At 40.3% G+C, this 53,506-nt stretch carries 79 protein-coding genes and 1 other RNA gene (2 of these 80 cut by a window edge); 23 read left to right on the forward strand and 57 right to left on the reverse strand.

The window, feature by feature from the left end:
- Positions 1-355, forward strand: the 3' end of a protein-coding gene (locus E0H89_RS03425; RefSeq protein WP_131214455.1) for a Y-family DNA polymerase. 944 nt of this gene lie to the left of the window's left edge; only the last 355 of its 1,299 coding nucleotides appear in the window; the start codon falls outside the window, past its left edge; its stop codon occupies positions 353-355.
- A 142-nt stretch (positions 356-497) separates the two neighbouring features.
- Complete coding sequence (locus E0H89_RS03430) at positions 498-1,199, forward strand: hypothetical protein (protein WP_250697821.1); 702 nt, start codon at positions 498-500, stop codon at positions 1,197-1,199.
- Between the two features lie 41 nt (positions 1,200-1,240).
- On the opposite strand, the gene E0H89_RS03435 is transcribed toward E0H89_RS03430, so the two are convergent.
- The 17 genes from E0H89_RS03435 to E0H89_RS16400 all read right to left on the reverse strand — a co-directional run bounded on the left by E0H89_RS03435 (position 1,241) and on the right by E0H89_RS16400 (position 16,130).
- Positions 1,241-1,960: an N-acetylmuramidase family protein gene (locus E0H89_RS03435; RefSeq protein ID WP_250697822.1), complete on the reverse strand. Its 720-nt coding sequence runs from the start codon at positions 1,958-1,960 to the stop codon at positions 1,241-1,243.
- On the reverse strand, positions 1,957-2,214 hold the full coding sequence (locus tag E0H89_RS03440) for a DUF7940 domain-containing protein (RefSeq protein WP_131214457.1): 258 nt from the start codon (positions 2,212-2,214) through the stop codon (positions 1,957-1,959). The genes E0H89_RS03435 and E0H89_RS03440 overlap by 4 nt, the downstream gene beginning before the upstream one ends.
- Positions 2,198-2,770, reverse strand: a complete 573-nt coding sequence (locus tag E0H89_RS03445; protein WP_131214459.1) for a hypothetical protein — start codon at positions 2,768-2,770, stop codon at positions 2,198-2,200. Before E0H89_RS03445 ends, E0H89_RS03440 begins: the two co-directional genes overlap by 17 nt.
- Before the next feature lie 96 nt (positions 2,771-2,866).
- Positions 2,867-3,775: a hypothetical protein gene (locus tag E0H89_RS03450; RefSeq protein ID WP_131214461.1), complete on the reverse strand. Its 909-nt coding sequence runs from the start codon at positions 3,773-3,775 to the stop codon at positions 2,867-2,869.
- Positions 3,772-6,612: a phage tail protein gene (locus E0H89_RS03455; RefSeq protein WP_165494009.1), complete on the reverse strand. Its 2,841-nt coding sequence runs from the start codon at positions 6,610-6,612 to the stop codon at positions 3,772-3,774. The genes E0H89_RS03450 and E0H89_RS03455 overlap by 4 nt, the downstream gene beginning before the upstream one ends.
- Positions 6,599-6,775, reverse strand: a complete 177-nt coding sequence (locus tag E0H89_RS03460; RefSeq protein ID WP_250697823.1) for a hypothetical protein — start codon at positions 6,773-6,775, stop codon at positions 6,599-6,601. Before E0H89_RS03460 ends, E0H89_RS03455 begins: the two co-directional genes overlap by 14 nt.
- A gap of 11 nt (positions 6,776-6,786) precedes the next feature.
- Positions 6,787-7,032 carry a hypothetical protein gene (locus E0H89_RS03465; protein WP_250697824.1) on the reverse strand — a complete coding sequence of 82 codons (246 nt, stop codon included), beginning with the start codon at positions 7,030-7,032 and terminating at the stop codon, positions 6,787-6,789.
- An 8-nt stretch (positions 7,033-7,040) separates the two neighbouring features.
- Positions 7,041-8,021, reverse strand: coding sequence for a phage BR0599 family protein (locus tag E0H89_RS03470; protein WP_131214466.1), 981 nt, complete (start codon positions 8,019-8,021; stop codon positions 7,041-7,043).
- On the reverse strand, positions 8,021-9,232 hold the full coding sequence (locus tag E0H89_RS03475) for a hypothetical protein (protein WP_131214468.1): 1,212 nt from the start codon (positions 9,230-9,232) through the stop codon (positions 8,021-8,023). The genes E0H89_RS03470 and E0H89_RS03475 overlap by 1 nt, the downstream gene beginning before the upstream one ends.
- A 37-nt stretch (positions 9,233-9,269) precedes the next feature.
- On the reverse strand, positions 9,270-12,731 hold the full coding sequence (locus E0H89_RS03480) for a tape measure protein (RefSeq protein WP_131214470.1): 3,462 nt from the start codon (positions 12,729-12,731) through the stop codon (positions 9,270-9,272).
- 81 nt (positions 12,732-12,812) lie between these two features.
- A complete protein-coding gene (locus E0H89_RS03485) occupies positions 12,813-13,346 on the reverse strand; it encodes a hypothetical protein (protein ID WP_131214472.1) in 534 nt (177 codons plus the stop codon).
- Positions 13,343-13,816 carry a hypothetical protein gene (locus tag E0H89_RS03490; protein WP_131214473.1) on the reverse strand — a complete coding sequence of 158 codons (474 nt, stop codon included), beginning with the start codon at positions 13,814-13,816 and terminating at the stop codon, positions 13,343-13,345. The genes E0H89_RS03485 and E0H89_RS03490 overlap by 4 nt, the downstream gene beginning before the upstream one ends.
- Before the next feature lie 88 nt (positions 13,817-13,904).
- Positions 13,905-14,348 (reverse strand): Sbal_3080 family lipoprotein, encoded by a 444-nt coding sequence (locus E0H89_RS03495; RefSeq protein ID WP_131214475.1) that lies wholly within the window; start codon positions 14,346-14,348, stop codon positions 13,905-13,907.
- A gap of 75 nt (positions 14,349-14,423) precedes the next feature.
- Positions 14,424-14,750 carry a DUF4236 domain-containing protein gene (locus tag E0H89_RS03500; protein WP_131214476.1) on the reverse strand — a complete coding sequence of 109 codons (327 nt, stop codon included), beginning with the start codon at positions 14,748-14,750 and terminating at the stop codon, positions 14,424-14,426.
- A 9-nt stretch (positions 14,751-14,759) separates the two neighbouring features.
- The gene (locus E0H89_RS16965; RefSeq protein ID WP_502698400.1) at positions 14,760-14,933 is read right to left on the reverse strand and encodes a YdcA family protein; all 174 of its coding nucleotides are present in this window, start codon (positions 14,931-14,933) and stop codon (positions 14,760-14,762) included.
- Positions 14,934-15,009: 76 nt separating this feature from the next.
- Positions 15,010-15,978: a KilA-N domain-containing protein gene (locus E0H89_RS03505; RefSeq protein ID WP_250697825.1), complete on the reverse strand. Its 969-nt coding sequence runs from the start codon at positions 15,976-15,978 to the stop codon at positions 15,010-15,012.
- Positions 15,975-16,130 carry a hypothetical protein gene (locus E0H89_RS16400; protein WP_165494010.1) on the reverse strand — a complete coding sequence of 52 codons (156 nt, stop codon included), beginning with the start codon at positions 16,128-16,130 and terminating at the stop codon, positions 15,975-15,977. The genes E0H89_RS03505 and E0H89_RS16400 overlap by 4 nt, the downstream gene beginning before the upstream one ends.
- Positions 16,131-16,241: 111 nt before the next feature.
- Here E0H89_RS16400 and E0H89_RS03510 point away from each other — a divergent pair, with 111 nt between their 5' ends.
- Positions 16,242-16,508, forward strand: coding sequence for an Arc family DNA-binding protein (locus E0H89_RS03510; RefSeq protein ID WP_131214478.1), 267 nt, complete (start codon positions 16,242-16,244; stop codon positions 16,506-16,508).
- Between the two features lie 208 nt (positions 16,509-16,716).
- Here E0H89_RS03510 and E0H89_RS03515 read toward each other — a convergent pair whose 3' ends face one another.
- From E0H89_RS03515 to E0H89_RS03685, 36 genes are all read right to left on the reverse strand, one after another.
- Complete coding sequence (locus E0H89_RS03515) at positions 16,717-16,932, reverse strand: YodC family protein (RefSeq protein ID WP_131214480.1); 216 nt, start codon at positions 16,930-16,932, stop codon at positions 16,717-16,719.
- Positions 16,933-17,285: 353 nt separating this feature from the next.
- Entirely contained in the window at positions 17,286-17,813 is a 528-nt protein-coding gene (locus E0H89_RS03520) for a DUF4411 family protein (RefSeq protein ID WP_131214482.1), read from the reverse strand.
- On the reverse strand, positions 17,813-18,934 hold the full coding sequence (locus tag E0H89_RS03525; RefSeq protein ID WP_131214485.1) for an ImmA/IrrE family metallo-endopeptidase: 1,122 nt from the start codon (positions 18,932-18,934) through the stop codon (positions 17,813-17,815). Before E0H89_RS03525 ends, E0H89_RS03520 begins: the two co-directional genes overlap by 1 nt.
- 104 nt (positions 18,935-19,038) lie before the next feature.
- Complete coding sequence (locus E0H89_RS03530) at positions 19,039-19,281, reverse strand: glutathione S-transferase family protein (RefSeq protein ID WP_250697826.1); 243 nt, start codon at positions 19,279-19,281, stop codon at positions 19,039-19,041.
- Between the two features lie 26 nt (positions 19,282-19,307).
- Positions 19,308-19,793, reverse strand: coding sequence for a phage-derived protein YdaY family protein (locus E0H89_RS03535; RefSeq protein ID WP_131214489.1), 486 nt, complete (start codon positions 19,791-19,793; stop codon positions 19,308-19,310).
- 41 nt (positions 19,794-19,834) lie between these two features.
- Positions 19,835-20,755, reverse strand: a complete 921-nt coding sequence (locus E0H89_RS03540; RefSeq protein ID WP_131214490.1) for a phage tail tube protein — start codon at positions 20,753-20,755, stop codon at positions 19,835-19,837.
- Positions 20,756-20,825: 70 nt separating this feature from the next.
- Positions 20,826-21,362 (reverse strand): Rha family transcriptional regulator, encoded by a 537-nt coding sequence (locus tag E0H89_RS03545; RefSeq protein WP_131214492.1) that lies wholly within the window; start codon positions 21,360-21,362, stop codon positions 20,826-20,828.
- Between the two features lie 122 nt (positions 21,363-21,484).
- Positions 21,485-21,919 (reverse strand): phage tail terminator-like protein, encoded by a 435-nt coding sequence (locus E0H89_RS03550; protein ID WP_131214494.1) that lies wholly within the window; start codon positions 21,917-21,919, stop codon positions 21,485-21,487.
- Entirely contained in the window at positions 21,916-22,290 is a 375-nt protein-coding gene (locus tag E0H89_RS03555; RefSeq protein WP_131214496.1) for a hypothetical protein, read from the reverse strand. Before E0H89_RS03555 ends, E0H89_RS03550 begins: the two co-directional genes overlap by 4 nt.
- A 378-nt stretch (positions 22,291-22,668) precedes the next feature.
- Positions 22,669-23,037, reverse strand: a complete 369-nt coding sequence (locus tag E0H89_RS03560; protein ID WP_131214677.1) for a glutamate 5-kinase — start codon at positions 23,035-23,037, stop codon at positions 22,669-22,671.
- Positions 23,038-23,045: 8 nt separating this feature from the next.
- Entirely contained in the window at positions 23,046-23,429 is a 384-nt protein-coding gene (locus E0H89_RS03565) for a hypothetical protein (protein WP_131214498.1), read from the reverse strand.
- A 4-nt stretch (positions 23,430-23,433) separates the two neighbouring features.
- A complete protein-coding gene (locus E0H89_RS16970) occupies positions 23,434-23,874 on the reverse strand; it encodes a hypothetical protein (RefSeq protein WP_502698401.1) in 441 nt (146 codons plus the stop codon).
- A gap of 42 nt (positions 23,875-23,916) precedes the next feature.
- Positions 23,917-24,900, reverse strand: coding sequence for a major capsid protein (locus E0H89_RS03575; protein WP_131214500.1), 984 nt, complete (start codon positions 24,898-24,900; stop codon positions 23,917-23,919).
- A 3-nt stretch (positions 24,901-24,903) separates the two neighbouring features.
- Positions 24,904-25,629, reverse strand: coding sequence for a hypothetical protein (locus tag E0H89_RS03580; RefSeq protein WP_131214502.1), 726 nt, complete (start codon positions 25,627-25,629; stop codon positions 24,904-24,906).
- A 99-nt stretch (positions 25,630-25,728) separates the two neighbouring features.
- A complete protein-coding gene (locus tag E0H89_RS03585; protein WP_131214504.1) occupies positions 25,729-25,935 on the reverse strand; it encodes a hypothetical protein in 207 nt (68 codons plus the stop codon).
- Positions 25,936-26,135: 200 nt separating this feature from the next.
- Complete coding sequence (locus E0H89_RS03590) at positions 26,136-27,257, reverse strand: minor capsid protein (protein ID WP_131214506.1); 1,122 nt, start codon at positions 27,255-27,257, stop codon at positions 26,136-26,138.
- The gene (locus E0H89_RS03595) at positions 27,223-28,605 is read right to left on the reverse strand and encodes a DUF4055 domain-containing protein (RefSeq protein ID WP_131214508.1); all 1,383 of its coding nucleotides are present in this window, start codon (positions 28,603-28,605) and stop codon (positions 27,223-27,225) included. The genes E0H89_RS03590 and E0H89_RS03595 overlap by 35 nt, the downstream gene beginning before the upstream one ends.
- A 41-nt stretch (positions 28,606-28,646) precedes the next feature.
- Positions 28,647-29,963, reverse strand: coding sequence for a phage terminase large subunit family protein (locus E0H89_RS03600; protein ID WP_131214510.1), 1,317 nt, complete (start codon positions 29,961-29,963; stop codon positions 28,647-28,649).
- The gene (locus E0H89_RS03605) at positions 29,947-30,474 is read right to left on the reverse strand and encodes a DUF2280 domain-containing protein (RefSeq protein WP_131214512.1); all 528 of its coding nucleotides are present in this window, start codon (positions 30,472-30,474) and stop codon (positions 29,947-29,949) included. The genes E0H89_RS03600 and E0H89_RS03605 overlap by 17 nt, the downstream gene beginning before the upstream one ends.
- A gap of 35 nt (positions 30,475-30,509) precedes the next feature.
- Positions 30,510-31,163: a putative metallopeptidase gene (locus E0H89_RS03610; RefSeq protein ID WP_131214514.1), complete on the reverse strand. Its 654-nt coding sequence runs from the start codon at positions 31,161-31,163 to the stop codon at positions 30,510-30,512.
- Between the two features lie 51 nt (positions 31,164-31,214).
- Positions 31,215-31,400: a hypothetical protein gene (locus E0H89_RS03615; RefSeq protein WP_131214516.1), complete on the reverse strand. Its 186-nt coding sequence runs from the start codon at positions 31,398-31,400 to the stop codon at positions 31,215-31,217.
- A 45-nt stretch (positions 31,401-31,445) separates the two neighbouring features.
- Entirely contained in the window at positions 31,446-31,934 is a 489-nt protein-coding gene (locus E0H89_RS03620; protein WP_131214518.1) for a recombination protein NinB, read from the reverse strand.
- Positions 31,935-32,140: 206 nt separating this feature from the next.
- Positions 32,141-32,416: a DUF968 domain-containing protein gene (locus tag E0H89_RS03625; RefSeq protein ID WP_131214520.1), complete on the reverse strand. Its 276-nt coding sequence runs from the start codon at positions 32,414-32,416 to the stop codon at positions 32,141-32,143.
- Positions 32,409-32,579: a hypothetical protein gene (locus E0H89_RS16405; RefSeq protein WP_165494011.1), complete on the reverse strand. Its 171-nt coding sequence runs from the start codon at positions 32,577-32,579 to the stop codon at positions 32,409-32,411. Before E0H89_RS16405 ends, E0H89_RS03625 begins: the two co-directional genes overlap by 8 nt.
- 568 nt (positions 32,580-33,147) lie before the next feature.
- Positions 33,148-33,699, reverse strand: a complete 552-nt coding sequence (locus tag E0H89_RS03630; RefSeq protein ID WP_131214522.1) for a hypothetical protein — start codon at positions 33,697-33,699, stop codon at positions 33,148-33,150.
- Positions 33,700-33,709: 10 nt separating this feature from the next.
- Positions 33,710-34,114, reverse strand: coding sequence for a DUF1064 domain-containing protein (locus E0H89_RS03635; protein WP_131214524.1), 405 nt, complete (start codon positions 34,112-34,114; stop codon positions 33,710-33,712).
- The gene (locus E0H89_RS03640) at positions 34,092-34,409 is read right to left on the reverse strand and encodes a hypothetical protein (RefSeq protein WP_131214526.1); all 318 of its coding nucleotides are present in this window, start codon (positions 34,407-34,409) and stop codon (positions 34,092-34,094) included. The genes E0H89_RS03635 and E0H89_RS03640 overlap by 23 nt, the downstream gene beginning before the upstream one ends.
- Before the next feature lie 75 nt (positions 34,410-34,484).
- The gene (locus tag E0H89_RS03645) at positions 34,485-35,003 is read right to left on the reverse strand and encodes a hypothetical protein (protein WP_131214528.1); all 519 of its coding nucleotides are present in this window, start codon (positions 35,001-35,003) and stop codon (positions 34,485-34,487) included.
- Positions 35,000-35,242: a hypothetical protein gene (locus E0H89_RS03650; RefSeq protein ID WP_131214530.1), complete on the reverse strand. Its 243-nt coding sequence runs from the start codon at positions 35,240-35,242 to the stop codon at positions 35,000-35,002. Before E0H89_RS03650 ends, E0H89_RS03645 begins: the two co-directional genes overlap by 4 nt.
- Positions 35,239-35,718: a hypothetical protein gene (locus E0H89_RS03655; RefSeq protein ID WP_131214532.1), complete on the reverse strand. Its 480-nt coding sequence runs from the start codon at positions 35,716-35,718 to the stop codon at positions 35,239-35,241. Before E0H89_RS03655 ends, E0H89_RS03650 begins: the two co-directional genes overlap by 4 nt.
- Positions 35,715-35,987, reverse strand: coding sequence for a hypothetical protein (locus E0H89_RS03660; RefSeq protein WP_131214534.1), 273 nt, complete (start codon positions 35,985-35,987; stop codon positions 35,715-35,717). Before E0H89_RS03660 ends, E0H89_RS03655 begins: the two co-directional genes overlap by 4 nt.
- Positions 35,984-37,435 (reverse strand): DNA cytosine methyltransferase, encoded by a 1,452-nt coding sequence (locus tag E0H89_RS03665; protein ID WP_250697827.1) that lies wholly within the window; start codon positions 37,433-37,435, stop codon positions 35,984-35,986. The genes E0H89_RS03660 and E0H89_RS03665 overlap by 4 nt, the downstream gene beginning before the upstream one ends.
- Positions 37,432-38,190, reverse strand: a complete 759-nt coding sequence (locus E0H89_RS03670) for an ATP-binding protein (RefSeq protein ID WP_131214537.1) — start codon at positions 38,188-38,190, stop codon at positions 37,432-37,434. Before E0H89_RS03670 ends, E0H89_RS03665 begins: the two co-directional genes overlap by 4 nt.
- Complete coding sequence (locus tag E0H89_RS03675; protein WP_250697833.1) at positions 38,187-39,119, reverse strand: replication protein; 933 nt, start codon at positions 39,117-39,119, stop codon at positions 38,187-38,189. Before E0H89_RS03675 ends, E0H89_RS03670 begins: the two co-directional genes overlap by 4 nt.
- Before the next feature lie 52 nt (positions 39,120-39,171).
- The gene (locus tag E0H89_RS03680; protein WP_131214539.1) at positions 39,172-39,447 is read right to left on the reverse strand and encodes a hypothetical protein; all 276 of its coding nucleotides are present in this window, start codon (positions 39,445-39,447) and stop codon (positions 39,172-39,174) included.
- Between the two features lie 8 nt (positions 39,448-39,455).
- Positions 39,456-39,656, reverse strand: a complete 201-nt coding sequence (locus E0H89_RS03685) for a helix-turn-helix domain-containing protein (protein ID WP_131214541.1) — start codon at positions 39,654-39,656, stop codon at positions 39,456-39,458.
- A gap of 111 nt (positions 39,657-39,767) precedes the next feature.
- On the opposite strand from E0H89_RS03685, the gene E0H89_RS03690 reads away from it, so the two are divergent.
- The 15 genes from E0H89_RS03690 to E0H89_RS16645 all read left to right on the forward strand — a co-directional run bounded on the left by E0H89_RS03690 (position 39,768) and on the right by E0H89_RS16645 (position 45,956).
- The gene (locus E0H89_RS03690) at positions 39,768-40,427 is read left to right on the forward strand and encodes a LexA family protein (RefSeq protein ID WP_131214543.1); all 660 of its coding nucleotides are present in this window, start codon (positions 39,768-39,770) and stop codon (positions 40,425-40,427) included.
- A 17-nt stretch (positions 40,428-40,444) separates the two neighbouring features.
- Positions 40,445-40,888 (forward strand): hypothetical protein, encoded by a 444-nt coding sequence (locus tag E0H89_RS03695; protein ID WP_131214545.1) that lies wholly within the window; start codon positions 40,445-40,447, stop codon positions 40,886-40,888.
- Positions 40,889-41,103: 215 nt separating this feature from the next.
- Positions 41,104-41,445 carry a hypothetical protein gene (locus E0H89_RS03700; protein ID WP_131214547.1) on the forward strand — a complete coding sequence of 114 codons (342 nt, stop codon included), beginning with the start codon at positions 41,104-41,106 and terminating at the stop codon, positions 41,443-41,445.
- A complete protein-coding gene (locus E0H89_RS16410; protein ID WP_165494012.1) occupies positions 41,442-41,597 on the forward strand; it encodes a hypothetical protein in 156 nt (51 codons plus the stop codon). Before E0H89_RS03700 ends, E0H89_RS16410 begins: the two co-directional genes overlap by 4 nt.
- 2 nt (positions 41,598-41,599) lie before the next feature.
- Positions 41,600-41,977: a hypothetical protein gene (locus tag E0H89_RS03705; protein WP_131214549.1), complete on the forward strand. Its 378-nt coding sequence runs from the start codon at positions 41,600-41,602 to the stop codon at positions 41,975-41,977.
- A 20-nt stretch (positions 41,978-41,997) separates the two neighbouring features.
- Positions 41,998-42,852 carry a RecT family recombinase gene (locus E0H89_RS03710; RefSeq protein WP_205755853.1) on the forward strand — a complete coding sequence of 285 codons (855 nt, stop codon included), beginning with the start codon at positions 41,998-42,000 and terminating at the stop codon, positions 42,850-42,852.
- Positions 42,833-43,450 (forward strand): lambda exonuclease family protein, encoded by a 618-nt coding sequence (locus tag E0H89_RS03715; protein ID WP_131214551.1) that lies wholly within the window; start codon positions 42,833-42,835, stop codon positions 43,448-43,450. Before E0H89_RS03710 ends, E0H89_RS03715 begins: the two co-directional genes overlap by 20 nt.
- A complete protein-coding gene (locus E0H89_RS03720; RefSeq protein ID WP_131214553.1) occupies positions 43,447-43,680 on the forward strand; it encodes a hypothetical protein in 234 nt (77 codons plus the stop codon). Before E0H89_RS03715 ends, E0H89_RS03720 begins: the two co-directional genes overlap by 4 nt.
- Complete coding sequence (locus tag E0H89_RS03725; RefSeq protein WP_131214555.1) at positions 43,677-43,922, forward strand: hypothetical protein; 246 nt, start codon at positions 43,677-43,679, stop codon at positions 43,920-43,922. The genes E0H89_RS03720 and E0H89_RS03725 overlap by 4 nt, the downstream gene beginning before the upstream one ends.
- A 1-nt stretch (position 43,923) precedes the next feature.
- Positions 43,924-44,514, forward strand: coding sequence for an HNH endonuclease signature motif containing protein (locus E0H89_RS03730; RefSeq protein WP_131214557.1), 591 nt, complete (start codon positions 43,924-43,926; stop codon positions 44,512-44,514).
- A complete protein-coding gene (locus E0H89_RS03735; RefSeq protein WP_131214559.1) occupies positions 44,514-44,930 on the forward strand; it encodes a hypothetical protein in 417 nt (138 codons plus the stop codon). The genes E0H89_RS03730 and E0H89_RS03735 overlap by 1 nt, the downstream gene beginning before the upstream one ends.
- Positions 44,923-45,189: a hypothetical protein gene (locus E0H89_RS03740; protein ID WP_131214561.1), complete on the forward strand. Its 267-nt coding sequence runs from the start codon at positions 44,923-44,925 to the stop codon at positions 45,187-45,189. Before E0H89_RS03735 ends, E0H89_RS03740 begins: the two co-directional genes overlap by 8 nt.
- The gene (locus E0H89_RS03745; RefSeq protein WP_131213672.1) at positions 45,182-45,385 is read left to right on the forward strand and encodes a hypothetical protein; all 204 of its coding nucleotides are present in this window, start codon (positions 45,182-45,184) and stop codon (positions 45,383-45,385) included. Before E0H89_RS03740 ends, E0H89_RS03745 begins: the two co-directional genes overlap by 8 nt.
- A complete protein-coding gene (locus E0H89_RS03750) occupies positions 45,382-45,735 on the forward strand; it encodes a hypothetical protein (RefSeq protein ID WP_131213674.1) in 354 nt (117 codons plus the stop codon). Before E0H89_RS03745 ends, E0H89_RS03750 begins: the two co-directional genes overlap by 4 nt.
- A complete protein-coding gene (locus E0H89_RS16645) occupies positions 45,735-45,956 on the forward strand; it encodes a hypothetical protein (protein ID WP_131214564.1) in 222 nt (73 codons plus the stop codon). The genes E0H89_RS03750 and E0H89_RS16645 overlap by 1 nt, the downstream gene beginning before the upstream one ends.
- Here E0H89_RS16645 and E0H89_RS03760 read toward each other — a convergent pair.
- Complete coding sequence (locus tag E0H89_RS03760; RefSeq protein ID WP_131214566.1) at positions 45,866-47,167, reverse strand: tyrosine-type recombinase/integrase; 1,302 nt, start codon at positions 47,165-47,167, stop codon at positions 45,866-45,868. The two genes, E0H89_RS16645 and E0H89_RS03760, sit on opposite strands and share 91 nt — an antisense overlap.
- A 218-nt stretch (positions 47,168-47,385) precedes the next feature.
- On the opposite strand from E0H89_RS03760, the gene E0H89_RS03765 reads away from it, so the two are divergent.
- The 4 genes from E0H89_RS03765 to E0H89_RS03780 all read left to right on the forward strand — a co-directional run bounded on the left by E0H89_RS03765 (position 47,386) and on the right by E0H89_RS03780 (position 50,632).
- Entirely contained in the window at positions 47,386-48,060 is a 675-nt protein-coding gene (locus E0H89_RS03765; RefSeq protein ID WP_131214568.1) for an HAD-IA family hydrolase, read from the forward strand.
- Positions 48,053-48,490: an RNA-binding S4 domain-containing protein gene (locus E0H89_RS03770; RefSeq protein ID WP_131214570.1), complete on the forward strand. Its 438-nt coding sequence runs from the start codon at positions 48,053-48,055 to the stop codon at positions 48,488-48,490. Before E0H89_RS03765 ends, E0H89_RS03770 begins: the two co-directional genes overlap by 8 nt.
- Positions 48,491-48,901: 411 nt before the next feature.
- The gene (recA, locus tag E0H89_RS03775; RefSeq protein WP_131214572.1) at positions 48,902-49,945 is read left to right on the forward strand and encodes a recombinase RecA; all 1,044 of its coding nucleotides are present in this window, start codon (positions 48,902-48,904) and stop codon (positions 49,943-49,945) included.
- 87 nt (positions 49,946-50,032) lie between these two features.
- On the forward strand, positions 50,033-50,632 hold the full coding sequence (locus tag E0H89_RS03780) for a regulatory protein RecX (RefSeq protein WP_131214574.1): 600 nt from the start codon (positions 50,033-50,035) through the stop codon (positions 50,630-50,632).
- A 500-nt stretch (positions 50,633-51,132) separates the two neighbouring features.
- Here the strand turns inward: E0H89_RS03780 and ffs are convergent.
- An RNA gene (ffs, locus tag E0H89_RS03785) (signal recognition particle sRNA small type) lies at positions 51,133-51,229 on the reverse strand.
- 295 nt (positions 51,230-51,524) lie between these two features.
- Here ffs and E0H89_RS03790 point away from each other — a divergent pair.
- Positions 51,525-52,391 carry a YbgF trimerization domain-containing protein gene (locus E0H89_RS03790; RefSeq protein ID WP_131214576.1) on the forward strand — a complete coding sequence of 289 codons (867 nt, stop codon included), beginning with the start codon at positions 51,525-51,527 and terminating at the stop codon, positions 52,389-52,391.
- Positions 52,392-52,445: 54 nt separating this feature from the next.
- On the opposite strand, the gene lpxA is transcribed toward E0H89_RS03790, so the two are convergent.
- Both lpxA and fabZ read right to left on the reverse strand, forming a co-directional pair.
- Positions 52,446-53,234 carry an acyl-ACP--UDP-N-acetylglucosamine O-acyltransferase gene (lpxA, locus tag E0H89_RS03795; RefSeq protein WP_131214578.1) on the reverse strand — a complete coding sequence of 263 codons (789 nt, stop codon included), beginning with the start codon at positions 53,232-53,234 and terminating at the stop codon, positions 52,446-52,448.
- On the reverse strand, positions 53,231-53,506 hold the 3' portion of the coding sequence (fabZ, locus tag E0H89_RS03800) for a 3-hydroxyacyl-ACP dehydratase FabZ (protein ID WP_171459127.1). The gene runs 210 nt beyond the window's last position; the window shows 276 of its 486 coding nt (coding positions 211-486); its start codon lies off the right edge, out of view; it ends in the stop codon at positions 53,231-53,233. The genes lpxA and fabZ overlap by 4 nt, the downstream gene beginning before the upstream one ends.

Below are 53,506 nucleotides of genomic sequence, written 5' to 3' on the forward strand. Positions count from 1 at the left end.
ATCGGTCAGTATTGGATTTCCAGAGCCTACTGACTCCGCTGCAGTAATGAACAGAGCTGTGATGAAGTGTATAAATGAATTGTTTTTAGAGGGTATTGAGTTTAAAAAATGCGGAGTGATATTGACTGCAATCGAGCCGAAGTCGACGCACATTTATGATTTGCTTTCTGACAGCACACAAATAGAAAAAAATGAAAAGCTGCAAGAAGCCTTGGAAAAAGTAAAAATTAAATTTGGTGATAAGAAATTAGCTATTGGCCCATGTAAAATGCATGGCAGAGCATGGGCAATGTCGAGACAAAATTTGACGCAGAATTATTTTAGTTGGGATGGGTTATTGACGATAAACGACTGATTGCCTATCGACCTAAATGTTAAATTTAATTTAAGAAAATAAGAGTCAAATAATGCTAATAAAAGGATATTGGATTCTTTCCTTGTATGCACTGTTACTTATTGGGTGTACATCAAAGGATATTCCTCAAGAGGGGGAAATAGTGACATGGAAACAAAATCTAGAACTTATTGTTAAAGCTAAACTAGGGCCACGTCGCGAGCATATACCAGATCAATTCGATTATGAGTTTTATAAACCTGCACGAGAACATTATTTAGGTCAATTTGCCATAAACTATGTTCCTGAAAAATTTCCAACAATTATGCAAGGAGAAGCGAACAGTTTGCCGATGCCTGATTCGAATCGACAATTACAATTTGATTTAAAGTTAAGCAATTTAGATTTTCAAGCAACGGATGGATATTTGCCTGATCATGATGACCAAGTGAGAGTAAGGATTGAAGGTCTTACCATGGATATGCGAGCTGAAAATTTAGATACTCATAAGACATTTTTACAAAGAAAAGAATTTTTTGAAAAAAATTCAAAATTTGAAAAATATGGTCTGACTTGTTATCAGAGATTAGAAGCAGACTATTCCTTTAATTGTTATGGAAAATCTAAAGAGCCTGGCGTCAGTGGTGTTTTATTAAGTATACAAACTTTAGAAAGTTCAGTTGCACTGGAAAACAAGATTATTCCAATTAGAGGTGATAGTTATCAACCTAATAAATATGGCGGTATCTGGATTCAATGGGAAATGAACTTGAATAATTGGGATAGATGGCAAGAAATAGATAGTGCAATTTGGCGCTTATTAGGTACATGGAACTCTGCTCCACCATCTCAAGAAAGTAACTGATTTTAGTTTCATTTAACATAATGGTGCTTATAAGAAAGCCCTCACTTGAGGGCTTTCTTATATGCATCAGCTAACTTCACATCATACTTATTGATTGCATAATTTCTGCCGTTATAACCTCTAGCAAACGCTTTCCAGTCTTTGTTCTTTAAAGCGCTGATAAGATTATTTACTTTGATGTATCGGCACATTGCGTCAAGCTGCGAGGCTTCATCCTTGTACATGGCATCAATGAATGACTGTAGTGATACATAACCAAGTGCCTTCCAGTGATAACCCATCACTTGACCCAATCCCCACGAACACGATTCAAGTGCCACATCGCGATTAAGCTTTGATGCTCTGTCTAGTTTATTGTGTTGCTCTGAAAATTTACCATAAGCACCTGGTGAAGAATTGCAAAGATCTGGATATAACCTGGACCATTCTTTGGATTTAGTTATCCAGTTGATTGCTTGAAGACCCTCATAGAATTTATGGCGCTCAAAAAGAATAACCGGCGAGCCATCAGTATTGAATCCTGATCCTTTGCACTCCACTTCCATTACTGCTTTTAAGGCCGCAACTTCAATACCGAGTAATTTTGCTTGATCAACAATTTGATCATTGGTGATTTTTTTACTCATTACATCAATAGCAATGCCAAGCATTACAGCAACATCATCGTAGGCGGTTGCAATTAACTTATCGGCAGCTTCAACCTGTTTCTGGGTAAGCTTTCCTCCGCTAATCTTGCGCAAGAAATCAAAAATTTGTTTCATGGATTACCACCATCTTTAACCAATTGAGGTTGTTTCACCAGTCGAGCCAATTGCCCTGTAATCACAAGGATTAAGCCCACCCACTTGATTGTTTGCGGTGACAAGAAATAGAAATAATCAGCGGCGTGAATCATCCACCATGCAGTAATTTCACTACCATATGCAAACCACGCAGATAATAAAAAAGCGCCTAAAGCGCTTAATTGGATGGACCAGAATTTATACCACTGTCGGGCATTATCTACTAATTTCATTAGCACTCTCTCTGTAATTGCGTTCATAAAGTTTGTTTCGGATTTCTTCTAAAGTTCGAAGTGATTGATCAGACTGCTTTTCAAGAACCTGGATTTTTTGAGCATTTTCCATTGATCGAGTGGTCATAGCATCGGTTTTACCAGTCTGGGTATTCCATGCGACTCCCAAGGCACCAAGTAAAGCAATCCCACCCCAGCGCACAATATTTGTGGTGTTATCAATTTTTGTTTTACTTTCACTTAATACCCGGATTTGAAGATCAACTTCTTTATGCTTAACTTCGGTATCTTGACGGATCTGCTTCATCTCAGCACGAAGGCTTGATTTAGTTCGATCCAAATCTTCTTCAAAACCATCTCTGGCCTTTTGTAAGTCGTGTACAGTCTTTTGCTGGTCCTTTTGAAGTTGCTCAAACTGCACACTCATCCGGTCAATTTTCTGCGGTAAATCTGCCAATTTTTCCATGCTTTGACGTAGCTGATTAATGTTGTCTGAAATTGCGTAAAGCTGGCTAGGTGTTATTGGTGGTGGATCAGTTGTGTAGTCATTGGACATGCCGCCCCCTAAATTTTGGCAATAAAAAAGCACCCGGAGGTGCTGTTGTTTGATTGAGTTTAGACTTCTACTTGTGAGTGCTGCTCCGATGGGAAATTAAGTAATTAATCGTGGTTTTACTTTATCTGCTATCTGCGAGTTGTTCTCATCATTACTATCTGCAATACAAACCACGGAAACCTCCTCACCATATGGTGACTCCAATATATATGAGCCATCAACTGATGAGCTAATGGTTGATGCCAATAAATCACCAGTTTTCTTGGCATAAAGCCGTACAGTTCTTGATAGTGCTAAATTTGTGCCAAACTCGGTAATAAAACCGCTCACCTGATATCTTGAGAAATCAAGCAAGCATAATTTAACAAGATCTAGAAACGCCTGACATCCTTTTGTATTAACCTCTCCATACATCCAACCAGCATGAATTACTGTCGCACCAAGTGTTGTAAATTTTGCGGAACTGTCTCCTTTTTTAATATAAGAAGCAGCAATTAATCCTGAGTTACCAGAAAGCCTCATTAAAACTTTCGTATTTGAATGTAGTGCTAAATCACTTGTTAACAATTTCCAGCCTGTATTTTCAGAAATGGTAATTGTCCCCCCCTTACCTAGTCCACTCACTTTAAAAACATTATCGGCATTGTCTGTACCGTACATAATATTTGTCGAATCTGGAATCTCTTGCTCAACAGTTGTAAAAAGCCCAAAGTTAAAACCAAGTGATGTTTGGGTTGATATTGCTCCACTAGATTGCTCACTAAAAATTATAGGCGTACCTTCACTTACAACTAATGATAAAATTGTAATATGATCAACAATTAAAGATTGACCAACAATGAAAACACAAGCAACCGTATTGCCTAAATTTTTCTCTGCTGCGATATTTGATATTAAATTTTCTTTTGTTGACTCCAGACTCTTAAATCCCTGAGATTCCATATAGCTTTTAAGTGATGATGTTAGTGAGGATTGATTCCCACTAAGATAGATAACTGTATTCATAGACTAAAATTAACCTCGTGATTATTGGGGGCCACATATTGCTCATCAGGATTAATCTTAAAATCAATATAAATCGATTTAAGATTCATGATATGTTGAAACGGGTATAAACATGCGTAACCATCCCGCACTGTCTTAAATACAATTTCAATAGATTTTGCTAAAGAGCTTACAGTTGTTAAATCAAATTTTGCATTATCTGCATTCCCAACATTTTGGCTAACCAATAGTGATTTTTGTGCCAGTAAATTAATTTCATATATCTCAACGATATACTCCACTCCATTTTCAAGCGTTACACTATTTTCATACCACCCAACTAAAGCACCACCTGTTTGCTGCTTGCGATTGCGATGAGACCAGGTCATGGTCAGCTCGTTCTCGATAAATTTAGGCCAGTATTCACCGTTAATTTTTACATTAGCAGGTGGATAAGGCCTAATTGCACGTGCTTTCATTTCAACAGAATGTGAACCTTTTAGCTCAAGCACGCCTGATGGTGTGGTTGTGAGTGCAGAAACCAGTACTTTTTCACCTGCCACATATTCAGTTTCATCATATGCAACATCGGTTCCACAGAAATAAAGCTTTAAACCTAAATCCCATTCTTGTGGGTGTGTATCTAATGCGCCACGCTTGACAGATACAATACCTGTTTGTAGGTCAACACCCTGAAAAACCATCCACTCGACAAATCCTGTAAGCCATTCTTTCCCGCACTGAATGAGTGTACCTACTGGAACATTGGAAATTTTCTTCCAATTCTTAACTGTAAAACTTGTTGATACTTTTGATATTTTTTGATCTAAGTCAGCGGTTTCTGAATATTGAATTGATCCAGCACGTACCCACTCGTCATAGTTATTTGTCATCATCACAGCATAAAGTGAATTTGATTGCGGCTGTTCTGCTACCACTCCCACCAAACCAAAGTTACTTTCATATGCCAGCTCTTCATCAACCTGACGTTGCCCAAGTGCCATAACAGCTAAATAATATGGCAACTCAAAAGGCTCATAATGGATGGGTTGTGGTGGCAAAGGCTTATCAATCGGCTCATCGGCAACAATGGTTGTATTCATTATTCCAGTCGAAGGTACAACCTCAATGAAATCAATTGAAACCTCATTATTCGTTGGACCTCCAAGATTAATGCTCATGATGCGGACTAAAATAGTTCCAGTCCAGCGCTTGGACCACGGCAAGCGAATTAAATCATAGCGATTCCATTTTCTTGCCTCACGCCAACCGGTTGTAAATGAACCTTTAAAGGCACCGGTAGATAATTGCTTGAGCTTCCAGTTCGCTACAACTTCAGCGTTTCGCATATTCATAAAATATGGAAAGTCTAAAGTTTCAGCATTTACCCGATTTAAGGTTTGAATCAGTCCATTTTCGGAAATCGAGAATGATGAATTCTTAATATTTTCCCGATCGTAATAATTCACATTGACTTGATTAATTACCTCATCAGCATTGATAATTTCGTACTGCATGCTTTTGATTTTGCTTTCAGCGATTGTGTGAATTTCATCCTCTTCAAACCAGTCATCACGGAACAAAACCATCTCATATAAACCAGTTTGACGGTTTGCGCGAATACCCGCTTCAATGTGATAACAAAGTTCATTGATTGCATCGATGCAAGATTTCTCAGTGATAGACCATGAGACACCCAAGCCCTCATCATAAATCCGGTCTGCTGCTTTGATAAAATTATCATTATTCACTGATGATTCTGGCTTATTCATCGCAGTATCATCAGTGAGAATTTCGCGGATTTTATGAATTGGGTTTATGTCCACTCCCTTGCCAGCACTAAAAGTTCTTATTCGAGGATCAAATATTTTAATATTACTGAATACAATCGTAGCGTCATTTTCAGCATTTGCACTTGTGGCTGCAAACAGCTCAAAACCCTGACTTATAAAAAAATCGGCGGTTATCTGGTAAGTAGTTGTGATATCTTCAGGTGAGCCTTCTAATTTTTTTTCCTTCACGTTGAAAAGTTTAATTAAAGATAAATCTGGCACCTTGTCTTTTAAATGCGTATAAAAAAAATCTACTGAAGCAATTCCATAACCCGTTGCTGTAAAACTTAACGATACTTTCAAGGAGCCACCTTCGCCAATATCGCCAGTCAATCCTACTGGAGGAAATAACAAGTCTGATGGAAGCCTCCAAGTTCCAGAAGAACTATCTGATGAGTCCATCCCATTAGATGCCTCCACTTCCCAATGTTGAATAAATGAAATATCTCCAGTGCTTAATTTCTGGTCATCGGATATTAGACTGTATGCCCCAATCTCACAAACAATTGCCCCATCCCCTCGCACCTCATACCACTGTCTGCGACCATCATTACGGATACGCGTACGCTTTGGCCAAAGCAGCATTTCTTTCATGTATCCTGAGTTGCCGACGTAAAAAGCCTCATTCATGTGGCCTGCCAGTGCACCCAAAGCACCATCTATCCAGCCATTACCTGTATTAACCTTACCCAGTCCTGTAAAGGCTAAATATGACTGATAGGGATACGCAGAAGCTTGAAGATCCCTGGACTCCATATAATCTTTATAAAATGGCAAGACCTCTTGATCATCTCTGCCGTATTGAACATGAACTGTTCCAGCAACCCCGCCTTCATTTTCCCCATACAAATTTGGTGAATTGATGATTCCTTGCGCTAAAGGATTTCCATCTTCATCGACAAATGGAGACAACCAACCACGTTTGTCAAAATTAATCCCCAGCATCTTTTCAATTGGGTTGCCGATAAACATCAGAAATTTTGTGAAATATCTATACCCTATTACTTGATCGCTACTTCCGCCCATTTTCAACCGCCTCCACCACTTGCTGCGCCATGGCATCTTTTGATGCTTTTACAATTTCCAAATCAATGCCGTTTTTAAGAAAGTCCTGCCAGTCCCAACCTTGAGACAAAAAAAATGCCCGCGATCCGCGAGCACACATTTTGGCTTTTCGTATATCAGACATATAAATTCTCATTATTTGCCACCCTTGGATTTGATTGGCGAAGTGGTTTTTCCCCACATATGGGTAATATTTCCGTACATATGCGGACTACCGGCAATGTCGCTAAATGAAGTGCCTTCATCAGCAATGGTTCCGTCCAGCTGATTGGCGGTTTGACCGTTTTTCTTCTGCATCTTTCGCATTTGCACGTAGGTATAAACCATCATTGCAGCTGTAACGGCTAAAAATGCATAAATGAGCCAGGGTGCAATAACCATATAAACCTCTATTTAATTAATTGCGTCATCACCGGGTTTTCACCTGGTATATAAGGATGACCGGCAAAACGTGCAGCATTGTTAAATTTCTCATGACAAGTTTTTAATGACTGGTCACAACCAGGTGCCAGCTGAATGACATCACCGACTTTCAAGCCAATATGCTCCCGGTACAAGCTGGCTGAATTTTCTGTATTCCCCACAATGAAGGTATAGACACCTAACTTTTTAAACAGGCCGCGATTCAGGTAACCAGCTGCATAGGTTTTGGTTTCCATAACCGGATCACCTTGCAGCATGACCGGTACAGCCTCAAAAGTCGGTTCATTATTTTCATCGAGTACCGGATTTCCGGATTCATCAATAATCGGAACCTGCTCAAACACGGGTTCGCCATTTTCATCCAGTTGCTGATAATCGGGCTCGAATACCAGATTGCCCTTGATATCTTTGACTTGAGTAGGATTAACAGTAAAAGAAATCGTTAATCCATTGATTGCATTCACCGTGACATCAAAGGCCCAGTCTTCAAATTTCAATCCACACCAGCGGTCATAAATGGAGTTTGGACAGGTTTTCTGGAACTTGCGAACCAGGATCGTCCGGTTTAAATAGGATTCACCGGTAGAGCAAATTAAAGTTAATGTGTCGGCATTATCATCAAACTTGGGTTGAGTCACGCGGCCAATAAACAGCACCAAGGTTTCGTTTTTCTCAAGCTCAAGCACAGTCAAATAAACCGACTCAAAATAAATCTTGTTGAGGAATATACTGGTAAAGCTATCACCTGCTTCATTTCTTAAAGTATTTTGCGGAAAGGTGACTTCAATTTCACACTTATCAATATCCGCATCTTCAACAGCATCCCGGTCTAAACCACGCACCGACTTATAGGTAATCCCGTTGTGCACAACATCTTTACGGTGATTGGTGAAGTACCATGCCTTATCCCCATGCTTGAACTGGTAAAGCTCTACACGAATATCCATCAGCTTTCTAACTCCAGAATGGGAATGGTGACTTGTGAAATACCGGCACCCAAAAATTGAAACTCGATCTGATCGGCATCAAAGCGGTAAAGCCCCATATAACAGATGGTTTGAATATCGTTGCGATGAGCATCAATTGAAGGGTAAACAGTCAGTGAGCCGCCTGTTTTAGCGGTAATTTCATGCGCTGTCCAGCTGCCATCTTTACGTTTGACTGCAATATGCTTCCGATCAGCTTCAACCAGATATTTGGTATTGGTACTTAAGCTGGTTGTAATCATCCCGGCATTTAAAATATTTAGATGTCGCTCATAAAGCGGTAACCAGAACGGGCGGTATCGACCACCCCGGCGAAACAGAAAGCGTCTAAATTCCTGAAAATCATCCCAACTTCTGATTAACGATTTAAACGGTTTGGACTGCTTTACCCTGGCATGATGGGTAAATGACTGAAAGCCACCGATACTGTTATCCACCACATTTTGATGCTGACTCATGCTGATTTCAATCGAGTCGCCATCCAGCAGCAACGGTTTAAAATAAATATCCTGGTCTTTATATTGTTCTGGATCATCACCGGCATGTTCTGGCAAGTCTTCAGCCAGTACACGAAACACCATTGAAGCATTGGACCAGAATCCACCGACATTAATTGATGCATCTCCGTCAATGATGCAGATCCGTAACGGCATTATCACAGCATTGGTCACAGTCACATTGGCAGCCAGTCGAAAACCATCCTGATATTCAGTGATCAAAGGCTGAATCACCTCATCTGTTTCAGGATCACGAATTTCTTCCTGGATAATGATGTAGCGGCCACGTTCAATAATCTCGACAACCTGACCACCTTCATTACTCTCAATAAAAGCAAAACCGACTCTAAGGTCGGCTATGGTGCTAGTTGTATCGAGAATGATGTAATCATCATCTATGATATCTGGAATGACTCGCTTGACCTGTCGCAGTGGTATACCCCATTGTTTTCGCAGATTGGCAGACAATATATGAAACATGTCACCCATTTCTTTACGCATCTGCACATAGTTGAAGCTTAAAATCTGGCGAGGCGTATCTCGAAGTGGGTAGCGGTCTTCACTACCATTAAATGACTCGTGAACCTCAGTCATCCATTCCAGGCGCTCGGTTGAAGTCAATAGAGGGCAATTTGTTAATACATGCACCTCGCCAAACTGTGTTTGTATTTTCATTTTGTCCTCATAAAAGAAAACCCACCGAAGTGGGCTTTTAAACTTTGCTGCGATTGCGTTTCATATGATAAAGGAAGGCTCTCTCACCTTCAGGGCTGTATAACCAATCCTTAGCTTCATTCTCATCCTTAACCATAATCACTCTTAGTTGGTTATCAATGATTTGAGGCGCTTGAGATTGCACCTTCGCATTCGCCTGCGCTTGCTTCTCAGCCTGAATCGTTCCACCGTTATTGATGGCATTCAAGGTAGCAACGCCAACACGACGAGTTGCAGCGGCATTGAGTACATACTCTTGACCATGAACCACACCTGCCTCTTGGTTTACACCGATGTTGCCGGTGTAGCCGCCAGCTTTATAACCTGGAGGTGACAAGGCTGAAACAGCAGCCTGTAATACACCTGTTTGCATCGTGGTCGTTGCGACGGCAGGAAGATTATATGGAAATGGTGCTGATGCCCATGCAGCTGAAATAGCGGTATAGCCGTTCATAATAGTTGAGAATAAATTAAAGCCTTTTTGAATACTTGCCAAGGCTGCGTAAGCAGAAGAAGAATCATCAACCATTCCCATCATGATGTCAGCAAACTGAGCGCCATAACTGGCTTGTAGACCGATGGATTTAGCTTGAAAATCGGTCTCAATTTGAGACATTCTTTCATGGTGCGCCTGCCATATCGCTTCACGTTGTTCTGCGGTTTCAGCAAGCGCCATCTGCGAATCAAACACATCTTGAGATGCGTCATATCGACCAAATCGTTCTTGCTGCAAACGGTACTGATCACCCGTGCCATTCATATCAGCTTGAATACCACCCCACTGCTGAACCGCACCATTTAGACGTTTTCGACTTTCCTCTTGCTGTAAAGCTTTGCTTAGTTCGATTTCGCGCTGTTTCTGCTCCTCAGTTAGTTTGGAGTTTAAGAGAATTTGCTCACGTTCCAAGCGATAGCGTTCCTGCATAGCAACAGTTTCGCTCATGAGTTGTTCACGCATCTGGAATAGGCGGGTTTCTTTGGCGAGTTTGATTAGCGCAATTTCTTGATTGCTTTGATCAACCATTGAATCCAAAGCATATTGCTTATTGGTATCTGTCATTTCTAGATTGGATAAGATAAGCAAGCGATTGATTTTTACGGTTTGATCAAGCTTCTCTTCTTCCGACCACTGCCATTCATTAAGCTGGTATTTCAGTTGCTCCACATACAGTTCTTTTTCGTAATTAGCGCGACTTTCAGCATTGCTAATCAAGCCTTTTGTGTCAGTATCGCTAAATTTAGCCTTGCGAATTTCAGCAATTTCTTTTGCTAAATCAAGTTCAATCTGCTTTTCGCGATCAGCATTTTGATAGATTAATTGTTCACGTAAATCAAATTGCTCTTTTGCTAATTGCTCGGCTTCTTTAGCTCTCCTTCTAGCCTCACTTTCAGCATCTTTGGATGCTTTAGCAGATGCCCTACTTGCATTTGATTCTGCTTTGTTTCTGGCCTCTATGATAGATTGATAGCGTTTTTCAGCATTAATAGCTGAGTCAATATTCTTACGTGTTTGAGCATCGACTTTAGCCCCTGCGCCCCCTGCTTTTTCTCTTGCCTTGGCGTACTCTTCAGCTTTTTCTTGACTAAACCCATATGTATCAACAAGTATTTTCTTGTATTGAGCATAGTATTTTCGGTCTGCTAAACTTTTTTGATAGTCGGTTTGTGCTTGGGCGGCCCTTTGAGCGGCAGTTTCATTAGCATTTAGCTCTTTAGTGTTGCTTGCAATTTTGGATGAAGCATTTTGAGCCTCATTACCTGCAAGTTTTACTTCTATACCAAATGCCTTAAAAGCAACTTTTGAGGTATTGGCTTTGGCGGCACTTACATCATATTCTTTGGCCTGCTTCTTAAGCATGTCATACAGGTCGGTAGGAATATCCATTTCATTCAGGCGCTTGATTGCCTCGTCGTAACTAATGACACCGCGACGCGCATCTTCAGTTACCTTTCTCGCCTTTTCGTTTTCTACAGATACAGCACGAATCGCGAACAGGACAGCATCTACAGCCTCTTTGGATTTGCCGAGCTGGATGTTTTGAGCAGCAAAAGCCGCTGTTAAGTCTTCAATTGCAGATTTTTTATCATTACCAGTGAGTTTTTTTAACTCCTCATTTGTTTTTTGCGCAATCTTGCCTTGTTCTTCAAGCTTTGCATTAGCCTCTGTTGTTCGTGAACTCATGTACATGTAACCAGCGGCCAATGCAGTCACTCCAAGAGTTATTGCTCCAATAGGTCCACCAACCAAACCAAGCAACATAGCTCCACGCGATCGGGCTTTATTATTAATTTCCTGAGCGACGGTATCGGCTGCAGTTGCAGCTGTATGTGCTGCTGTGGCTTGAGTTGCTTTTGCTTCAAGAGGAATAACCGTTGACTGGACATAAGCAAGGCGCTGCATGCCAGTCATGCGTGCTGCTGTGGCTTTAGCATCAGCCAGTTGCATGGTGGTAAATTGAGCGAGTGATGCGGTTCGTCTTACTTCTGCCGCTGTGATTTGGGTTTGTGAAACCAGTTCTGCACGATCTGCAATCTGTTGTTGGGCGCTTAGAACTAGATTTGCTTTGACTGCCGCCCCTTTAGTTAATAGGGCTGAGGTTACATAACCTATTCCTAGAGCTGCGCCAGTATTCGCAACTAAATCCAGATTGTCAGCCAAAACACCCAAACCACTTGCCATAATCCCGGTCGCACTTGTAGCTTCATTCGCCTTACCAAGGTATACAGTCACTTCATTAGACAGCTTAGTGAAACCATCCGCTAAACTATTTTCCATATTATTTGCGAGCTTTTCATTTTGCTCACGAGTAGCGATTAGGGTTTTAATTAAGTCCTCAAGTGATACCTTTCCTTCAGCACCTAACTTGCGAATTTGAGCTTCGGTTTTACCTGTTTGTTTTGCCATGTCGGCAATAACATTATCGGCACCGGTGACAATTGAAATCCACGCATCGCCATCAACTTTACCCTTGGCCATGGATTTGCTTAGTGCATCCATTGCTGATTGTGCTTGGTCTACACGTGTCGCATTGTGAGTAAAGCTAAAAGAAAGAGAATCAGTTAGATCCAAAGTATCTTTTGTAGATTTACCCAGTGATTTCATGCCACCAGCCATACTCAAATAGACTTCTTGAGCTTCTCCAAGTTGCCGGTAAGTAGTGTTCGCAGTATTTAATAGGCGGTCTTGTACCATTGAATATTCTTCTGCACTCTGTGTTGCATTGCGAATACGTGCAGCCATCTGCGTATAACCGTCGGCCATCGCAATCGCTTTATTGATTGTAAGCAGCCCACCCATATAGCCGACAAGACTCTTAATAGATGAACTCATTGCTGTCATTTGCGTATCAGCCTGAACACCTTTATTGGTCAAGTTCGCCAATTCATCCGCAACAGCACGTGTATTCCGTTCAGCATTTTTAGAATCAATCACGATGACCAAACGAGATTCTTGAGTCATTTCACTTTCCTTTAGGCAATAAAAAAGCGCCTAAAGGCGCTGAATTTTGGGTATTAAAAAGCCCACCGAAGTGGGTTTGGGTTAGAGTTTTTTATACTCTTCTTTCATTTGCTCGAACTTCTCTTTAAATCCGGTTAAATCAACTTCGCCATCTTTATTGTATTCATATGGCCACTCTTTATATCTTGTATAGGCAATCTTACCATTTCTCATTTGCTCAATAACTTTTTGAGGAGTTTTGCTTGAGCCTTCAACCCCGTAGATAGGGGAATTATCATCAATCTTTATGACACTTTGCGTGTTTGGATAATGATTTTCACCTACATAAACGCTATAGCGTCCATTAATAATACTTACCATCACATCACTGTGCACCTTAGATAGTGAGCAAATTTTAGTTCCATTAAACCTATCTCTTGAACAACTAGAATTCCAGCCCAATGGTGACCAACCAGGATAATAAGTTTTTTTCTCAACCGTAAAATCCTTGTACTTTTCATCCGTCGGCTCTCTAGCGGTAAGTAATGTACTGCCGTCTTTTTCTTTTAATACATAAATTTCTTGAGCTGGAACTATTGTGCTGATAAAAAAAGCTAACAAAATTAAATTTTTCATTTTTTTTCCTTATTAAATGAATTTATTAGTTTTTCAGCAATCTTAATGGCTCTTTTTTCCTGTGTCGCAGTAGCTGCTTTTAGTAAAGTTCTTCCATCAGAAATTTTTATATGACTATACTTTGAGAAATATGATTTTGTTCTACGTATACCGTGCTCTTTGCTCCAGTAGGTGCTCATTTCAGTAAGCATTTCATCATTAAGCTTTATTGTTTTTATAACTCTCTCAATAACATCCTTATAATTACAAGCTTCTAAATCCTCTTTATTTAGTTGTCTCCATGCCATAAATAATCTTTTGTAGTGTCCATGGAAAATGTGTGGCTCTTTACATGACTCTTCAAGCAACTCAGCAGCTGCTCTTAGTTGACCTTTTGCTTTTAAGTCTTCAAATTTATCAAGGAGATTTAGCTTCGCTAACGCCTCATCTTTCGCAGGAACATCCAGATAGTCCGTAATATCAGTAAGCATACCCACCCCAAATATTTGTTATTCAAGACAAGATACTAATTCCGATACAAAAAAACCACCTTTCGGTGGTCCTTTAATCCGACACAAACTATTTAGTAGTTTTTGGCTCAATCAATTGATCCACTAACTCATCAATCTTTGTATCTGTGCTGCGCCATTTATTCAGGGCAAGACCACCATTTCCTTTAAGCCTAAACTCAGCCTCAGAAACAATTCGCCCTTCTTTCATTAACGTGAATTTTGCATAACTCATATAAGTGACAACATCCCATGTACGTAATGCTGTGTAATCCATTGTAGTTTCACATAAAGCAGGTTTTGAGTTCTCAGGATAGACACGAGCATTAATGTTATATCTTGCAAAACTGCGTACAATTGAGTCATTAAATCCAGCAATAATAACTTTAGGGTTATTTATCACACATATTTGTTTAACGGACTTTGGCTGAAATCCTTCATTGTTTTTAACCTGAATTGATGTACAGCCAGTAATTGAAATTCCTAAAACCCCAATAGCTAATAATTTTTTCATACTACCCCCTTAAGTTAAGCGGATAAGATACTAATTTTACGGGTAAAAAGAAACCCACCGAAGTGGGATCTTGTTTCAACTAACAATCCATATAAAAATCATTAAAACTATAAAACCAACAATTCCTGAAAGTATCCATTCTGATTTAGGGTAGCCAAGAAAATTATCTGGGTTGCTAAAATCTGGCTGGCGCTTTGTTGGTTGTGGTGATTTCTTATGAGGTTGATAGGATGAATAAGAGAATCCTGTACCGGGCGCACTGATTGTAGATTTTGTTCCTTTCTTCCCAATATTTACCCGTGCACCCTTCCCACCAACTGAAACACTACTAACCCCTTTTTTAGTTACATTCAAACGAACACCTGGGGCGATCTTGAAACTTTTCCGAAAATTAAATCCCATTTAATTCTCCTAACGACAAATTTTCTTAGAAGCACTGATTGATTTATCTTTACAGACAAACTTATCACCTTGGCAGTGACTAATCCCACCTTTACTGCCCGAGCAAGGCTGCTTGCCTCTTCCTGCTTCAGCTATAGTTGATAAACCTAAAGCAAGAACCCCCGTCAATATTATTATTTTCATTTTGATCCCCTTATAATGAGTAATCAAAATACTAATTTTTTGGTCAAAAAGAAACCGCCACTTGGGCGGTTCTTGATTATTTGTTTCGTCGTTCTCTTAGAAAGTGGCGACCAACACTCAACGTATCAGTACCATATAAAAGATCCAGCACACTATCAAAGCGTTTGGTAAATTCCCCAATATCCATTGTTGGGTAAAAACCATGAGGCAAAGGCATTGCAGTTAATACACCATCACGAGCACTTACATGCCATGAGTCATATCTAGAGTTGTTAAACTCCCGACTGATCTGCTGTGCCACCTGAATGACTTCCTTCGGATATGGCAGAGCCTTAACTTCCTGCTTTTCTACTTTGGTTTCAATCTTGGCTTTTAATTCCATCGTTTCCAGATAATGAATCGCTTCAGGGAAATGAATGTCTAAAAGCTGGCTGTACTTGGCGATATTGAAATGCCGATTATGGCGCGACCACATTTCAGCAAAGATTTTACGTTCACCCTTAGAACGACGAGCCACAATCTCATGGAGTAAGGCTTGCTGTTCTGGTGAGATAGATTGGCGATCATTAATTTTCCGCTGCATAACCATTGCATCATATGCACGAATTACCATTAAATGGAATTTTGCAGAAATCCACATTGCGTATGAGTAAACTAACTCTTTTACAACGTACGTTCCTCGGTTATTACCACCATTGATCACTTTTACAGCACTCCTCATATTTGAGGAGTGGTCAATATCCAAGCTCTGCAAATTTGAAGAGTTTTCAATTTCTGTAATTAGTTCTCGAGTTTGCTCAACTCGTAGAAAGTTAGTTGGTTGATGTTTTTTTAAAGCCCCACTTGCTTTATGTAAATCGGCAAGTGAGTAACGCCCATCTTCATCTTGACGAATTGAGAAATCACCAATGATCAACGGTTGAGTGTTTGGGTTTAAAAGGTTTTGTTGTATAATATTCATGTTGTTTACTTCCTTAGTAATGACATTTAAAGCCCCTTCATCCGCCAAGATTGCTAGGGGTTTTTTATTGTCTGTTGATTTCATGCTTTCGCACTCTTGTGTTTTTCCACCAATAATTTGACCGCTTCATTCATAAGATAAACTATTGATCTTTTATCTTCTTTTGCAATCGCCTTGAGTTCACTGTGTAGGTCACTATCAAGCCGACCTTTAACATAAACAAATTCTTCTTTCACTGCCTTCTCCTTAGTCCCCATTTTGGGGTGTCAAGTCATAGTACCCACTTTGGGGTTATTGGTCAATACCCATAATGGGGTTATTATTAATTTTATTTTTGGCAGTGTTTTATGAGTGAAGATCAAAGCAGCGTTGTTACCCTCAAGGTTCGCGTAACGCCTGAATTTCGTGAAAAAATTATCTCATCCGCTAAAGAAAATAATCGTTCTATGAATGCTGAAATAGTGCATAGGTTGGAAGATAGCTATTACACACAAGCTCATTCCGAAGATAAGTTTTTGTTATTTGGCAATGAGGCCGAGAAAATAAAAATGGATTTACAAAAGATACAAGCGGCTATGGATCAGCTCTTAAATCAAAAAAACCAAGAAAAGTAAGTCACCGCTGACTAACAACCCTCAAATTGAGTGCCGTTACCGTTGACCCTCAGATTGAGGGTCAAGGCTCATATGTGAGACTTGCTTCGGGAGCCTCAATTTGAGGCTCTGGATTATGATATGCAAATTCTCATATCGCCTCTGCAAATTTGCAGACCCGCTCCTGCAAAATAATAGGCATTAAAAAAGCACCCTAAGGTGCTTTTTATTATAATTGAACACCATGTGTCAGTGTTCGTGGCTTATTCGGCTTGGGTGTTTCATGCTTTTGTAGTGTTACCATAAGAAAGTAATGTTTTTTTACAACCCCATCTTTATCAAACCAAGTGCACTCAGACCATCCAGCATCATTTACCTCTGAAACAGTCATAAGTGATCCACCCGACTTTAACTGAACCACATCACCAACTTTAATATCACTCATCACATTTCTCATTTTAAAGTACAAGCTTCATTTATAGCTGAAATGGTTTATTTATCAAGTATTAAAAAACCACTCCGAAGAATGGTTTTTTATGGTTATCTTTATACTAATTAAACATTTGCCCCAATTGGTGAATAACCAACATAAGAGCAAGAGCTGAAGATGATGTCGCAAGCATTTCTACTGTATTCATTATGACTCCCTCCTGCTTTTATTGTTCTATTTTTATACATCATAATAGGAATTGTTATCAATGCTGAATAAATGAAACAAGTAAAAATTTATGACAAATTTCAAGCATTAAAAAACCTCCCGAGGGAGGCTTTTATTTTTTAACAAAATATAAAATTCTATTATTTCAAAGTGAAGTTATTGTGGGCATGCTTTCTAAGTAATGAAGGCATAGTTATACAACTAACTCCAAAATGAGCAGCAGCATCTGGAATGAGAATTCTTGATTTAGCAGCAGGATTGGAAAGCTCCTCAGTGACTATCACATAATCATAAGCCATGGCTGTTGCAATTAAATGAGCATCAGCGCTATCAGGTTTAGCAAATTCAGTTTTTGCTTTAGGTAAAAAATGGGGGCTAGAAAAAGCCCAATTCATTAATTTTTTGTACTCAACAGCAACTTTTTGATCTGATAAACTTTTTACGAACATATTCTGAGGAATTGATTGGCTTCTTAGAAGTTGTGATAACTCATCTAAAGACGTAGGCGGCTTAATCATTTCATCAAATACTTTATCAATACTATAAAACATATCTGCATGATATCCACCGATCAACCAATCCCAAAATCCATTGCAGAAAGATGGATGATAAGAAAGATTGTGAGATTGAATAAAAATATTAGTATCAAGCAGGTACTTTATATGCATTAAATAACACCACCAATTTTCATGATATTCTGTGGGCTTGCATTTAATAACTTTCCAGCATCCCTTAATAATATTTTTCCAGATAAAGCCTGATTTACAATTGTTTTAGTCAAAAGATAGCTATTTCTTCCTGGAATCAAATTTACAAAGTTTGGGCTTCCATCTTTTTTAGGTATGTTCTTATATGCCTCATATTCCTCTCTTTGTATGAGTTGATAATCAAATGTACCAATAAAGCCATAAGTCAAAGCTAACCTTGCCACCATTAATTTACTTACACAAAAAATATTGGCAATAGCTATTAAATTACCTTCAGTTGAATACCAATAGTCATAAAATTCTTTCTTGGTGATTAATACTTCTGCGGCAATTTTGTTGCAAAATACTTCATTTGGATCATTTCCATAAAAGTCCAAATCATCTACTCCAGATTCACCTAACCATATGTGTGCTAATTCATGAGCCAAAGTAAAAATTAATGCAGATGGAAGATCCTGACTATTTAGAAAAATTACAGGTGCATATTTATCAATTAAAACAAATCCCCTAAACTCTTCGGTATTGAGAGGTTTTTTCGTTGCATTTTTTACCATGCTATTTTTAAAAACTAGAATTCCCACCTCTTCACACTTAGAAACCAAATTTTTTAAATAGTCTTCTCTGCTTTTTTTAGTGCATAAGTCATAAGGTAACCCAATAGTTTTTCTTATATCAGAAGCAATAATACTTACATCTGTATAATGGTCATATTTTCCAACAAACTCTAAATGCTCAGCGTAATTTTCTTTGAGAAACTCAATATACCATTCTTGCTTTGCTTGGATATCCTCTAAAACCTCATAAAAACTTTCACTAAGTGGTTGAGCATTTTGACCTTGACGTAAATCAGGAATATTTGGCTTATACAGGGATTCTGGAGGTGCATCTAAAAATAAAGCACCAAAAGGAACCTTTGTAATATCTGCAAAATTCTCAGCCTGATTTACTGAGAACTCACCAGCAAGCAATTTTTTCTGTGTGCGCTCTGCTTCAGAAATCTTAGAAACGACTTGGTCTAAGCGCAATCCAATATTGTTTGCAGCCCATTCCAACATGTCGATACTAAAATTCAATGTACTCATACACACCTTATAATTTTCTAATGCCAAAACATGGCATAAGTCAATTTATTATAACAGTAAAAAATCTTTTGTATTGATTTTGAGCTTTTAATTAAGAAACCAACTCACGCTGATTTCTTACTCAGCTTCTTATACGCTTCATCAATAAACTGATTATCCAGATCAAAAATGACCGCATTAAAGATATAACGTTCAACGGGTGGTTCGTATAAATCACAGTAAGCATTCACATCAGCAATACTTAGGGCTAACGGTGTGCCCTGTTCATATCTACGTGACCGGGCAATAGTGTTATAAGCTTCAATCAAAGCATTTGCAGTATAGGAATATGCAGGGGGATCAGGCAATTTAATACCCAATGCTTCACGCTGCTTTATTTCGTGTTCGCTGAGTCCTGCGTATCGACTGAGGTACTTGTGGAGTTCTCGGACTTTCCCAAAACTTCATCTCGATACTTGTCGGCTTCAGTTTGAATCTGTTCAGCTTTAACCCGGACAAAGGCGAAAATTACAGGGCCAATATCACCCATTTCAAGAAGTTTACAGGCATTTTCAGGTGTGCACGGCTGCTCCACTTCCTCTTCATCAACACGAAAAGAAATTCCTTTCCAGTCTTCAATTAAGTGACATGCAGCTGCTTGAAACAGCAGTTCATGGAAAGTTTTATCCTGTGATGAGGCTTTAGATACATCAAAGCCTTTCGAGCTTACTTGGTTATTAGCACGCTCAATTGCCACCTGATAAGCTTTGTGAGCAATACCGCGAATCTTGAATTCTGCTAACACTTTACCGTCGGCATCCTTGTATTCACACCACTGGCTCACTTCTCTATTTTTGACAATGTTTACAACTAAAGTCATTTTTATCCATCCAAAAGAAAACCGCCCGAAGGCGGCCAGATTTAAGGTGCGATAATACGCGTGATGGTTGGCGATACATTGATGTGGTTAAAGCTCACATCAAGCATGATCGTGTCTTCACCACCGCCATCCGGGTGATTGGCTTCAGATACTTCCAGTTGCGGAAATTCAAATGCGTAGCCATTACCTTTGCTATCTTCGATTGAGAAATTAATCGGCATAGTGTCGCGCGATTTCACATAGTCGACATATTCCGCAGCTTGTGCACCAAAAATGAATTGGCTGCTTAAAGTAATATCCACCATCTTTTCAAGATAAGTTTGAGCTGAAAGTTTCTGATTGCCGATACAGCGGATCGCTTCCAGATTGTTGGAGATATTCAGTTCAAGCGACTGCATGCAGGCAGTGCCGACAATACCTTGTCCATTTACAGTCAAGTCGCCTACATTCAATGCAGATACCATGACCGCTTCTGGAACAGGAATTGGAGCAACAACCGGATTTACTGTAGTGCGCTCAAAGTCGGTACCAACAGGGCCAAAGGTCGCTGTGATTTTACCAGTGGTCGCAATAGATAATGATGCTTCACCAATGCGCACACCGCGGTAAATAAAGACCTGGCCAGTATCTGAATAGTGCTTCACAAAGGTAAATGTTTTGCGGACATCACCACCAAATTGAAGAACATCACCTGCCCACTCATTCATGGCCACTGCTGACCAGAAATCATCAAACAGGCCGACAGATAATTCAACTTCAAGCGAACCGGTAATCTCCGCTTCAGTCGCCATACCGCCTTGACGGAAGCGTGTATCTGAAACACTGGCTGAGGCTTCTGTGGTTACTGATTCTGATAAGCCATCTGTGACCCGACGTACTGTTTTCCAGATCGGTACTGCCGGCAATACTTCCGGGGTTTCCTCCACTGCATAGTAGAGGCGAATTTTTGCACCACTCGACATGGCTTAATACTCCTAATTTTTAGGCATAAAAAAACCACCTTTCGGTGGCATTGGTTTGGAATTAAATTGGCTATTCAAATAAGCAGGGCTGAATCTGCCGATCTACATTCGTAATCGCAGTTTGTAAGATATCTCTTTGTTTTTTCCAAGTTGATAGACCTTTACCACATGCACTGGCAATATCTTTTTCGCATTCTAATTTTGCATTCAAAGCTTCTCGTTTTTGTAGCAAAAAGAAATAATCTGTTTGCAGTAAGGTGCGAGCCTCAAAAAAGGCTCTTACTAATGCTTTCTTAAATTCACGAACCTTCGGACTATTACGCATGTAAGTTAAAAGCAATGTAGCTTGCTGTTCATTAAGAGCTGCATATTCGGTATGGCGACCACGTGTAGACTGGCGATGCTCCCAATTCGACATTTCAAATGCGGAATTCGACATTTCAAATGTGACCAAACCAAACTCAGAAAAATCAGACTTATAACTTCGAACAAGTTGGATGACTGATTTATGCTGAACACCCAGACCGAGTGCAATTTGTAAAGTTGTGGTTTTGGGTACACCCTTTTTAACATCAACAATTTTTAAAACTTCGATTTTTGCATTCATATTTAACTCCTTGAGTTGTGGTTAAAACTGAGAGTCGAATGCAGTAGGAATAACTCTCAGGCAATAAAAAACCCTGATCTAATTAAAGGTCAGGGTTTGGTGAGGTTGGTTGTGTAATCTGGCTAGTTCACTCGGTAAGACACATTCACATTGTATTGATAAAAACTCATAGTTGAAGGGTCGCCGATCGCTGATGAATGCCCCGCATCCAGAATATCTGCCTGAAGCATTTCCAGATCACCCACCTTATAGAACCGCATATGTTCAGCCCACTTATCAGCAAGTCTAGATAGTTCCAATGTTCCAGAGTGAAGCGGTGCAAATAACTGGATAAATACAATACCCGGTGTGCGAGTACATGGCTGATCACCAATACTGGCAATAAACGATCCTGCATTATTCACTGTGACTTTTGCCCAGATCTCTGCAGCTGGCGGCTCGTATGGCTTTCCACCGACTAGAGGATTGTTCGCTAATTGAATATTTGCTTTAGGCATGCCAGTGAACGCACCAACACGCGCAAGAATCGCTTGCAATGCTTGAGTATTGGTCATCATCTGTATTTCTCGCAAATGTATCGGAATGAAAGCGCGTAGACACCATTAGGTGCTTGCTGACTGTGGCCCATTTCTAAAGCAGGTCCATAGGGGCTTAATGTTTGGATATAGACAAGACCAGCTATTTTTGCTGTAGATGCCACTTTTAAGCCTTCGCTTAAGGTTTCATTGCCTGATAGGTCATAGCCCTTCTCATAAGCATTTTGCGGTGCATCCAGCGTAACTTTATGCGATGCTCGAAACTCACCATCCATCACAGGTGATCGAATAACGACTTGCTGTAATGTTTCGCCTACGATCTTTTTAAGATGGTCGTCTGCGGTTTTAAGCACATCAAGTGCAAAATTAGTCGGTTTGTTTTTCCATGACATAAATTTCACCCATTAAAAAACCCACCTTTTTACCGGTGGGTTTCTCTCTACCAAGGGATATTTTCATAGAGCCATTGTGCAATCTTGACAGCATTGTAAATCCTAAAACTCACCTTGACAGCCAATTTTACATTTTTAATAGATAATTTAGTTTTTATTAGTTTTTTTGAAATCACTTTATTTTCCTTTTCGTTTTTATTTTTTCTAAGAGTCGCGCGCGTCCCTTCTATAAAGGCTAGCTTGTTGCATCACCTTTTTTCTTGTGTACCCGAACGGGGACCTAAGAGAAATAAAATCGATTAGGAGTTTTAAGGATATAACTATCAAAACCAAACTGGCGTTATTAGATATTTATCTACTACATTTATCAACTATTTTTTATATTTTCCTCAACTGGCAAGTCCAAATACTACCGGTTGGATCAGCACCAATATTCACTACCTTAAAGCCACCTCTACTGGTAACCCAAACATCATCAATCTGTGGAATACCTGTAACTTCATTTTGCAGCACGATAGCTTTGGAATCTGTCACCTGATAATCAGTCGGTTTGACCATGTCTTTTAGATATGAGCCAAATAAAACGCCACGCCCTGAATATGATTCATCACCAACAACCGGATAAGTCTGCGTTTCAAAGTCAAACTCACCAGAGTAAATCAGTTTTTCACAAGTGAAAGCATCGACGGCATCAGCCAGATCCTCATCAAATGCAGCTGCAAGTTCTTCCTGAAGTTCATTTCTCATACCCATGGCTAAATCCTTTTTAGGAACTGTACTGAAGATCGCTTGGTATAGGGTTTGATCAAATCAAGGATGTATTGCTCATAGGTATTTAGATCTTCCGAGCCTGCTGCAAAAGTCTTTGATACGCTAGTTCCAGATTGGGCCGATACTGTCTTACTCACCACCGTGGCAGTTTTACCCTGGTAAAGCTTTCCGGCAAGAATTCCTCTAATAATTTCATATGAAGCCAGCTTAATTGGTGCTGGTACTATTGAAGAATCAAGATATTCTTTCACATTACGTGAGCGTAAATATGCATCTACTTGGGAGAGCAAACGAGCCTTGTCACTAGCGCTTTGACCAGCAAATTCAGGCACGTTTTCCAGCACTTCTGTTTCAGTGACAAAGCTCATTGGTTTATTCCTTTGGTTGATCCGCTTCTTCTGCTGCTTTCGCGGCTTTGGCTTCTGCAGCAGTAGGCTTTTTGGCCTTGGTTTCAAGTTCTTTTACTTTGGTCTTCAGATCATCATTTTCAGATGTTAGCTTTTTAACCGCATCACGCTCTTTATCAAGCTGATCAGTCAATTCAGTATTTTCAGCTACCACCTTTTCACATTCTGCTTTTGCTTCATCAAGACTAGCCTGAAGCTCAGGAGTGATGCCTACGTTTAGTGAAACTGTTTGGCTTTTAGGCTGATTATCGAGAAATGCATAGGCTTGGTCGACCAGATCAGCATCAGGAAAATCATCATCCACTTCAACCGAAGTGGCACCACCGATTACACCCAAGAATGAACTTCGATAACAAACATTAGGATCGGGATGCTTGGGAATATTTTCTGTATAAACTACTTTCATCTTTATGCTCCAAAACAAAGGCGACCGAAGTCGCCATGTTTATTAAGGTGTTGCCGTACCAGAGATAACCGCAGCAAATGGAACCTGCTTACGATCAAATACACGCTCCCAGTTTGCAGCGCTTGCATACTGTGCAATGGTTGGAGAAGTATTTGGATTGGTGTTGCCCTTCCATGAGAAACCTGCAGGTTGCAACAGGTAGGTTTTGCGCTCCCAAAGGATTTCAGCACCACCACCATTACCACCAGATGGCTTACGTTCGAGCTCGACAGGGACTTTAGGTGTACCTTCACCGTAACCGAATGCACCGGCACCAAAGATCAGAGATAGGTACTGTCCATTGCCGTAGGTCAGTCCGTCATCCATAAAGATCGGCTTACCTAAATAAGTCGCTAGAACAATGCGCCCCTCTGAATCTCGTAAGTACTCAATAAGGTCTTGCTTTACCATCTGATTCATTACAACCGAATGCACACCCATTGCTGAGAATTGATCGGCTGTATCACCCGCGGTGAATGCGGCATCCTGAAATGCGTTTGCTGAAATCGATGCACCTGCATCAATGACCATGTCACCACCGTCATTTGCGATATTGGAAGCAATCACACCTCGGGCAGAGCCAAGCAAGTAACGCTGCCATTGGCGCTCCCAGTATTTACCGAAACGGTTACGAATATGCTGCATTGGCTCTGAATTGGCCAGTTCAGCGGTTAAATCCGCTACGCCATATCCTTTGTTTAGATACAGTGTACGAGCTTGCATTGAACCTTGAGCCGCTTTACCAACCTCGCCTAAGTCATCTGGATCATCATTTGACAGGTTGGGTGCTTCATCTGCATCTAGATCTTGCCAGTATGCAATTGTAGAAGACCCTTGGCCATTGTTAGCAATCGCATCTAATGCTTCGTTTTTAACAACGATGCCTGATTGATAGACTGCAGTTTTTTCAGGAGAGTTAACTGGATCGAGTGTTTGGTAGTAATCCCCAACAAAGATATCCGTTAATTGTGTAGTGGTGCTTGGCATATATTATGCCTCCTTAGTTTTGACTAATTGCTGAAATGCATTTGGATTTTCACGAGCTAAAGTGGCTCGCTCTGCTTCTGTATAGTCAGACCATTTTTTGCTTGGAGTACCCGAACCAGGTGCACCAGAACCATTTGCTTTAGGCCAGAAATAAGCTTTCTTCTCACGTAAGCCTTCAACCCATTCTTTTGGTGATAGTGGATTGGTGCCGTCTTTCCCAATAATCACTTCCCCATTTGCATCGATGGCCACAGCCTTGCCGTTTTCATCTAAAGAGAATTGAGATTGAGCCAAGAAGGCAATATCTGCTGTAGCCTCGTTTAAGGCCCCTAGCTCAACTGCTGCTTGCACGATTTGACCTTGGACCACTGACTGCTTGAACTTATTTGCATAAGCTTCAGCTTTATCTGCACGCTGCTTTTCAGTTGAAATTAAGCGCTCATGTTCCTGTCGCATCTTTTCGGTACGTTTCTGGATGACTTCATCAATCTTGCCCTCGGCAATGAGTTTTGACTCTTCATCCTGACCAGCTTTACTGAGCAACTCTTTAACTGCAGTAAGATCCACACCTTCTAGTTGGGACTTAATCCCACCCAGTTCGGTTTTAAGATCTTTGTTGGCTTGAATAAGATCGTTGTTTTTGGTTTTTAGACCCTGTACCTGTTCATCAACTGCCTTTTGAATGGCTGCTTTGACTTCTGGATTTTCTAAATCGATTTGGTCTGACATTGTTTATTCCTTGAATAACCGCCTGGCGGATTTGAGATACCTGAGCTTTGCGCAGGCATAAAAAAAGACCCGTTTGGGTCTAGGTTTGGATTTGGTTGTTTAGGTGCTCACACCCTTTTTAAACTCAGACATGATGCGATCAATAAGCTTATTAAACTCATCTTTCGACTCGAACTCAAAGTCGTAGCAATCCACCATTTCCAAGTAATCAATAAGGTAACTTCTGAGCGATTCATTCGACTTGGCATGTTGTGCCTGATATTCGAGAAATTGAACCCCTTTCTTAATCGTTTCTACTCTTTCCATTCGTCCAAGCCTTCAAAATTAAGTCGTAAATGATTTGCTGTTCAGGTGTGGTCATAGGGCTACCGGCTTTCTAACTGAATAACCAAGACTAATCCACATCATTTGTCTACGCACAGCGTTGGCGCGAAATGGAATTAAAACGAGATCCATGCTCAAGATATGGCGAATCTCACTAATATCTAAAACCGATGTTATTTGCCTCACAATCCCAACTCCTTAAACGTCTTCGCATCCAGCGCCTTCAACTCATCCAGCGTGTACATAGCACCTTGCGGATCGACAAACTTATCAATGCTGTACCTGCCTTCTTTGTAGAGCTTGTAGCGTGCTGGGCCGAGCCATTCTTTCTGGAAAAACTCATCGGTCCGGTCAAAGAATTTCTTAAACGATGTATTGGCATCAAGTTGACCAATCAGGTCTTTACGCTCATCCTTTGGAATATCCTTGACCTTACGCTCATCCATTACAAAAGGACGCTTATCGGCAATATCACCATCAGCATCACAGCCGACCAGTACAGACCGGCAGTTATAATGAAGTGGCGGTTTTGGATAAGCCTTATTGATGTCATAGACATTGGCATCTAATGACGCGCACTGTTTAGAAGTCCTGCCATCCAATGTGCTGACGAATTTCACATGAGTAAAACCTAAAGCTTTCCAGGTATCGTCATATGAGATATTTGCCACATGGCTTCGAGCCGTCCTGACTGTTCGTTCAATCTCTACCTTGGTCGCATCCCAGATACCACCAACATAAGCGTATTGATTGCCTACCTTGGTTCGCTTGCCACGAATACGGGTAATGATTTCCAGATTCGTCTGGCCCTGATTGATACCGTCACGAATTGCATATTCAACCTGCTTTCGAGCCTTATCTAGTACAAAGCCAAACATTTCATTAATGAGCTGGCCGCCTGCCAATGGAGTAGACTTTGCTTTTTTATAAAGCTGCTCCCCACTGACCGAAGCTGCTGCACCTGTCATCAATTGACTGACGTAAGATGCTTCATACACTGCCATACTGACCGCTGATTGATGAAAGGTCTCTGGCACCTCAACTGAAATCTCTTTAAATCGATCATTCAGCAGGCTTCGAATTTCTTTCAATTGATCTGTAGTGTATTGACCACTCGCCAATGCGATCCTTTCAGCATCAGAGAGGTTTTCAAATAGCTCACGTAGCTCTAACACCATCTTATTGGACAGGCCGTAAAATCGGCTTAAAACTTCATTTACAGCTCGAGTCGAAGCTCGATAGCTATAGGCTGAATGTTGGCTTAAAGCACTAAGTATTGCTCGTTGCGCTATTTGGTCGTTCATAGTTCATACCCGGTAAAGCACCCGCATTTTCTTGTTCAACTCTCGCCACCTCATCCTTATAGTCATGCTCTGGCAAATTACCCGTCGCAATGTATTCCCAATAAGTCTGGAATGAGTTTTTACCAGCAATGGCGCCTTCATAAAGTTGTTTAGCCAATTCGATGTCATATGCGGTAGAGCTGAATTCTGGCTTAACACTGAATGTATATTTTGACGGGTCCAGCTTTAACCACTGAGCTGCATATTTGATTGCCTGCTCAATTGCTTCAGCTGCACACATGACAATGCTATGTAAGCTTGCATGCTGGTCATCCTGTCTAGCCCGACGTGCTTCACCCGACTCTTGCGTATTGGTATCAATAACTTTAGCCCCTGCTTCTAATGCTGCATTTTTCTGTGCATCCATTTCAGCTTTGGTTTTGTCGATACCAACCCCAGTGATTTCTAGGTATCCACATTTCGACTCTTTAGGAAGAAACCATGCTGCCATCACACCAGTCACAGTAAGATCATCGTTATCATCCAATCCACTAATCCATGGTTGTGGATGAGCTGTATGATGTAAAGACTGAAAGTAATCTGCTGATAACTGATAATACTTTAATGCTGCCTTTGCCATGGTAAGTAGCGGTACAGTGCCCACGCTTGGGGCATTGTCTGTTGTTCCACAGAATACAAAAGGTGTGAAATTCAAACTATTACTGCCAAGTGTCGGTGTTTTATCTTGCTCGGTGCTACCATCAAATAGCCGTACATTTAAAGAGCCATCTTTTAGGCCTAAAACCCGTTGAACAGTCTTGGTACTATGACTAAATTCATCTTCACTATTCTCGAATTGCTCCTCGAGCACTACAAGGTTTAAATCTCGACGACCCCCAACATTGTTTTCCTTCCAATTGATGATAGATAAAGCGTTATAAAGTGCGAAATATGGTTTCCCATCCTCATCTACATCAACCAAAAGACCACAGCGTCCATATTCGAGCAATTCCAATACAACTCGAATGAATAATTGCTTCAACCCAAATCCATCATTAGTAGCATTCTCACTTAAACCAACCATCAAGCTGCCAGGCAAATTGATTTCGGGATTCAGTTTAGAAACAAGACCGATCATCGTTCGTAATGAATCTTGAACCCATAGAGGATATTGAGCACGAGAGACATAACCTTTATAAATTTCACCGGTTAGATCACCCTGCTTTTCCGCCTCAACCATCCCTGCTGATTTTGATAGATATTGGGTCGTTGCCAATTTAATAGTTTCTTCACCGGCTACAGCATCCTGCATTACCTGCCAGCTTTTCTTTGCAGCAATATACTGCGGATGTTGATCTGTAACAGCCATAAATACACCAATAAAAAAGCACCCCGAGAGGTGCAAAATGTTTAAGCCATACCGCGAATTCTACGAATGCCTACAGCCTTTTTATTAATCGGGAATAGATAAGCAATTGGATAAGTACCCGCATCATTCATGTGGTCAAATCCTGCTTTTTTATCTGGTTGACCATTCTCGTCGTAAATCTGACGCTCCTGGCATTTCGCAAAGTGCGGACACTTGAATGTATTCACAAACAAGCGTCTTTCACCCAATGTATTGCAGAGCAATGAATTCATGGAGTTGATACGATCTTTTACAGCCGGGTTAGATGCATTCACATAAACCTTAAGTCCTGCTTTTTTCAGCATCGCAATATCTGTTTCACTTGCATTGTTTGATTTGCGGTTATCACCTGAAGCATCTGGATAAACACCAATTGAATGCTTTGGATACCGCTCTTTAATCGCTTCAATCATTGCAGGTGTATCAAATAGATTCACAAACTCATCTACTGCATGCATGGTGTCACCACGACGCACATAAACCACAGCAGCCATTTTTGTAACGTTAAAGTCCATGCCGATATGAAGCGTGTCACCATCTTGAACTGTTTCATTTGAGCTATTAAGTACCCGGTTAAAGCAGTAATAAATAACACCCTGATAACTTTCAAAACTTGCCTCATATTCCTGACTGAATGTTTTCGGGTCCATCTTGCGCTTGGCAACAATGATTTCCGATTCAGGAATATTTCCACCCTGCAGCGATGTATATGAAAAGCTGCGGCAATCTGGTTCATGTCCAGGCTGGCCATCCATGAAAGTGTCATAGCAATGGTTAAAACCTTTTGGTGTACCAATCCTTAAGACATGACCACCAACACGCTGAATACCATTCACAATGTACTTACAGGTTGAGAGCATCGGGCGAAGTACTTCTTCCCATGCTGCCCACTTACAGTCAGCCCATTCATCAATGATCAGAAAAAATAGACCAGATCCACGAAGGTCGTCATAGTTATCAAGGCCAACTACACGAATGACATGGCCACTTTTTAGGGTGATCGTACATTCAGTTTCGTTTGGTTTTCCTGCACGCCATGAGGCCGGAATTGCCTGTTTTAATCGTTTCCAGAAAACACGCTTTGCCTGTTTAAAAGTGGGCGCTGCATACCAGATCTCATCCTCAACCGACACATTCCACTTTGCTGCCAATCGTGCAGCTCGACGCATTTCAGCCTTAGCTAAAAAGGTTTTACCGAAACGACGACCGCATACAGCATCACGAAAACGCGCTTCAGGCTGCCATCCCCATAAATAAATATTTGCTTGCTTTGGTGTAAGTTTTACTGCGCCATCAGGAGGATTAAAGAATTGGCTCACGCGGTATCTCCTCGTCAGGCTCCAAAGGTAATTTGTAGTCTTCTTCTGGTGGGCGTTCTTTCGGTGGATTTACTTCACGTTGAAGTTTTTCAAGCTCTAACCTTTTGATCTGAAGCTCTACTTCTTCTTTAGCTGATATACCACCCTTAGCAGATGAGCCACCCATTTGAATCAATCCTTGAGCTTGTTTTAAAACATTAGCTTTCATCATTTTATTCTTGCCCCAATCGTCATACATTTTTTGGAGTTCTTTAAAATGAAATGCTTTGTTGGCTAAAGGAATATCCTCAACATTTGCTCTAAAATCTTTTCGGGTTTTATAAAACAAGTCCTTTAATTTCTGACTCATCTTTGCGCCAGTTGGCTTGGTCGGATCGTAATTTGCGCACTGCATTCTTTCGATCTCAACCTTAAAATTATTCTTTACAGAGTCGGCGACTTGTTGAGGTGTTTCAAAACAAGCAAGACTTTGAACTATAAAGATTTTCATAGGTTCAGTGAGTTTTGCCATAACCACCCCTTTGTATAGCTACGTAAAGAATTCTCCTACGCAAGTTTCAATAAACACGTACCGCATGCATGAGCAATATTAGCCCGAGATATAGTTGGACCATTGTTTGCAAGCTCTACCATTTTTTGGACGTCTGGTGATGCACCGTAACGCTGGACAACTCCGTGGAATTCTTCAACATCATGACCACGTAAAAATAATCGAGGCTCACCCATAGATGTATATTCAAACTCACCAGTGTTCTTATTGCGCTTATGTCCAATGTGATAAAGCTCATGCTCTATTAAAGCCATGAAATCCACATCACTCATCACTTGGCACACACGCGCATCCAATGTAATAAGAAAATCAGGCACATCACCAAACCATTCTATGTATTGCACTTCCTGACGACTTTTCTTCCAACCACCCACATTGATCATTACTTTTTCAGTCTGACCAAGCACACGCTTCTCTTTTGCTTCACATGTGTTGTAAGCCCAAAGGAAAGAGATATCAGGAATATCCAAACTCAATAAGTGTTCATGGTCAGGGTTATGGAGTGCTGCCCACTCATGAAGAAAGGTCTCTTTAATCCATGGCCATAAATCGTTATTGGCTGGCTCAAAATGAAGAAGACCACCACTTTCCATAAATTCTTCATCGTCATCAAAGTGATGATCTTGTTCAGGTGGATATGGTCTTTTCATAATCTTCACCCATTAAAAAACCTCCCGGAGGAGGTCTTTATTAAATCATTTCTATGCAAATATTTTTTCACGTCCCATAAATCCCAAAAAACGATTCAAGTCGTCATAATTTGGAAAAGAGACTGATCTATAAACTTCCTCAGAAAAAAAGATTTTTATAGAGTTGTTTTTATCATTAATATTAATAAATAAAATTTGATCAGTGTTAATAACCGCATCATCCACTTGAACTAACATTTTTCATTCTTCCTAATTATCTGAAGAATATATATAACATGAAATCTACTCTACCCAACACCACTTCAAATCATCTGGCACAGTCAAATGAATACCTAACTGTGTAACAGTAAAATCATGTACGCAATTCAAATATTCAGTCATCTGCTTGACGCTTAACTTGGTCGTACTGCAAAGTCTTATCACTTGCTCTGCAATCACTCTGTATTCTTCACATTCATTCTGCTTCAACATAGCAATTGCTTTGCATGTCTCAGCAAATTCCTGATCATCACGACGATAGATATAAACTAAGAATTTCTTTTTAAACTCAAAATGCAATTGATCTTTGTGTGTACCGTTCTTCTTTTCGATTTGACCTAACCACATCCAATACAATCTATTCTGAGCTGCTGACCGGTCATCCTGCTTCTGATCAATCACCACTCTTAACGGCTTGCCCTCATTAATCGCCTGAGTGTAATTGGAATCTATGAAGTTGACTGCCTTATCAATGTCTGCTTTTGATTGAATAGGAAACACGGCTTTTTGCATTTCCTCTCCTTAAAACTTATCATGATGCAAAATTACAAAATCAAGAAACCGTAATGCTTTATCTCATTGGCATCTTATTTTTAGGATTCATTATCTATTACTACAGACTAGATCAGGCCAACTCCACATCAGGTGAGTTTCTTCTTTATCTATGCATTTCATTGATCATAATTTGCATTGGTCGAGCCTGGCGTGTTCTGACTTAATCAAAACACCTCTCTATCTTCCACACTCAACATCCGATCAGTCTTCCCAAGCATCTGCATAAACCATGCTTTCGACTCATCACGATTCATGTATTGATATTGGTCTAGCCACTGGTGGCATTTCACACACAATGGAATGGTATAAGCATCATCTGCTTTAATACCCCTGCCTTTGCCATGTTCTGACCAATTACTATGAGCCGCTTGTGATTCAGGATTTCCACACTTCACACATGGCAATAATCGAACCGCAGCTAATCGCTTGGCATCACGCATGCAGCATATTTCTTAAATTCTTTGATCGCTCCTTGAATTGGGCAATCTTCTTATCAACAAGCATCATTTCATCGCGTGACATTAATCCGCGTGACAGGGCTTGCCATTTGGTGATTTCAGCTTCGTATTTTTCGATATTCCGTTTTGCTTCTACTTTGTCCATAGGAAATCCCAACCTTCCGGTATTTCCGGATAGTTCAAATAAGAAAAGAAAAACCCCGCCAATAATGCATATTGAGCGGGGTTTTGTGTGCCGTAATACGTCCGGCAATAGAGAAATTATTTAATCATCTTTACCGCATTTACGGCATTCTTGGACATATCCACGCTTTGGGTCGTAATCGAACTCATAAGCATGAAGGCAGAATAACTTTCGAAAGAATTGGAGCATGTGGATCTCCTGAATTTGGGTGGCGGCACCCGATTTCAAACCACTTTGATTAAAGGAAGCCGCCATAGGTGCCCTGATATTGCTTACACAGGCATTTCTCAGGGCATTAAAAATCAGTTATACGGTATTTCCAGATAACTGACTTGGTAGTGTTGTTTTTAATGGCTCACAACTGAACGTGTTAAGAGGTCGCCAGTCTCAAGTAATACCCACCTTTTAAAACTATATGGTTTCTGCAGAAACAAAAAAGCCCACCTTTCGATGAGCTTTAATATTTGGTCAAACCGTAATACGGCCAGTATAGTAAAACTATACCTTAGTCTTCGCTAAAACGAAATACCTATGCTCGCATTTCTTTGTAAGTATTTTTCTTATACAACTCAATAGCCTTGGCTGCCTCATCAATAGCAGACTCAATAGCAAGTACCATCAGTTTTTCATAACCCTTCCATGTCATACGATAGGTATCTACACCCATCTGATTACCGCTAATGCCTGCATAAGATAAACGACCTTTGGCGGTATAGTTATCTTCCAAATCTGGATCCAAGGCAAAATCCATAACCATGCGTGCAATCTGCCATGCCAAATGATACATAGCAATATGCTCAGGCTCACGCTTCTTATCTTCAGTCGCATTGGCCAACATAATTTTAGCCAGGTGATTGCGCACATACTCATAATCACTTTCTGACTTACCATCAAACACAATCAAAGCTGTCACTGATTTGGCCAACTGGGTATCCATTGAAGCAATAGCACCCAAACGATCTTCATAATTCAAAGGCTTCTCCCCCGTACCACGAACACTCGGTTCATAATTGGCTGTCTTAGCAGAGATGCCACGAGTCAACCATTCAAATTGTTCAAACTTATCCGCTACTGCATTCATCCCAAACCCCTTAAACTTCGCTAATGTCTATGTCGTGTACTGATTTCATCAAGTGTTTTTTAGATCTATAACTTGCTAACTTTCTTGTTGCTACCGACTTCACATCCTCAACAATCTGCACCCCATCCTTCAGGTATGTGAAATCTGCGTAATATCTCAAAGCAGGCTTAGCCCTCTTTTCACCTGCAATTTTTACTTTGGGTGCCAACTCAAATTTGACCTGACACTGTAAATCTTGAATTTCACCTCTCTGCATTTGCGCTGTAAGCTCGATATAGCGTTTGTATTCCTTTTGGCTATCAAACTTCATTCCATCCTTTTCAATCTTCACAGCGTTAAATTTGTTGCGCTTGGTGGCAGTCTTACGACCACCGCCATACTGTTTGCGATATTCAGCGAGTGAGATTGATGTCATTGGCACCATCCTTTTGATGCAAACAAGTCATGCGCTCCATATATTCACGTTCTGCTTTCTCCACTGCGGCTTCATGCTCTCGCTCCCATTTCAAGCGCAACCACGTTGCTAGGGGTAATATGCAGACCAGAACAAGGCTGAATAACCAAATAATCAGTACAAAAACAACTTTCCCGATTGTCTTGAAAGCACTGATAAGCTCATCACATGCATCCCATAGGTCGTAAAAAGAATCCTTTGCAATTTTCTTTGTTCCATTTTTAAAACCAATTAGTGTTTTAAGATGATTATTCATACTCACTTCCCCACCAACCAACCCAAGAAAAACCCCATCGCCATACAGATGAGGCCCACAAAAACAGCCTCAAGATTACTCATGCTCACCTCGCAGGATTTCTCTCACCTCATCATTGAAACGAAGTGCTGTACCAAATGTGGGTAGCTTCTTTTGAGCCACTATTGATATTTTGCGAAGCATATTTTCGGCAAGGTTTCTTTGATCAACTAGATTTCGAATACACTGAGATTTATCCTGCAACTCATCCCGCTCTTTTTTCACCCCGATATAACAAGCCTCCATGTTGTTGAGTTGGGTTTTAAGGCTGTCGATTTCTTCCTGTTTTTTAGCCAGCATCATTGCCTGATTTAGATTTGCTTGTCCGAGGGCATGGATCTCTAATTGGTGTTGATTAATTTTGGCCTGTTGGTCCTGCAAGCAACGAAAGACCTGCCAATACTTACTTTCAGGTTTGAAGTGTTTATCTTTTTGATAATAAATTCCCTCAAATATTTCTGAGAGCATTTGAATCTCAAATTCATCCTTGTCGGTGTAGTCAAAAAGGAAGTGTTCAATAAACTGCTCTCTTAAAATGCGCTTAGGCTCACTCATCTCTCACTCACCTTTGTATTCGGGCTAATGTGATTACGGATATCGCTGCAATGGTTAGCTTCCAAACTTTTAACTTTCCGAATCTCATCGTTAAACATGGTTAAAAAATCAAATGCACCACCGCTTGCCACAACAAAATCTTGATGAACCTCTTTTACTGTGTAGATTGTCGTATCAACAGAGCCTGTGTATTGCACTTGATCACCAACCACTAACCCTAATTTTTCGATTAAGTTCATGCCACCACCATCCTTTGAATGCGATTTAATAAAGTTGCAGCCGGATTCACTTGCTCAACCATTCCGACACACGTTGCAGTAGCCCATGCACTCACTGCTGTAAGTCCTTTTAAGTCCTCATCCACTGCCTTGATCCATTGGTCAGATACGCCGGTCCAGCGTAACTTCAAGCCGTCACGCTCAACCTTGATATGCTTTGCGCCACTAATCACCTCTTTGATGCTCATCAACTTGTTAAATGACCATTCCATTTCATGCTCATGGATAGTTCCGTCATCAGCCTTGGCAGTCGTTTTAATCACAACATTCCAGATTTGCTTACGGTCTACACGATGAGCCAAAAACAACGGAACAAATGAACCCTGGTAAATCTTCACCAGGTCATCATCATTCACATCACGATCCAGTTCTTCCACGTATTCAGCTGTGGATAGAATTTCCCAAGTTGCAGATAATTTTTGCTTTGTTTTTTTCATGCGTTCACCCCTTTCAATTGAGTTGTTTTAACCACTCCCGCTTTTAAAGCCCACTGCATACATTTGTCGCAGCGGCAACCCAATTTTCTATAAGTGTCACTGGTGCCATGGTTTGTTTTATGGACTTGGATTTCTGCTTGTTTAATTTCCCCACCATTCGCCAAAAACTTAGCCATTTCGGTTTCAAGTTCAGCACGCAATTTGCGTTTGTCCTGAATGTATTTGGCTGATTCACCCACGTTTAGAAATTCTTGTTTTGATAGGTTCATGCGGCACCTCGATATTTCTCTTCGTGTTTGAAATTCGCTTCTACCAAAGCTTTAGAAAGGTCAGGCGGCACTGAGTTCCCAACCATTCGTGTTTGCTCAGTTTTTGTTAATGAAATTTGCTGACCATGCTCGTTGGTACCATGAGTAAAAATGTATGAATCTGGGAAGCCTTGCGCTTTAAACAGCTCAACCGGTTGCAACATACGAAAACCAATATCTGCAATTTCATAATCCTGCTGTCCAATCGTGACCAATCCAAAACGATCACGTGTTGGAATTGTGCGTAATGGCTCATCTACTGAATTACCGTCTTTTTCATTGCCGTAAAATGCTGTTAAAAAAGCACGTACTTCTGCAAATTGATTAACCGTTGTGAGTGTATGTATTGGTTCGTCAAGATCCTGACCAATACAGCCGTTTTTCATTTTTGATAAATGGCTAACTACAAGTGAATTGTGATCTTTGGCTGTAATTGTATGTACTGGTTCTCTCAAGCCACTACCAATCACACCTGTGTAGTTCTTGGCTAAAAAAGCAGAAATTAGCGCATGGTGACCACCTTTTGTTTGAGCGCAGATGGTTCTTAATGGCTCATCAATTGGCATTGAACGTTTATTAGATGCATTGGCACATTCTGTTAATACTGGTGCGATACCATTCACAACAAATGGCTTTTGATTATTAAAAACGAATTTCTTTAAGCCACCTGCAATACGTTCAAGTGTAGCTGTGGCCAATGGCCGTTTACGTGTAAAGATACTTGGGCAATCAAGTGACCAATCGATACATTCTGCTGCTGTGCGCCAAGGTTTCAAAAGTCCTTTTTGCACCTGGTTGGAATCAGGATGGGCATGTGTAGGTTCAGGCCATTTGATCGATAAGCCATCACGACGAGCAATTAAAAAGAATCGTTTACGAATTGTTGGTGATCCATAATCACAAGCACGTAATTCACGATAATCAACTGAATAACCCTGACGTTTAAGTGCATTCACAAATGAATTAAAGGTACGTCCTTTCTGTTTTGGACAAGGTTTACCATCAGCACCTAAATCACCCCATGTTTTAAATTCTTCGACATTCTCCAGCATGATTACTCGAGGGCGAACCTTTGCAGCCCAACGTAATGCAACCCAAGCTAAGCCACGAATTTTCTTTTCAACTGGCTTGCTTCCCTTCGCTTTAGAAAAGTGTTTGCAATCTGGTGATAACCAAACAAGGCCTACTGGTTGATTTCCAGTGACTTCAATTGGATCTATATCCCAAACACTTTCACAATAGTGCTTAGTATCTGGGTGATTGATACGATGCATTGCCAATGCTTTTGGATCATGATTTATTGCAATGTCCACTGGTCGCCCAAATGCCTGCTCTAGACCAGTAGAAGTTCCCCCACCACCAGCAAAGTTATCAATAATTAATTCATGAGGAAGTAAGTTAAAATTCACACCCCACCCCCTACTCGCCCTAAACGCTGATCCGCCCAGTTGCATTCAACTACCGTCAATCCACCTTGCTGGAATCGAGACCAAAGACGGTCTCCTAAATCTTTTTGAAGTTCAGCCAATGTGAAATTTGAAATCAGCATGGTTGGCTTCATTGCGTCATAACGTGCGTATAAAACTTTGTGAACAAGCTCTAAACGCTTATCCCGGTCATGCAATCCGTACTCATCCAGAATCAATAAATCGTATTGAGTGAATTCATAAATCACTGATCTTTCACTTGCGTCTTTGGTGTCCTTATCCCAAGCACGCATGATTTTTTGGGCCATCTCTTCGCTTGTGATATAGCGAACATACATACCCTTGTTGAGCAACGTGCGAGCTGTAGCGCAACTTAAATGGGTTTTCCCTACGCCAGTCTTACCCACCATGACAAAGTTGTTTTTAGCGCCAATCAGGATGTTTTTAGCGTATGAGATTGATTGGTTAAGTGAGTTTTTCTGTCCTGCATGCTGAACGATGTAATTTTTAAAACCTGATTCAGCGTGACGTTCTGGAAGCATGGCACCTGCAAAATGCTTCTCACGTACCATCTGATCAATTTCTTTCTGACGGTTTTTGTTTTGAGCTTCCACCAGGTCTATGGCGCATTGCGGGCAAATCTGATTTGGACCTGCTTGAACTTTTGCCATGTTGTGTTCAGCGCAGAATACTTGAACCTTCTGAAAACCGTCTGTAAGCAAAGCCATGGTATTCATACAAAATCCTCCGGTATCTCAACGGATGCAATCTCTCCTTGGAATTCAGGAATGTTGTTCCATGCGTCGTTGACGTTGCGGTTGTCTTGTTTTTCAGAAGTAGATTTTGGTTTTTGAGTAAACTTGCGTTTCATCCACTTCACAAAGTTTGCATACATCTGGCTGTCAGTAAGTTGACCTGATTTCAAACGTGGTTCGTAGTGAGCATTGATCTCAAGTAAGACTTGGTTGACCAGTTCTTGAGTCATTGGCATTTCGCCTGATCTTTGCAACCAAGAATTCAAAGAATGGAGATCAGGTGTCCAGAGATTTAAAACTGCATCGACTGAATTTTCTTGTGTGATTTCCTCTTTAAAGTTTTCTTTAATATTTTCTTTTAAATCTATTTCTTTTACAGAGTGACATTTGATGTCACTAGTGGTGGGTACATTTGATGCTACTGGTGTAGTAGCATTTGATGTCACTGGTGTGGTGACATGAGATGTAACTACATTTGATGTAACTACATGAGATGTAGTGACATTTGATGTTACTGCTTCAATAGAGATTCGATCATCTAGAGTTAATGTGTAGGCACTACTTTTGCCCATTGATTTGGTGATGCTGATTAGTTGAAATTTAGCCAAGTCAGCCATGCATTTGCGTACAGTTCTTTTATCCTTAATTCCAGTGATCTTCATTACTAAAACTTCACCCATGGCTTTTTGCTCAAGGTGAAATCCTTTAATGTGTCTATTCAAGAGAACGATGCATTTAATTGCATCACCGCTTAGTGCGGCTAAATACCCCTCATCACAGATGAAATTAGGTAAAGGTGAGTACCCCTCATCTTTCTTCGACATAGCTTGCCGCTCTAATTTTTTAGCAGTCGATGGATGCAACGGTATATCGTTGTCAATCTCCTGCCTTTGTGCTAAATTTGATTTCATGTTCATTTTCTTCTCTCCAGTCGAAGTGAATACAAAAGCCTGATCCCCTCGATCAGGCTTTTTCTTTGCCTAAATCCCTGTGAATCCCTTCCGATCCCTCTGCAAAGCTGATCTCAGTACTCAAATCCCTTACTAAAGCTCCTAATCCCAAGCGCTCAAAAGATTTTGCTTGTAAATTAAGAACATGCCACTCACCAACGATTTCTTTTTCGATAAGGAATGCTAGGTACTGGGCAAGGTCTTTACCTTTGATTAAAGCGAGTGTTTTAGCTCGCTCATGGATTTCGGGAGATAAACGAACATGTGTAGATTTCTTTTCAAGACTCATAAATTCACCTATGCAACTTTGTGTGGTGAGCAATGTTTTGCCCATAATTTTTCAAGATTTTTGCCCATCTCGTATCCGAGGCGCTTACCACATAGTCCATTTTCTAAGTTGCTCACATAGTTTTGAGAGCAGTTAATTTCGTTAGCAATCTGGGTCTGGGTTAATCCCTGTTCTTTCAAATCAGTGATCTTTTTTTGCCATTGATTCATGAGGAACCTCCTATAATTTTTATAAATATATAGGTTTTCCGATATTTATACAATAGCCAAACCGATTGAAATATGTATCAGAATTCCGATAATGTTAGTTGAGTTAGATTTATGAGCACTCTGGGCGAAAACTTAAAAAAAATACGCAAAGCAAAAAAGGTAACTCAAAAGGAATTGGCCCAAAAATCTGGTGTCAAACAGTCAGTTATTTCCGACTTGGAAACTGGCAATGCAAAATCCACAGGTTCGATTTTAGAGTTGGCGAATGCGCTTGGTGTGACTGCTGAAGAATTAAAGAAAGGTGTGTTTGATGGAGAGTCTTTAACAAATGTGGTGCCTGTAACGGTGCGCATGGCTCCCGTTCTTTCGTGGGTACAAGCAGGAACAATGACCAATGTTGAAGCGGTTGATATGTCACAAATTGAAGAATGGCTCCCCCTTCCAGATGGTGACTGCGAAAAGTGCTTTTATTTAAAAGTGCAAGGCTTAAGTAATTTTCCAGACTTCCAGGAGGGAGACTACATTCTTGTAGATCCGACCTTGCAATTTGGTGATATGAATTCTGGCGACATTGTTGTTGTTAGAAGATTTGATGATGCTACCTTCAAAAAATTAGTCATTGAGACTGATGGCTCTAAATACCTGCAAGCCCTAAATCCTGAATTTAAACCCAATATTATCCCGTTAGATGAAAATTGTCGTTTTGTTGGCGAGGTTGTGGATTGCATACGCTACGTATATCGCGCAAAGAAAAAGAGTCGCAAAATTTAAACCAATAAGGGGGTTTTATGGATTCTGTTCGCTTTATTACAAATGTTTTTATTATTTCATGCATACCGCTGATTCATTATGCTTTAAGTAAGAATCTAAAATTGAGTGATATAAAAAAAGCACGTTGGCAGTATATTGCCGTTTTTATATTTATGTCACTTTTAACATTTATTGGATCAAATGGTTCAGGTGAGTCTTTTTTAGCTGTACTCATTTCACTCGCCATTTATATTTTTACTTATAAGAAACTAATAAAAAATAAATACCATCCAAAGATTGTTGATTTTGAATCCTTTGATGAGTATGTGGCGGCTGTGGCTAAAAAGAGAAACATTAAATACCCGGTGCCACAAAATATAGTGATTATGTTTGGTGATGTTCCAAAATTGGAAAATTTTGAATCAATACCTAAATGGGTTCAGGCGGTAAACAACTATTTTGAAGAAATAGAATCAATTTAGAACTAAAGCTATCAGATCAACCCGCTTCGGCGGGTTTTCTTTTGTCTTTAAAAATGCAATTAAAAAAATAATATCGGTTTTTCTATATTTTTATCGGATTACCTATTGACTATAAATATCGGAAATGCGATATTTAGCTCGTAGACAATAAAAAGCCCCAACGTTGCTAGAACAACTTGAGGCATGACCCACACCTTACTGTGAGTGAGATTATTATGAACATAAAACCAAATCTATTCAAGACTGCATTTGCAATCGGTTTAACAGCCGTTATTGCCACCGCATTCGCCTTTCAATCTGAACAGCCGAAAGAACAACCACAAGTCATTATCACCAGTGATTCATATGTGATGGTTGATAAGTTCTGCGAAGAATACTGCACCGCAAAAGTTCAAGCCGACGAGTATGAAATATTTGTTGAATACAAGCTTGATGATGCTTCGGTGGAATTCCTGGACATCCTTAATGTAGTTCGTCATGACGAAACGATTAATGCGTACATCGACCGTTCTGAAATTGAAAAAATTAATGCTGCGATTGTTGGGGGTGCTCGATGAGAACTTATGTCGTAAAAGTTGTGGCTTATGAGTTTGTAACTGTTCAGGCAGAAAATGACGATCAAGCAGTTGAAAAAGCTTGTGAAAAATTTGGCGAAAACATTGAAATTGATGGTTCAACAGAAATCACCGAGTTTAGTGGGGAGTATTAATAATGAACATGCACGCTAAACCTGAATTGTTCGCGCCTTGCTTCCCTATCTTTTGGATCAAGGATGACAGTATCGAAGTGGATGCCGACATGGTTCGATTCACTTTGCAATACGGTTGTGTCGAGATTGATTGTGAAGCTCAGGCTGATGAATTGACTGATTCGACTTGTGTGAATAAGACCAATGATCCGCAGAACGATGTTGAAGTGGATTACACCAAATTGGAAATTGATCAGAACACGCCTATTTCAGTACTTCGCCATGATGTGAATCTGACTGATGGTCAAAAATTACAGCTGACAGCTCAGCAAGTTGAAAAATTGAATCAACAGCTTGAGTGGATTTGTATAGAAAAATTTGAAATGGAGATGGCAGCTTAACGGCTGCTTTGGAGAAGAATATGAATGCACCATTAGAACTTAACACCCAAACCCCTGCTTTACCTGTTAGCTCACAATCATCTGCATTGATCTTGGATCCAATGGCAATGCAGAACATGGTCGCTTTCGCTGACTTCATGTGCAAAGCAGTAATCACTGTGCCTAAGCATTTACAGGGTAATTCTGGTGACTGCTTGGCGGTGACAATGCAAGCAATGCAGTGGGGAATGAATCCTTTTGCAGTGGCTCAAAAGACCCACCTAGTGAATGGCAACTTAGGTTATGAAGCGCAACTTGTGAATGCTGTAATCATCTCTCGCGCCCCTATCATTGGTCGCCCTGATTATGAATGGTATGGCGAAAATTGGGACAAGGTTGATGGCAAAACCTCCAAGTCTGGTCAGCATGGTGTGCGAGTTTGGGCAACAATTAAAGGTGAATCTCAACCACGTATCCTTGATATATCTTTTGCTCAAGTGGGTACTACTCGAAATTCACCAAACTGGGTAAATGACCCTAAGCAACAGCTTGCTTATTTAGCTATTAAGAAGTGGGCGCGACTTCACACCCCTGATGTATTACTTGGTGTGTATACAGTTGATGAGCTTCAGGATGGTGCTGAAATTGATGTGACACCTAAGGTAGCGCAATCAAATGAAGCATATCAAGTATTTGAAGATGAGCATTTAAGTCATTTGAATACTGAAGCTCAATATGGATCTGCACGACTACAGGCTGCTTACATTGCTTTGCCGAAAGGTGATTGCAAAAAGATGTTCTGGACTAATCATGCTGAAGATTTAAAAGCAATCGCAGAACTTGCAGACCAAGCATTAACACGCCAAGGGGAAGTTTATGACCACTCTCCAGCGTAGTGAAGATTGGCATGCCGATCGATGCGGAAAGGTTACAGCAAGTCGTGTCAAAGATATTGGTGCCAAGCCTAAAACTGGCAAAGCATATAACGCTTTAACCTTAACTATTCTGACTGAGCGCCTTACTGGCGTTCAGGAGGAATCCTTTACTAACTCGGCAATGCAGTGGGGCATTGATCAGGAAGTCCATGCAATTACTGCCTATGAAAATGAGACAGGTAATTTCGTGGTTGGCACCGGATTGGTTGACCATCCTGCTATCAAAATGAGTGGTGCAAGTCCTGATGGTCTGGTTGATCAAGATGGACAGCTAGAAGTGAAGTGTCCTAATTCACAGACTCATTTAAACACTGTTTTAACCAAAGAAGTACCGGGTGAATATATTCCTCAAATTACTTGGCAATTGGCCTGTACTCGTCGTAAGTGGTGTGACTTTGTGAGTTATGACCCTCGCCTGCCTGAATATTTGCAGTTGGTGATTATTCGGGTGTTTGCAAAAGATTTGGATATCGCAGGGATTGAGCAATCAGTGATTAAGTTTAATCAAAAAATTGACCAGATCATTTTTGAGTTGAATCCAAAGGAGGTTGCGGCATGAAAAAATTAACTCGCGTTCACCCTCTCATGAGCGAAGCCTTCATTATCTGGCTTGTCAGTATTGGCTATAAGGGCGTGACAAATGCGTCAGGCGTTTTGTTCTATTGCGAGGCATTTGGCAGAAATTTCCCGCGTAACGTGATGATTATGGCGAATGGTCGATTGAACAAGCCAGCAACTCAATTGTTTGAAGAATTTAAGAAATATAACCCTTTTGGAGATGCAGCATGAGCACATTAAAAGATTTGAACAAGCACCTGTTTGATCAACTGGATCGCTTGGCAAAGGCTGATAAGGATAGCCTGGATTCTGAAGTTAAGCGCGCCCAAGTCATTTCACAAGTGAGTGAGCAGATTGTGGATGCACACAAAACTCAATTGGAAGCTGTGAAACTGGTGGCTCAATACAAAGGCCTTAACTCGAATCAGGAAGCACCACAGATTGCAGTTGGTGATATGAATCTGGAGGTGTGATATGTCGAAAGGTAAACCGATCAAATACACCGAAGAAATGCTGATGTTTTTACGTCAGCATGAGGAAACGCCACGTGCTGAGCTAACTTGCAAATTTAATGAGAAATTTGGCTACAGCCTTTCAGTGGACAGCATAAAAGCAAAGTGTTTACGCATGGGGTTAAAGACTGGCCGAAACGGTTGTTTTTCACCTGGTCATAAAACTTGGAATGCTGGAGTAAAAGGACTTACCAGTGCCAACTCAACATCGTTTAAGAAAGGCAATACTCCTTTCAACCACAGGCCGGTTGGTTATGAGCGAATCACTGTTGATGGTTATGTCGAGATTAAAACGGCTGAGCCGAATGTTTTTGAGTTGAAGCACAGGTGGATCTGGGAGCAACAACATGGACCAGTCCCTGACAACCATGTCCTTGTTTTTAAGAATATGAACAAGCAGGACTGTCGGTTAGATAATCTGATGCTGATCACCAGAGCTGAACTTGCTCGATTGAATCAATCTTTTTCAAAGCTTGCCACGCCAGACACAAATGAGACGTGCATCCTGATGGCAAAACTTAAAGATAAAACACATAAATTGAAGGTGGCGTGATGGAAATTCAAAAAATTAAAGAATTAGCTTTGGCGAATGGCTTCAAATTAAAAGAACAAGCAAGCGGAAATATGGATTTGAACGCTTATGTTTATGACTTCGCAAATGCTATCGAGCAAGCAGCCAAAGCCCAAGCGGTGCCGGAAGGGTTTGTAGAAAAAACTGAATCCAATACAAACCACTACTTCAAGTTAAAAAATTGGGATGAGTGGACCTGTATTGATGGAATAAAAGATGCCATTACCAGTGACAATGACATTAATACGATTGTTAAGGTTGAATGTCTTGAGGTTATTGAAATCAACAATAAACCTTGCTTTGCATTGCTAGCCTTTGGAAAACGTCATGGTACAGAAGTTAAGTTTTTTGATACCGAAGAAGAAGCGATCGAAGCACAGGAGCCAACCAATGACTAATGTTTATAAAATTGAATCCATTGGTGATTTCTTAAAGATTCCTTCAGATCGAATCCATGCTTGCTTAAATGAAATGGCAAATCATATGTCTGAATTTAAGGCTGGATTGGAGGTGTTAGGCATAGAGCCAACAGGTGCTGAAATTAAAACTTTCACCTGGGAAGATGATGGCAAGAATGATTTAAACATCACTCTTAATTGTGAAGATGGTAGATCAACCACTGTGAAAATCGTTCGTGGAGTGCCAGCCAATGACTGAAAAACTAGAACAAGCCAAAGACCTCATTGAATCTTTAGCAGCTCGTAAAATTGGCGGTACTGGGATTGAGTTGAACAGTGAAGAAGTTGAATTGGCGTATGAAGTTTTTAACGATTATGTGGAACGGAATGAAGTGAAAGGCGTTGACGTGAAGTTGCCTTTTACTATCTTGCAGAGTTTGAAGGAGGTGTCATGAAAGCGAATAAGTTCATGAAAGAGCATGGTCTCCAATATACAAGAAATTTAGTTCGAGATTATCCGAATCATACCCATGTCACCAATGATGGGAGAATGTTTATTAATGAAAATACGTGTGTATCTCATATCAAAGTTCAGTTGAATGAATTGGTAAAAATGGACGACCTAAAACGCCTTGTTGAAAGTCGTGAGTTGGTTGAGTCTTATGGTGGGCTTGATTTGGCTAAGAAGGAATTGCAACGTCAGTCTATTTTGCGCTGGATAAATCCAGAAACAGAAAGGCTTCGCGGAGCCATCGCAGATGTTGAAAGTTGTCTTGAGACAGATAAGAAATTGGAGGGATTGTGATGGGATTATATATTTCGACTCCTGAACTCTTGGAGCGATACAGTATATCCAAGGGTACTTTGATTAACTGGCGTAGTAGAAAAGATTTCCCTGAGCCACTAATCAAAGCACATGGCAAATCAAGCAGTCGCTACGGTATCAAAGCTGTAGCATTATGGGAGGAAAGAAACGGATTGCTTGAGTCGCTTGATATACAGCCTTTAATGTCAAATCGCTCATAATTATCCAGTATGGCGCAAAGCTTATAAAACCACTTTTCATAAGCTTGCGCCTGATCACTCAAATACTCATGCAAGTCATATGTTCCCCATACCGCCGGTAAACCATGCCCAAGCATAATTTCACAAATATGCGGTGGTGCAAGTTCTGAAATATGTGTTCTCATTGTTCTGCGCAAATCGTGGGTTGACCACTGTTCAATCTCAACATCAAATATTTTTTTAATACTATTCCCGACATACATTGGAATTGTGGTCTGAAATCCCTTCTCTAGCCTGGTGTATTTCTTTCCTTTTAAATTAGGGAAAGCATATTCACAACTGTCTGGCGATAATGAAAATACATACTTTAAAAATGGCACAATTTGAGGAATGATGGGGCGAATAATCGGCTTGTGTGTTCTATCCCCCATCTTGTGATTTTCCGGTGGGATGTACCAAATATTTTCCTGAAAGTCGAAGTCTGATTTTTTGGCTAATCGCAATTCTGAAACACGGCATCCAAAAAATAGAAGCATGATAATTATGGCCTTGTTTTTTGGCGACATCGCGTTATTTCTAAGTGATGCATGAACCACCCAGAATACTTCTTGTTCTGATAGATAACGTGAGCGCTTCACTTTCTTAACATTTAGATCGGCAGCTTTCAGATGCTGTATCGGTTGATTATTTAGTTTGCCGTGGATACACCCCCACCGCATAATCAATTTCAAGTTACCTAGAATTTTTACTGCCACTGTTCTTGCATTGGTCACGATTGCAAATAACAACTCCGACCATTCTTGTAGAGATATATCATCACAAATGCGTTTTCCGACACGTGGGTAAACATGGATTTCAAACGCTCGGTAATCATCCTTGCATGCCACCTTATTGATACCAATCGTGTTAAACCAGATGTCACAAATTTCCTTTACCGTCGGCTGCTTTGCATAGTCATCTTCACGCTTAAGCTTTAACTGAAGTGGGTCCTTTCCCTGGTCTAATTCGATTTTGTATTTCTGCACTAATATTCTGGCATCTTTTAAACTCATTAACGGATACGTGCCAACATCTATGCGTTTGGCTTTTCCGTTAAAACGATACCGGTACTGGAATACCATTTTCCCCTTTGGTGATATGCGAACAGACAAGGCGTCACGATCAGTCACCACTTCAACTTTATCGCGTACTTTACCGTTATTTGATTTCAACCATGAATCACTTAAAGACATGCTACGTATCATCCAATGCGCTATAATTTTCACATTCATGTACAAGACAAAAATATGTACACAGATTTGTACATAATTTTTCTTGAAACGTAAACATATTTGTTGAACTTTGAAAATATTTAAAAAGCATTGATAAGTGTGAAAAATGAATATTTTCAGTGATTGTATGGTTTTTCTATGTGCCTTGTTGAACTTTGAAAAACATTGGAGATTATTGAATGGAAAGACCAATTATTATTTTTGATATGGATGGCACACTTCTTGACCTTGCCTATGATGATTTCATCTGGAATCATCAACTTCCCATTCGCCATGCGGTCACACATGGCTGCACGCTCGAACAAAGCACTGAATCTTTATTTCATTTTTATCAAGAACACAATCATACCCTAAATTGGTATTCAACCCGGTTCTGGAGTGCAAAAGTGGGGGTCGATACCCTAACACTGCAACATGAATTTAAACATAAAGTTGCGCTGCGTTCAGGCTGTCTAGAATTACTCGATTATCTAAAAACCAATGGCTATCCTTGCTGGATTGCTACCAACGCAGATTGCGAAGGCTTAAAGTTTAAATTGGAACACACCCAACTGGCTGATTATTTTGATGTGATCATCAGCAGTGAAAGTATCGGTTACGCCAAAGAGTCAATTGAGTTCTGGCAAAAACTACAAGCACTTCACCCCTTCCAAATCAATCAAGCCTATTTTATTGATGACACAGAAAAAGTACTTAATAGTGCAAAAAAATTTGGTATTGGCAATTTAATTACCATTGCACAGCCCTCATCTAAAGGAAAGATACGGACTGAAAGTCCTTATCGTATTTTACAAGACTTAACCGACTTAATCGTTCTGTTAGAACAAGCTGAGGATCTGAAAAAATATGCCTAATCCTTCTCAACAAAACACTGTTGAAAGTATGCGTGTTGATAAATGGCTATGGGCGGCACGTTTTTTTAAAACCCGCTCGATATCAAAAGCCGCTATTGAGGGTGGTAAGGTTCATCACAATGGTGAGCGCGTTAAAGTGTCTAAAGAAGTTCGCGTTGGAATGGAACTGACTATTCAGCAAGGTTTTGATCGGAAAACTATTGTGATCAAAGCATTGTCAGCAAACCGTGGTGCAGCCCCGATTGCCCAGCAACTGTATGATGAAACAGAAGTTAGTGTTGCACGACGAGAGTTGCTTACAACACAAAGAAAGTTGCATAATCTAGCCCGACCTGAACATCGGCCAAGTAAAAAAGATCGCCGACAAATCAGTAAATTTAAACAAGATAATGGTCAACAGTTTGACCAAGACTGGTCATACAGCGATTAGGGGCTGTTAGCACTTCGTCTATGTCTGCGACGATGCATATTTTTTAGCTGATATGAGGCGTAGAGCAGGAAATTTAGTCATTCTAAATGACTGCTTCGCAACGATATAGCAGCAAAAACCATGCTTGTCCCGTAGGGCTGTGGCTAAAATTATCTCAGATGTCGTTATAAAACTTGAAAATAGTCTCGCTATTCTCTTTGTTTCATGCCTCATCTGCTCAATTTTAGCCTACAGCGCAAGCCATTTATGAAAGGTTAACAGACCTCATTTAAGCGTCATATTCTGTCGTACTTGACCGAATTGATATAGAACATAAAGAATGAATCTGTCACTATACTTGGGTGGAACACGTTTTAAAGTAACTCATCCACTTAAGTTAATATTTTTGTGACATCGTTTTGAGGTTGTGAGATGGATGATAATAAAAGTAAGGCGCTGAATGCTGCCCTAAGCCAAATTGAAAAACAATTTGGTAAAAATACAGTGATGCGCCTTGGCGATAATACTGTACTGGCAGTTGAAGCGGTATCTACAGGTTCTTTAACCCTGGACATCGCGCTCGGTATTGGTGGCTTGCCGAAAGGTCGTATCGTAGAAATCTACGGTCCTGAATCTTCGGGTAAAACCACAATGACCTTGCAAGCAATTGCACAATGTCAAAAAGCGGGTGGTACCTGTGCCTTCATCGATGCTGAGCATGCGCTTGACCCTCAGTATGCACGTAAGCTGGGTGTAGACCTTGACAACCTGCTGGTTTCTCAGCCGGACAATGGTGAACAGGCACTTGAGATTGCAGACATGCTGGTTCGCTCTGGTGCGGTTGACATGATTGTTGTCGATTCCGTGGCTGCCTTGACTCCACGTGCAGAAATTGAAGGCGAAATGGGCGACTCCCACATGGGCTTACAAGCACGTTTGATGAGTCAGGCATTACGTAAAATTACCGGTAATGCAAAACGCTCTAACTGTATGGTGATCTTCATTAACCAGATTCGTATGAAGATTGGTGTAATGTTCGGTAGCCCTGAAACTACTACGGGTGGTAACGCACTTAAATTCTACGCTTCTGTACGTCTGGATATCCGTCGTATTGGTCAAGTAAAAGAAGGTGACGAGATTGTCGGTTCTGAAACACGTGTTAAAGTCGTGAAGAATAAAATGGCACCTCCGTTCAAAGAAGCGTTATTCCAGATTTTGTACGGTAAAGGTGTCAATCAGCTGGGTGAACTGGTTGATCTTGCTGTTGCGCAAGAACTGGTACAAAAAGCGGGTGCGTGGTATTCATACCAAGGCAATAAAATTGGTCAGGGTAAAAACAATGTTATCCGTCATTTAGAGGAAAATCCTCAAATTGCACAGGAACTTGATCGCCTGATTCGCGAAAAGCTGTTAACACCGATCACCAAGCCAATTGAAGAAAAGGATGAAGAAGAACCAGACTTACTCGATGCTTAAATAGCATGATGTTAAAGTCGAATTTTTCGAGTTAAACTGTAAAACGCCCTACGGGGCGTTTTTTATTTGATGTGATAGATACACAATATGAGCAATTCCAAATTCCCCAAAATGCTGGACTATGAAGCTATCAAGCACCAATTTGATGATTCATCGTCAGAATCGACATCAGAAGCATTCTCCGCTCCCATAGAATCAGAGGCATTACATTTTGAAGATGACCCGCAGCCCAAGCCAAAAGGCCTGACAGGCTCTCGTTTACGCTCTTATGCCTTTGCAGTACTGACACGCAGAGAATACTCAAAAGCCGACCTGATTGAAAAGCTGGCACTGTATGCCATGGATCGTGAAGAAGTTTTAAAGCTGGTTGATGAGCTGGCAAAAGAAAATTATCAAAGTGACCAACGCGTGGCAGAAATCATGTTATCGAGTCAAAAACGTAAAGGCAAAGGTCCAAACCGCATTAAGCTGGCGTTAAAATCAAAAAAAATTGACACGAGTTTAATTCAGGAAGAATTAAAGGAAACCGATTGGACTGAACAGGCTTACCAATTGAAAATAAAAAAATATGGTGCAAAAGTAGAAAAAGAACCAAAACTTAAAGCAAAACAAATACGCTTTTTAATGTATCGAGGTTTTGAAATGGATACAATTATGAAAGCAATTAGCCGTAAAAGCGAAGATTAAAACTATCCATTCGCAGAATTCGAAATCTTGATCAATCCCGGTCGTGATCTGAATAACCTGTCAGAAAATAAATAGGGAGCTCATCGAGTTTTTCTAAATGCTCATTACCTCTGATTTCAGGACTGCTCCGCCCTTTTGAATAAAGATTGATGTGAACTAAATCCATTCAACATGGATTCATCAATCACTTCAATTTTCGTTAAATCTAATTACAATCGTCTCTGAGCCACAATCATTAAGCATTGATCATTTATAAAATATCCTATAACACCATAAACAAATGATTTAAAAATAGGATAAAAAAAATTATAGTGCCAAATAATCAAATGAAAATCTTAAGACTAGGGGATTAAAATGAAATGAACAATAGCGTAAGCAAAATAGAAATAAGTATGATCATCACATAGAAAATACTACATGTAATTTTAAAATAAGGAATGATAGATAAGGGTAAGCAAAAATATGGTTGCATCATTTTTTTATTATCAATATGGTGGCAACCCCACTAGCAAAACTTCGGCACATCATAGTTCTGTTACCGTTGCTACCTTCCGGTCCTGGCGGGGTTCACAGAGTACAATTGCGAAGCCACCAGCGGGGCTACCATTGCAAGAACAGAGTATAGAGATTTTTATTTAACTTGCAAGCCTTGTAATGACTTTTTCGTTCAACATTGATATTATTTGATTATTAAAAAAACAATCTTGATTAAAAACAGCATTTTTATATATTTTTAGCAAGGCTAACAATTACTTTAAACCTACGACAAGTTTGTAAATGCATATTGCATTTCACAGCATGGACGTTTTTAATGTGGTCAGATCTTTTAAATAGGTACATTCTAAATATTGCAAATTTTGAATATACCTAAGAATACGAAATGGATATTTTTATGATGCTCAAACAGCATGTTTTATGTGCCCTCGCCTTATTTGGTTCAGCTTCAATTTATGCAAACGTTCCAATTGAATCTCGCGGTTTAAGTCAAAACCCTGTTGAGCCGAGCGCTAACAGCGTCGCAATTAATTCTGGTGCTACGACTGCCAATGTGCCGACCAATCTGAACTGGCAAATCATGCAAAAAAATCAGCAACTAGAAAATGATATTCGTGCCTTACGCGGTAAAATTGAAGAACAGGACAATGAAATAGAAAAACTGAAACATGAACTCACCAATCGCTATACTGATCTGGATCAGCGACTTGAACTGTTACAGCAAAAAATAGATCCCGAGAGTACTGCTTCAGAGGAGGATAACCAACAGGGTACGTCTCCCAGCACCGAGAATACCCCAACAACAGCACCAGTAGTCGCAGCAAAGACAGCCTCTACTCAGCCAGCAGCGGTCACGACTCAAACGTCTGTAACAAAAACTCAAACCACATCTCCGGCTGATCTGGACAAAGCTGCTTATACCGTTGCTTTAGATGCCTATAAACAAGGTGGTGCGAAAAAAGCCATTGCACCGATGAAAAACTTTATTAAAAATAATCCCCACAGCATTTATATTAGTAATGCTTATTTCTGGTTGGCAGAATTCAATTTGGCCATTGAACCGACTAATTACGCTGAGGCAAAAAAGAATTACAACATTGTGATCAATCAATATCCAAATTCGGCCAAGGCTTCACTTGCCTTGTATCAACTGCATAATATTGCTAAAGATGTAGACCGTAATACAATATTGGCCAATCAACTTAAAACCAAGTTAATCAAAGATTATCCGAAGTCCGAAGAAGCGGGTTATTTCAAAAAATAAAAATACAAAAAAAGACACCTTTTAGGGTGTCTTTTTTTGTAGAAGCATATTCAATTAACGAACAATACCACGTTTGGATTGTTCTAAAGAATCAATCAGCAACTGAACTTCAGGAACTTCAGGAAGGATTTCCGCACGAATCTGTTGAATCGCCTGTTCGGTGGTTAAACCTTCCTTGTAAATCAATTTAAATCCTTGACGCAATCCTTGGATCACATTCTTAGACCAACCTTTACGACGCATCCCTTCTACATTCATTGCAAAGGCATGCGCTGGATTGCCTGAAACCATCACATAAGCAGGCACATCTTTCAAAATTAACGAAGCACCGCCAATCATACTAAAAGAATCGATTTTGCAGAATTGATGGATACCCGAGTTCCCCCCAACTACTACATAATCGCCGACATGCACATGTCCAGCAACACCCACATTATTGGCAAAAATATTATGATCACCCACCACACAGTCATGTGCAATATGGGTATTGACCATCAATAAATTATGACTGCCAATTTTAGTAATACCCTGATCTTGAGTCGTACCGCGATGCAAACTGCAATGTTCACGAATCAGGTTAAAATCACCAATTTCAAGCCAAGTTTCTTCGCCAGCATATTTTAAATCCTGACAAACTTCACCCACACTCGCAAACTGGAATATTTCGTTGTTTTTCCCAATGCGAGTGTAGCCACCTATAACTACATGTGAATGTAGCGTAGTGCCCTCACCAATGGTGACCTGTGGCCCAATAATACAATAAGGACCAATTTTTACATCTGAAGCAATAACTGCAGATGAGTCAATAATGGCGGTTGGGTGAATTAAATCGTTATTACTCATGCCTGCTCTATTTTCTGATGCGAAACCATAATTTCCGCGGTTGTTGCTACCACGCCATCGACTGTGGCTATACAATTATATTTGTAAATGCCACGTCTGTGCATAACCAATTCTGATTTTAATACCAGTTGATCACCAGCAACGACTTGCTTTTTAAAACGGACTTTTTCTGCGCCCGCAAAAAGAAACAATGAACCTGGGCCTGGTTTTTCATTATTCATAATAAAACCAAGTATACCAGAGACTTGAGCTAATGCTTCAACAATCAGTAC

Origin of the sequence: Acinetobacter sp. ANC 3781 (assembly GCF_004331285.1) — a bacterium.
Taxonomy (GTDB): Bacteria; Pseudomonadota; Gammaproteobacteria; order Pseudomonadales; family Moraxellaceae; genus Acinetobacter.

Coding starts and splice junctions, on each gene's coding strand:
- E0H89_RS03435 (WP_250697822.1), bottom strand. CDS start 1,960: ATGAAACAAATTTTTGATTTCTTGCGCAAGATTAGCGGAGGAAAGCTT.
- E0H89_RS03440 (WP_131214457.1), bottom strand. CDS start 2,214: ATGAAATTAGTAGATAATGCCCGACAGTGGTATAAATTCTGGTCCATC.
- E0H89_RS03445 (WP_131214459.1), bottom strand. CDS start 2,770: ATGTCCAATGACTACACAACTGATCCACCACCAATAACACCTAGCCAG.
- E0H89_RS03450 (WP_131214461.1), bottom strand. CDS start 3,775: ATGAATACAGTTATCTATCTTAGTGGGAATCAATCCTCACTAACATCA.
- E0H89_RS03455 (WP_165494009.1), bottom strand. CDS start 6,612: ATGGGCGGAAGTAGCGATCAAGTAATAGGGTATAGATATTTCACAAAA.
- E0H89_RS03460 (WP_250697823.1), bottom strand. CDS start 6,775: ATGTCTGATATACGAAAAGCCAAAATGTGTGCTCGCGGATCGCGGGCA.
- E0H89_RS03465 (WP_250697824.1), bottom strand. CDS start 7,032: ATGGTTATTGCACCCTGGCTCATTTATGCATTTTTAGCCGTTACAGCT.
- E0H89_RS03470 (WP_131214466.1), bottom strand. CDS start 8,021: ATGGATATTCGTGTAGAGCTTTACCAGTTCAAGCATGGGGATAAGGCA.
- E0H89_RS03475 (WP_131214468.1), bottom strand. CDS start 9,232: ATGAAAATACAAACACAGTTTGGCGAGGTGCATGTATTAACAAATTGC.
- E0H89_RS03480 (WP_131214470.1), bottom strand. CDS start 12,731: ATGACTCAAGAATCTCGTTTGGTCATCGTGATTGATTCTAAAAATGCT.
- E0H89_RS03485 (WP_131214472.1), bottom strand. CDS start 13,346: ATGAAAAATTTAATTTTGTTAGCTTTTTTTATCAGCACAATAGTTCCA.
- E0H89_RS03490 (WP_131214473.1), bottom strand. CDS start 13,816: ATGCTTACTGATATTACGGACTATCTGGATGTTCCTGCGAAAGATGAG.
- E0H89_RS03495 (WP_131214475.1), bottom strand. CDS start 14,348: ATGAAAAAATTATTAGCTATTGGGGTTTTAGGAATTTCAATTACTGGC.
- E0H89_RS03500 (WP_131214476.1), bottom strand. CDS start 14,750: ATGGGATTTAATTTTCGGAAAAGTTTCAAGATCGCCCCAGGTGTTCGT.
- E0H89_RS16965 (WP_502698400.1), bottom strand. CDS start 14,933: ATGAAAATAATAATATTGACGGGGGTTCTTGCTTTAGGTTTATCAACT.
- E0H89_RS03505 (WP_250697825.1), bottom strand. CDS start 15,978: ATGAAATCAACAGACAATAAAAAACCCCTAGCAATCTTGGCGGATGAA.
- E0H89_RS03510 (WP_131214478.1), top strand. CDS start 16,242: ATGAGTGAAGATCAAAGCAGCGTTGTTACCCTCAAGGTTCGCGTAACG.
- E0H89_RS03515 (WP_131214480.1), bottom strand. CDS start 16,932: ATGAGTGATATTAAAGTTGGTGATGTGGTTCAGTTAAAGTCGGGTGGA.
- E0H89_RS03520 (WP_131214482.1), bottom strand. CDS start 17,813: ATGCATATAAAGTACCTGCTTGATACTAATATTTTTATTCAATCTCAC.
- E0H89_RS03525 (WP_131214485.1), bottom strand. CDS start 18,934: ATGAGTACATTGAATTTTAGTATCGACATGTTGGAATGGGCTGCAAAC.
- E0H89_RS03535 (WP_131214489.1), bottom strand. CDS start 19,793: ATGACTTTAGTTGTAAACATTGTCAAAAATAGAGAAGTGAGCCAGTGG.
- E0H89_RS03540 (WP_131214490.1), bottom strand. CDS start 20,755: ATGTCGAGTGGTGCAAAAATTCGCCTCTACTATGCAGTGGAGGAAACC.
- E0H89_RS03545 (WP_131214492.1), bottom strand. CDS start 21,362: ATGAATGCAAAAATCGAAGTTTTAAAAATTGTTGATGTTAAAAAGGGT.
- E0H89_RS03550 (WP_131214494.1), bottom strand. CDS start 21,919: ATGATGACCAATACTCAAGCATTGCAAGCGATTCTTGCGCGTGTTGGT.
- E0H89_RS03555 (WP_131214496.1), bottom strand. CDS start 22,290: ATGTCATGGAAAAACAAACCGACTAATTTTGCACTTGATGTGCTTAAA.
- E0H89_RS03560 (WP_131214677.1), bottom strand. CDS start 23,037: ATGAGAAATGAACTTCAGGAAGAACTTGCAGCTGCATTTGATGAGGAT.
- E0H89_RS03565 (WP_131214498.1), bottom strand. CDS start 23,429: ATGAGCTTTGTCACTGAAACAGAAGTGCTGGAAAACGTGCCTGAATTT.
- E0H89_RS16970 (WP_502698401.1), bottom strand. CDS start 23,874: ATGAAAGTAGTTTATACAGAAAATATTCCCAAGCATCCCGATCCTAAT.
- E0H89_RS03575 (WP_131214500.1), bottom strand. CDS start 24,900: ATGCCAAGCACCACTACACAATTAACGGATATCTTTGTTGGGGATTAC.
- E0H89_RS03580 (WP_131214502.1), bottom strand. CDS start 25,629: ATGTCAGACCAAATCGATTTAGAAAATCCAGAAGTCAAAGCAGCCATT.
- E0H89_RS03585 (WP_131214504.1), bottom strand. CDS start 25,935: ATGGAAAGAGTAGAAACGATTAAGAAAGGGGTTCAATTTCTCGAATAT.
- E0H89_RS03590 (WP_131214506.1), bottom strand. CDS start 27,257: ATGAACGACCAAATAGCGCAACGAGCAATACTTAGTGCTTTAAGCCAA.
- E0H89_RS03595 (WP_131214508.1), bottom strand. CDS start 28,605: ATGGCTGTTACAGATCAACATCCGCAGTATATTGCTGCAAAGAAAAGC.
- E0H89_RS03605 (WP_131214512.1), bottom strand. CDS start 30,474: ATGGCAAAACTCACTGAACCTATGAAAATCTTTATAGTTCAAAGTCTT.
- E0H89_RS03610 (WP_131214514.1), bottom strand. CDS start 31,163: ATGAAAAGACCATATCCACCTGAACAAGATCATCACTTTGATGACGAT.
- E0H89_RS03615 (WP_131214516.1), bottom strand. CDS start 31,400: ATGTTAGTTCAAGTGGATGATGCGGTTATTAACACTGATCAAATTTTA.
- E0H89_RS03620 (WP_131214518.1), bottom strand. CDS start 31,934: ATGCAAAAAGCCGTGTTTCCTATTCAATCAAAAGCAGACATTGATAAG.
- E0H89_RS03625 (WP_131214520.1), bottom strand. CDS start 32,416: ATGCGTGATGCCAAGCGATTAGCTGCGGTTCGATTATTGCCATGTGTG.
- E0H89_RS16405 (WP_165494011.1), bottom strand. CDS start 32,579: ATGGACAAAGTAGAAGCAAAACGGAATATCGAAAAATACGAAGCTGAA.
- E0H89_RS03630 (WP_131214522.1), bottom strand. CDS start 33,699: ATGAATGCAGTAGCGGATAAGTTTGAACAATTTGAATGGTTGACTCGT.
- E0H89_RS03635 (WP_131214524.1), bottom strand. CDS start 34,114: ATGACATCAATCTCACTCGCTGAATATCGCAAACAGTATGGCGGTGGT.
- E0H89_RS03640 (WP_131214526.1), bottom strand. CDS start 34,409: ATGAATAATCATCTTAAAACACTAATTGGTTTTAAAAATGGAACAAAG.
- E0H89_RS03645 (WP_131214528.1), bottom strand. CDS start 35,003: ATGAGTGAGCCTAAGCGCATTTTAAGAGAGCAGTTTATTGAACACTTC.
- E0H89_RS03650 (WP_131214530.1), bottom strand. CDS start 35,242: ATGAACTTAATCGAAAAATTAGGGTTAGTGGTTGGTGATCAAGTGCAA.
- E0H89_RS03655 (WP_131214532.1), bottom strand. CDS start 35,718: ATGAAAAAAACAAAGCAAAAATTATCTGCAACTTGGGAAATTCTATCC.
- E0H89_RS03660 (WP_131214534.1), bottom strand. CDS start 35,987: ATGAACCTATCAAAACAAGAATTTCTAAACGTGGGTGAATCAGCCAAA.
- E0H89_RS03670 (WP_131214537.1), bottom strand. CDS start 38,190: ATGAATACCATGGCTTTGCTTACAGACGGTTTTCAGAAGGTTCAAGTA.
- E0H89_RS03675 (WP_250697833.1), bottom strand. CDS start 39,119: ATGAAATCAAATTTAGCACAAAGGCAGGAGATTGACAACGATATACCG.
- E0H89_RS03680 (WP_131214539.1), bottom strand. CDS start 39,447: ATGAGTCTTGAAAAGAAATCTACACATGTTCGTTTATCTCCCGAAATC.
- E0H89_RS03685 (WP_131214541.1), bottom strand. CDS start 39,656: ATGAATCAATGGCAAAAAAAGATCACTGATTTGAAAGAACAGGGATTA.
- E0H89_RS03690 (WP_131214543.1), top strand. CDS start 39,768: ATGAGCACTCTGGGCGAAAACTTAAAAAAAATACGCAAAGCAAAAAAG.
- E0H89_RS03695 (WP_131214545.1), top strand. CDS start 40,445: ATGGATTCTGTTCGCTTTATTACAAATGTTTTTATTATTTCATGCATA.
- E0H89_RS03700 (WP_131214547.1), top strand. CDS start 41,104: ATGAACATAAAACCAAATCTATTCAAGACTGCATTTGCAATCGGTTTA.
- E0H89_RS16410 (WP_165494012.1), top strand. CDS start 41,442: ATGAGAACTTATGTCGTAAAAGTTGTGGCTTATGAGTTTGTAACTGTT.
- E0H89_RS03705 (WP_131214549.1), top strand. CDS start 41,600: ATGAACATGCACGCTAAACCTGAATTGTTCGCGCCTTGCTTCCCTATC.
- E0H89_RS03710 (WP_205755853.1), top strand. CDS start 41,998: ATGAATGCACCATTAGAACTTAACACCCAAACCCCTGCTTTACCTGTT.
- E0H89_RS03715 (WP_131214551.1), top strand. CDS start 42,833: ATGACCACTCTCCAGCGTAGTGAAGATTGGCATGCCGATCGATGCGGA.
- E0H89_RS03720 (WP_131214553.1), top strand. CDS start 43,447: ATGAAAAAATTAACTCGCGTTCACCCTCTCATGAGCGAAGCCTTCATT.
- E0H89_RS03725 (WP_131214555.1), top strand. CDS start 43,677: ATGAGCACATTAAAAGATTTGAACAAGCACCTGTTTGATCAACTGGAT.
- E0H89_RS03730 (WP_131214557.1), top strand. CDS start 43,924: ATGTCGAAAGGTAAACCGATCAAATACACCGAAGAAATGCTGATGTTT.
- E0H89_RS03735 (WP_131214559.1), top strand. CDS start 44,514: ATGGAAATTCAAAAAATTAAAGAATTAGCTTTGGCGAATGGCTTCAAA.
- E0H89_RS03740 (WP_131214561.1), top strand. CDS start 44,923: ATGACTAATGTTTATAAAATTGAATCCATTGGTGATTTCTTAAAGATT.
- E0H89_RS03745 (WP_131213672.1), top strand. CDS start 45,182: ATGACTGAAAAACTAGAACAAGCCAAAGACCTCATTGAATCTTTAGCA.
- E0H89_RS03750 (WP_131213674.1), top strand. CDS start 45,382: ATGAAAGCGAATAAGTTCATGAAAGAGCATGGTCTCCAATATACAAGA.
- E0H89_RS16645 (WP_131214564.1), top strand. CDS start 45,735: ATGGGATTATATATTTCGACTCCTGAACTCTTGGAGCGATACAGTATA.
- E0H89_RS03760 (WP_131214566.1), bottom strand. CDS start 47,167: ATGTCTTTAAGTGATTCATGGTTGAAATCAAATAACGGTAAAGTACGC.
- E0H89_RS03765 (WP_131214568.1), top strand. CDS start 47,386: ATGGAAAGACCAATTATTATTTTTGATATGGATGGCACACTTCTTGAC.
- E0H89_RS03770 (WP_131214570.1), top strand. CDS start 48,053: ATGCCTAATCCTTCTCAACAAAACACTGTTGAAAGTATGCGTGTTGAT.
- recA (WP_131214572.1), top strand. CDS start 48,902: ATGGATGATAATAAAAGTAAGGCGCTGAATGCTGCCCTAAGCCAAATT.
- E0H89_RS03780 (WP_131214574.1), top strand. CDS start 50,033: ATGAGCAATTCCAAATTCCCCAAAATGCTGGACTATGAAGCTATCAAG.
- E0H89_RS03790 (WP_131214576.1), top strand. CDS start 51,525: ATGATGCTCAAACAGCATGTTTTATGTGCCCTCGCCTTATTTGGTTCA.
- lpxA (WP_131214578.1), bottom strand. CDS start 53,234: ATGAGTAATAACGATTTAATTCACCCAACCGCCATTATTGACTCATCT.